Source organism: Anderseniella sp. Alg231-50 (genome assembly GCF_900149695.1).
Taxonomy (GTDB): Bacteria; Pseudomonadota; Alphaproteobacteria; order Rhizobiales; family Aestuariivirgaceae; genus Anderseniella.
The window spans coordinates 623,466-681,136 of record NZ_LT703003.1 but is presented as its reverse complement, the minus strand read 5'-3'; the positions used below and the strand labels follow the sequence as shown (position 1 = coordinate 681,136).

General features: G+C 58.7%; 50 protein-coding genes and 1 tRNA gene (2 of these 51 cut by a window edge). 34 read left to right on the top strand and 17 right to left on the bottom strand.

Features of this window, described 5'->3' with window-relative positions; genetic code table 11:
• Together DHN55_RS03300 and DHN55_RS03295 are read right to left on the bottom strand one after the other, a co-directional pair.
• A protein-coding gene (locus DHN55_RS03300) for a 4Fe-4S dicluster domain-containing protein (RefSeq protein ID WP_108879955.1) crosses the window boundary here: on the bottom strand, positions 1 to 349 show its 5' portion. 218 nt of this gene lie to the left of the window's left edge; the window shows 349 of its 567 coding nt (coding positions 1–349); it begins with the start codon at positions 347 to 349; its stop codon lies beyond the left edge, outside the window.
• A gap of 15 nt (positions 350 to 364) precedes the next feature.
• Positions 365 to 2,461, bottom strand: coding sequence for a molybdopterin-containing oxidoreductase family protein (locus DHN55_RS03295; RefSeq protein WP_337659871.1), 2,097 nt, complete (start codon positions 2,459 to 2,461; stop codon positions 365 to 367).
• A 297-nt stretch (positions 2,462 to 2,758) separates the two neighbouring features.
• On the opposite strand from DHN55_RS03295, the gene DHN55_RS03290 reads away from it, so the two are divergent.
• Positions 2,759 to 3,769 carry a dihydropteroate synthase gene (locus DHN55_RS03290; RefSeq protein WP_337659870.1) on the top strand — a complete coding sequence of 337 codons (1,011 nt, stop codon included), beginning with the start codon at positions 2,759 to 2,761 and terminating at the stop codon, positions 3,767 to 3,769.
• 56 nt (positions 3,770 to 3,825) lie between these two features.
• On the opposite strand, the gene DHN55_RS03285 is transcribed toward DHN55_RS03290, so the two are convergent.
• The 8 genes from DHN55_RS03285 to DHN55_RS03250 form a co-directional block, all read right to left on the bottom strand.
• On the bottom strand, positions 3,826 to 4,068 hold the full coding sequence (locus DHN55_RS03285) for a hypothetical protein (RefSeq protein WP_108879952.1): 243 nt from the start codon (positions 4,066 to 4,068) through the stop codon (positions 3,826 to 3,828).
• A 23-nt stretch (positions 4,069 to 4,091) separates the two neighbouring features.
• On the bottom strand, positions 4,092 to 4,763 hold the full coding sequence (locus tag DHN55_RS03280; RefSeq protein ID WP_108879951.1) for an FCD domain-containing protein: 672 nt from the start codon (positions 4,761 to 4,763) through the stop codon (positions 4,092 to 4,094).
• Positions 4,760 to 5,749 (bottom strand): GTP-binding protein, encoded by a 990-nt coding sequence (locus DHN55_RS03275; protein ID WP_108879950.1) that lies wholly within the window; start codon positions 5,747 to 5,749, stop codon positions 4,760 to 4,762. Before DHN55_RS03275 ends, DHN55_RS03280 begins: the two co-directional genes overlap by 4 nt.
• Positions 5,746 to 7,641, bottom strand: a complete 1,896-nt coding sequence (locus DHN55_RS03270) for an ASKHA domain-containing protein (protein WP_108879949.1) — start codon at positions 7,639 to 7,641, stop codon at positions 5,746 to 5,748. Before DHN55_RS03270 ends, DHN55_RS03275 begins: the two co-directional genes overlap by 4 nt.
• Positions 7,642 to 7,650: 9 nt before the next feature.
• Positions 7,651 to 8,358 carry a cobalamin-dependent protein gene (locus DHN55_RS03265; RefSeq protein ID WP_108879948.1) on the bottom strand — a complete coding sequence of 236 codons (708 nt, stop codon included), beginning with the start codon at positions 8,356 to 8,358 and terminating at the stop codon, positions 7,651 to 7,653.
• A 10-nt stretch (positions 8,359 to 8,368) separates the two neighbouring features.
• On the bottom strand, positions 8,369 to 9,538 hold the full coding sequence (locus DHN55_RS03260; protein WP_108879947.1) for a uroporphyrinogen decarboxylase family protein: 1,170 nt from the start codon (positions 9,536 to 9,538) through the stop codon (positions 8,369 to 8,371).
• An 83-nt stretch (positions 9,539 to 9,621) separates the two neighbouring features.
• Positions 9,622 to 10,074: a hypothetical protein gene (locus DHN55_RS03255; RefSeq protein ID WP_337659869.1), complete on the bottom strand. Its 453-nt coding sequence runs from the start codon at positions 10,072 to 10,074 to the stop codon at positions 9,622 to 9,624.
• A 240-nt stretch (positions 10,075 to 10,314) separates the two neighbouring features.
• Positions 10,315 to 10,599, bottom strand: a complete 285-nt coding sequence (locus DHN55_RS03250) for a virulence factor (protein ID WP_108879945.1) — start codon at positions 10,597 to 10,599, stop codon at positions 10,315 to 10,317.
• A gap of 77 nt (positions 10,600 to 10,676) precedes the next feature.
• Between DHN55_RS03250 and DHN55_RS03245 the strand changes: the two genes are divergently transcribed.
• From DHN55_RS03245 to DHN55_RS03200, 11 genes are all read left to right on the top strand, one after another.
• Complete coding sequence (locus DHN55_RS03245) at positions 10,677 to 11,360, top strand: 50S ribosomal protein L11 methyltransferase (protein WP_108879944.1); 684 nt, start codon at positions 10,677 to 10,679, stop codon at positions 11,358 to 11,360.
• Between the two features lie 67 nt (positions 11,361 to 11,427).
• Entirely contained in the window at positions 11,428 to 12,000 is a 573-nt protein-coding gene (locus DHN55_RS03240; protein ID WP_108879943.1) for a hypothetical protein, read from the top strand.
• A gap of 33 nt (positions 12,001 to 12,033) precedes the next feature.
• Positions 12,034 to 12,957 carry a methylenetetrahydrofolate reductase gene (locus DHN55_RS03235; protein WP_108879942.1) on the top strand — a complete coding sequence of 308 codons (924 nt, stop codon included), beginning with the start codon at positions 12,034 to 12,036 and terminating at the stop codon, positions 12,955 to 12,957.
• 36 nt (positions 12,958 to 12,993) lie between these two features.
• Complete coding sequence (locus DHN55_RS03230; protein ID WP_108879941.1) at positions 12,994 to 13,500, top strand: arsenate reductase (azurin) small subunit; 507 nt, start codon at positions 12,994 to 12,996, stop codon at positions 13,498 to 13,500.
• 4 nt (positions 13,501 to 13,504) lie between these two features.
• A complete protein-coding gene (locus DHN55_RS03225) occupies positions 13,505 to 15,991 on the top strand; it encodes an arsenate reductase (azurin) large subunit (protein WP_108879940.1) in 2,487 nt (828 codons plus the stop codon).
• Between the two features lie 4 nt (positions 15,992 to 15,995).
• On the top strand, positions 15,996 to 16,928 hold the full coding sequence (locus DHN55_RS03220; RefSeq protein WP_108879939.1) for a pentapeptide repeat-containing protein: 933 nt from the start codon (positions 15,996 to 15,998) through the stop codon (positions 16,926 to 16,928).
• Positions 16,929 to 17,795: an aquaporin gene (locus tag DHN55_RS03215; RefSeq protein ID WP_108879938.1), complete on the top strand. Its 867-nt coding sequence runs from the start codon at positions 16,929 to 16,931 to the stop codon at positions 17,793 to 17,795.
• A 26-nt stretch (positions 17,796 to 17,821) separates the two neighbouring features.
• Complete coding sequence (gene bmt, locus DHN55_RS03210) at positions 17,822 to 18,829, top strand: betaine--homocysteine S-methyltransferase (RefSeq protein WP_108879937.1); 1,008 nt, start codon at positions 17,822 to 17,824, stop codon at positions 18,827 to 18,829.
• 80 nt (positions 18,830 to 18,909) lie between these two features.
• Complete coding sequence (locus DHN55_RS22200; protein WP_337659868.1) at positions 18,910 to 19,086, top strand: hypothetical protein; 177 nt, start codon at positions 18,910 to 18,912, stop codon at positions 19,084 to 19,086.
• Positions 19,083 to 22,181 carry an ATP-binding protein gene (locus DHN55_RS03205; RefSeq protein ID WP_108879936.1) on the top strand — a complete coding sequence of 1,033 codons (3,099 nt, stop codon included), beginning with the start codon at positions 19,083 to 19,085 and terminating at the stop codon, positions 22,179 to 22,181. Before DHN55_RS22200 ends, DHN55_RS03205 begins: the two co-directional genes overlap by 4 nt.
• Positions 22,182 to 22,207: 26 nt before the next feature.
• Entirely contained in the window at positions 22,208 to 23,659 is a 1,452-nt protein-coding gene (locus DHN55_RS03200) for a sigma 54-interacting transcriptional regulator (protein ID WP_108879935.1), read from the top strand.
• A 62-nt stretch (positions 23,660 to 23,721) separates the two neighbouring features.
• On the opposite strand, the gene DHN55_RS03195 is transcribed toward DHN55_RS03200, so the two are convergent.
• Positions 23,722 to 24,474 carry an HAD-IIB family hydrolase gene (locus DHN55_RS03195; RefSeq protein WP_108879934.1) on the bottom strand — a complete coding sequence of 251 codons (753 nt, stop codon included), beginning with the start codon at positions 24,472 to 24,474 and terminating at the stop codon, positions 23,722 to 23,724.
• 9 nt (positions 24,475 to 24,483) lie between these two features.
• Entirely contained in the window at positions 24,484 to 25,953 is a 1,470-nt protein-coding gene (locus DHN55_RS03190; RefSeq protein ID WP_337659867.1) for a mannose-1-phosphate guanylyltransferase/mannose-6-phosphate isomerase, read from the bottom strand.
• Here DHN55_RS03190 and DHN55_RS22195 point away from each other — a divergent pair.
• The 9 genes from DHN55_RS22195 (at position 25,934) to DHN55_RS03150 (ending at position 39,044) form a co-directional block, all read left to right on the top strand.
• The gene (locus tag DHN55_RS22195) at positions 25,934 to 26,260 is read left to right on the top strand and encodes a hypothetical protein (RefSeq protein WP_337659866.1); all 327 of its coding nucleotides are present in this window, start codon (positions 25,934 to 25,936) and stop codon (positions 26,258 to 26,260) included. The genes DHN55_RS03190 and DHN55_RS22195 overlap by 20 nt on opposite strands.
• Positions 26,261 to 26,265: 5 nt before the next feature.
• Positions 26,266 to 27,873 (top strand): HlyD family efflux transporter periplasmic adaptor subunit, encoded by a 1,608-nt coding sequence (locus DHN55_RS03185; RefSeq protein WP_337659865.1) that lies wholly within the window; start codon positions 26,266 to 26,268, stop codon positions 27,871 to 27,873.
• Complete coding sequence (locus DHN55_RS03180; RefSeq protein ID WP_108879931.1) at positions 27,854 to 29,446, top strand: glycosyltransferase; 1,593 nt, start codon at positions 27,854 to 27,856, stop codon at positions 29,444 to 29,446. The genes DHN55_RS03185 and DHN55_RS03180 overlap by 20 nt, the downstream gene beginning before the upstream one ends.
• A 162-nt stretch (positions 29,447 to 29,608) precedes the next feature.
• Positions 29,609 to 30,901: a hypothetical protein gene (locus DHN55_RS22190; RefSeq protein ID WP_337659864.1), complete on the top strand. Its 1,293-nt coding sequence runs from the start codon at positions 29,609 to 29,611 to the stop codon at positions 30,899 to 30,901.
• On the top strand, positions 30,888 to 32,075 hold the full coding sequence (locus DHN55_RS03170) for a tetratricopeptide repeat protein (protein ID WP_108879930.1): 1,188 nt from the start codon (positions 30,888 to 30,890) through the stop codon (positions 32,073 to 32,075). The genes DHN55_RS22190 and DHN55_RS03170 overlap by 14 nt, the downstream gene beginning before the upstream one ends.
• A 29-nt stretch (positions 32,076 to 32,104) precedes the next feature.
• A complete protein-coding gene (locus DHN55_RS03165) occupies positions 32,105 to 33,622 on the top strand; it encodes an MBOAT family O-acyltransferase (protein WP_108879929.1) in 1,518 nt (505 codons plus the stop codon).
• 12 nt (positions 33,623 to 33,634) lie between these two features.
• Positions 33,635 to 35,584, top strand: coding sequence for a hypothetical protein (locus DHN55_RS03160; RefSeq protein WP_108879928.1), 1,950 nt, complete (start codon positions 33,635 to 33,637; stop codon positions 35,582 to 35,584).
• A gap of 210 nt (positions 35,585 to 35,794) precedes the next feature.
• A complete protein-coding gene (locus DHN55_RS03155; RefSeq protein ID WP_108879927.1) occupies positions 35,795 to 37,198 on the top strand; it encodes a nucleotide sugar dehydrogenase in 1,404 nt (467 codons plus the stop codon).
• 31 nt (positions 37,199 to 37,229) lie between these two features.
• Positions 37,230 to 39,044: a DUF4114 domain-containing protein gene (locus DHN55_RS03150; protein WP_108879926.1), complete on the top strand. Its 1,815-nt coding sequence runs from the start codon at positions 37,230 to 37,232 to the stop codon at positions 39,042 to 39,044.
• Positions 39,045 to 39,140: 96 nt separating this feature from the next.
• Here DHN55_RS03150 and DHN55_RS03145 read toward each other — a convergent pair.
• Together DHN55_RS03145 and DHN55_RS03140 are read right to left on the bottom strand one after the other, a co-directional pair.
• Positions 39,141 to 39,216: transfer RNA gene (locus tag DHN55_RS03145), tRNA-Ala, on the bottom strand.
• A 126-nt stretch (positions 39,217 to 39,342) separates the two neighbouring features.
• Positions 39,343 to 39,780: a TIGR02300 family protein gene (locus DHN55_RS03140; RefSeq protein WP_108879925.1), complete on the bottom strand. Its 438-nt coding sequence runs from the start codon at positions 39,778 to 39,780 to the stop codon at positions 39,343 to 39,345.
• 199 nt (positions 39,781 to 39,979) lie between these two features.
• Between DHN55_RS03140 and aroA the strand changes: the two genes are divergently transcribed.
• The 13 genes from aroA (at position 39,980) to DHN55_RS03075 (ending at position 51,826) form a co-directional block, all read left to right on the top strand.
• Entirely contained in the window at positions 39,980 to 41,320 is a 1,341-nt protein-coding gene (aroA, locus tag DHN55_RS03135; protein ID WP_108879924.1) for a 3-phosphoshikimate 1-carboxyvinyltransferase, read from the top strand.
• A gap of 17 nt (positions 41,321 to 41,337) precedes the next feature.
• Positions 41,338 to 41,979 (top strand): (d)CMP kinase, encoded by a 642-nt coding sequence (gene cmk / locus DHN55_RS03130; RefSeq protein WP_108881680.1) that lies wholly within the window; start codon positions 41,338 to 41,340, stop codon positions 41,977 to 41,979.
• A 29-nt stretch (positions 41,980 to 42,008) separates the two neighbouring features.
• Positions 42,009 to 42,218, top strand: a complete 210-nt coding sequence (locus tag DHN55_RS03125; RefSeq protein WP_108879923.1) for a hypothetical protein — start codon at positions 42,009 to 42,011, stop codon at positions 42,216 to 42,218.
• Entirely contained in the window at positions 42,218 to 43,939 is a 1,722-nt protein-coding gene (gene rpsA, locus DHN55_RS03120; protein ID WP_108879922.1) for a 30S ribosomal protein S1, read from the top strand. The genes DHN55_RS03125 and rpsA overlap by 1 nt, the downstream gene beginning before the upstream one ends.
• 328 nt (positions 43,940 to 44,267) lie before the next feature.
• A complete protein-coding gene (gene sppA, locus DHN55_RS03115) occupies positions 44,268 to 45,227 on the top strand; it encodes a signal peptide peptidase SppA (protein ID WP_108879921.1) in 960 nt (319 codons plus the stop codon).
• Between the two features lie 75 nt (positions 45,228 to 45,302).
• A complete protein-coding gene (locus tag DHN55_RS03110; RefSeq protein ID WP_108879920.1) occupies positions 45,303 to 45,593 on the top strand; it encodes an integration host factor subunit beta in 291 nt (96 codons plus the stop codon).
• Between the two features lie 68 nt (positions 45,594 to 45,661).
• On the top strand, positions 45,662 to 46,000 hold the full coding sequence (locus DHN55_RS03105; protein WP_108879919.1) for a LapA family protein: 339 nt from the start codon (positions 45,662 to 45,664) through the stop codon (positions 45,998 to 46,000).
• A gap of 41 nt (positions 46,001 to 46,041) precedes the next feature.
• Positions 46,042 to 46,740: an orotidine-5'-phosphate decarboxylase gene (gene pyrF / locus DHN55_RS03100; RefSeq protein ID WP_108879918.1), complete on the top strand. Its 699-nt coding sequence runs from the start codon at positions 46,042 to 46,044 to the stop codon at positions 46,738 to 46,740.
• A 4-nt stretch (positions 46,741 to 46,744) separates the two neighbouring features.
• Positions 46,745 to 47,398, top strand: a complete 654-nt coding sequence (locus DHN55_RS03095; protein WP_108879917.1) for a phosphoribosylanthranilate isomerase — start codon at positions 46,745 to 46,747, stop codon at positions 47,396 to 47,398.
• Positions 47,399 to 47,480: 82 nt separating this feature from the next.
• A complete protein-coding gene (trpB, locus tag DHN55_RS03090) occupies positions 47,481 to 48,698 on the top strand; it encodes a tryptophan synthase subunit beta (protein ID WP_108879916.1) in 1,218 nt (405 codons plus the stop codon).
• On the top strand, positions 48,695 to 49,531 hold the full coding sequence (gene trpA, locus DHN55_RS03085) for a tryptophan synthase subunit alpha (protein WP_108879915.1): 837 nt from the start codon (positions 48,695 to 48,697) through the stop codon (positions 49,529 to 49,531). The genes trpB and trpA overlap by 4 nt, the downstream gene beginning before the upstream one ends.
• Positions 49,532 to 49,537: 6 nt before the next feature.
• Positions 49,538 to 50,470 (top strand): acetyl-CoA carboxylase, carboxyltransferase subunit beta, encoded by a 933-nt coding sequence (accD, locus tag DHN55_RS03080; RefSeq protein WP_108879914.1) that lies wholly within the window; start codon positions 49,538 to 49,540, stop codon positions 50,468 to 50,470.
• Positions 50,471 to 50,476: 6 nt separating this feature from the next.
• On the top strand, positions 50,477 to 51,826 hold the full coding sequence (locus tag DHN55_RS03075) for a Mur ligase family protein (RefSeq protein ID WP_108879913.1): 1,350 nt from the start codon (positions 50,477 to 50,479) through the stop codon (positions 51,824 to 51,826).
• Positions 51,827 to 51,896: 70 nt separating this feature from the next.
• Here the strand turns inward: DHN55_RS03075 and trxA are convergent, their stop codons facing one another.
• From trxA to addB, 3 genes are all read right to left on the bottom strand, one after another.
• Positions 51,897 to 52,217, bottom strand: coding sequence for a thioredoxin (gene trxA / locus DHN55_RS03070; protein ID WP_108879912.1), 321 nt, complete (start codon positions 52,215 to 52,217; stop codon positions 51,897 to 51,899).
• Positions 52,218 to 52,340: 123 nt separating this feature from the next.
• Positions 52,341 to 55,856: a double-strand break repair helicase AddA gene (gene addA, locus DHN55_RS03065; protein WP_337659863.1), complete on the bottom strand. Its 3,516-nt coding sequence runs from the start codon at positions 55,854 to 55,856 to the stop codon at positions 52,341 to 52,343.
• On the bottom strand, positions 55,853 to 57,671 hold the 3' portion of the coding sequence (gene addB / locus DHN55_RS03060; protein ID WP_108879910.1) for a double-strand break repair protein AddB. Its footprint extends 1,334 nt past the window's final position; 1,819 of the gene's 3,153 nt are visible here — the last part of the coding sequence; the start codon falls outside the window, past its right edge; the stop codon is at positions 55,853 to 55,855. The genes addA and addB overlap by 4 nt, the downstream gene beginning before the upstream one ends.

Genomic DNA, 57,671 nt, shown 5'->3' with positions numbered 1-57,671 from the left:
ATTTTTCCATCTTGCCGGCCATCGCCGTCAGCTGTGGTGCATTGAACGGGCAGGCCCAGGCACAGAAACCGCAACCAATGCACACGCTGGGGTCGACCAGAACAATGCCGTCTTCACCGCGCTTGCTGATTGCGCCCACTGGACACGCAGTCTGGCAGGGTGCATCTCCGCAATGCATGCAGGCCATGGAAACGTTCATTGCCTGGACATCCGGAAACTCTCCGGTTTCGACCTTGACCACCTCCCGCCATCTCGGGCCAACCTCAACCTCGTTCCAGGTCTTGCAGGCGATCTCACAGGCGTGACATTTGACGCAAAGCTCGGCTGCGAAATAGAATCCATGTTGCATGTGTCAGCTCCTGATTCAGGCCGGGCGCACCCGGACCTTGCATTCGTTGTAGCAATTGGCGCCGGTTACCGGGTTGGTGTGAATTTCCATCAGATTGTTGGAATGGGCACCTTTGCCCTTTGCAACAGATCCCATTGCCCAATGGCCAAAGCCATGGCCATGCCGTATCGACACGGCGCCCGGAACCAGTCCCTGCACGACCTTGGCGCGGATGGTGATATTGTCCTTGGGGCTTTCGATGACGACCATCTGGTCATCTTCGATGGCGTATTTCGCGGCGTCGCTGGCGTTGATTTCAACCCAGTTTTCCGGACAGATTTCCATCAGCAACGGGTTGTTCTGCGTCACGATATTGCAGTGCATCGACAGTTTTGAATGCGTCACCTGCAACGGATAGTCGTCATCCGGCAGCACGCTGCGCTCGGTGTATTCGGGATAGGCATTGAAGCCGGCATCCGCATAGGCATGGGAAAAGATTTCGATCTTGCCCGTCTTGGTCGCCAGGCAGTCAGGCAGCTTGTTGAATTTGGGCGGCTGCGCCCAGAACCCGAGCTCTTTCAGTTTTTCCAGCCCGCCGGGCAAATCGGCCGTGGCGGTTTTGGCCCAGTCTTCCCAGTGTTCAAAGGCGAAATGTTCACCCCATCCCATCTTCTGGGCAATCCCCTTGGCAATCTCGTAAGGCGGTTTGGATTCACCGATCGGCTCGATGGCCGGCTGGCAGATGATCGCTTCGGCACCCAGCCAAAGCCCCTGGCGAACCTCCGCCATTTCGTAAAACGACGTCTCCGGCAGCACGATGTCACATTCAAGGGCGGTTTCGCTCATCAGCACTTCACACGCCACGGCCAGCTCGAGGTTCTTGAACATTTCAAGCATCTTGTCGCGATCAGGATCGCTCATCACCGGGTTGGTGGACTGCACGAACAACGCCTTGACCGGATAGGGATCGCCGTCGATCACCGCCTTTGGCAACTGGGCGTTGGGCAGGTCCGGCGCGATTGGGTATCCCATGGCCGCATGCAGCGGCTCTTTTTTGGGCTTGCGCTTGGCCTTTTCCGGAATATCAAGTGGCAGGCCGACCGGCGCCCAGTCTTTCAGGTGCAGGTTGCCTGGGCCGTCCACCTGGCCGCAAATCGCATCCAGAATATAGCACGCCCTGCCGGCATCATTGCCATTGGTATAATATCCGGAGCCTTTGAAAATGGCTGACATGGCGGGTTTCGTGGTGGCAAACTCACGCGCCAGGCGCTTTATGGTTTCAGCGTCGACGCCACAAATTTCCGCCGCCCACTCCGGGGTGTAGCCATTGTCTTTCAGGTGGTCGCGGAACCCGTCGAACCCTTCACAGTATTTTTTGACGAACTCCTTGTCATGCAACCCCTTGGCAATGATGTGCTGGCACATGGCCAGGGCCATGGCACCGTCGGTGCCCGGATTGATCGGGATCCATTCATTTGCCTTTTGCGCGGTTTCGGTGAACGAGGGATCGATCACAATAATCTTGGCGCCACGTTTTTTCGCCTCGAGCACGGCACGGCTTTCAAACAACCCCTGGTTGGCGCCGAGCATGTTCATGCCCCAAAGCACGATGTACTTGGAATTGGCGAAGTCGTGCATGGGGAATACGTGGCCGAACAGGGTCAGGCAGGCAGACCGGCGGTCCATTTCACATCCCGACGTGTGCGTATACATGTTCGGCGAGCCGTAGAGATCGCCGAGAAGGTGGCGGTAAAACTGGGTGTTGGGATCATGGTGGCAGGTTAGCGCGACCGCCTCGGGCCCGTGTTTTTCCGCGATTGATTTCAGCTTGTCGGCAATGAAGGTGAAGGCTTCATCCCACGAAATGCGCTTGAACTCGCCGTGCTGGCCTTTGGCATTGGTGCGCAGCATCGGGTACTTCAGCCTGTCGGGATCCTGCGTCATCCACCAGCTGGCCATGCCCTTCGAGCAACGGGTACCGATGTTGTTGGGCGCGTCTTCATTGCCTTTGACATAAACGACCTTGTTGTCGCGGACATAAACCTCGGTTGGGCAATTCCACGGGCACGAGTAGCAGAAACTCTTGACGAGTTTCGCGTCCTTAATTTTCGCTATGCGGTCTGATAACTTCACGCCCGGATTTGACACAGCAACCTCCCAATGGTGTTCAGTTTCGGTTCACCCCCCGTGTCCGAAATTCGTTGCATGACCGGCCCGGGGCCGAGGAACCGGAGACAGGCTCAGGGCCGGTGACAGGTTAACCGTATACGCTCACGCATATGGTGGTCACACACGCAGCGAATACCCCCCCTTCACAGTCGGTATGATCGGCCTTGAAACATGCTGCTAGGGTTTCGGCACAGCTCGTTGGGTGACCCGTGCGGGCAACAGGATATGCGACGTGCTTGCGCTGCGCTCAACGAGGTTAACATGCTGAATTTTGAAGACGAAAACCCGATTGTAATCGGTGAGAACATCAATACGACACGTCGCATTCGAGCCGATTCCAAGAACATCGTGAAGAAGGACGGCAAGGTTTTCTGGCGCTATCCGGCGCTGGATGGCGGTGACGGGTTTCTCGACGTCACGGAACAGTACCCTGAAGACGAAAAGCAGGTTCGCTCGGCCCGCATCGGCCATATCCGTCAGGGCGTCAAGGATCAGGAGATGGATTTTCTCACCTGGGCCATCAAGGCGCAGGTCAATGCCGGTTCCCACATTATCGACCTGTGTGTGGACGAGTTGTCGGTGTACCCGGAAGAGCGCCACGAATTCATGCGCTGGATCGTCAAGACCGCCCAGAAGATTTGCCCGGAGGTTTCCTTTGCCGTCGACAGTTCAGACCCCGACACATTGCGCGCCGGTCTGGAAGTCTACGACATGTCGCTGTCGCGCCCGGCCATCAATTCGGTCAGCCTGGAAGCTGGCCGCGATGTCGTCATCGACATCGGAAAGGAAGCCGGCGCCCTGATTTTCGCCAATGGATCAGGTGATTCCGGCATGCCGCAGGATGAACATGAGCGTATTGCGAACCTGACCAAGCTGATGGCAATGATGGATGAAAAGGGTGTTCCCGTGCGCGACCGGTTTCTTGATCCGCTGGTCTTCCCGGTCGGGGCAGGGCCGCACTTCGGCGTGCATTTCCTGAATGCGGTCAAAGGCCTGCGTGAGAAGTATCCCGACGTCCGCATTTTTGGAGGCCTGTCCAACGTCTCCTTCGGACTGCCCCGGCGCAAGCTGCTGAACGACGCCTTCATTCGCCTGTGCATGGATGCAGGATGCGATGCGCTTATGATCGACCCGTTGATGAATCCGCTGGAGGAAATCCTGAAGCCGCCAGTTGATCAGGCCGAGTATGAAAGAGCCGCAGCCGTCATGACGGCAGAAGACGAGTACGGCTTGAAATACCTGAAATATGTCAGGGGCCAGGCTGCGGCCTGAGTGTAATCACTGTATTGCAGAGACTTGCGGCGGCCCGTGTGGTCGCCGCAATTTTTTCAGCCGGCCTCCAGCAACCTCGCTCGCGCCACCGTCTCCGCGTGATCACAGGCGTCGCAGGTAACAAGTGCGCCGACAATGCCGCTCGGGCTGATATCGCCACCGATTTCAGCCGCATTGGTTCCGTGCTTTTCCCAGATCTTGACGATGACATCCTGATTGCCGCACGAAACACACTTTGTGCCCGTGCCATACATGTCCGCAAACTTCTGTTGCTCTTCCTTGGTCAGATCCCGGCTCATTATTTCCTCCTTCAAGCAAACTTCTAGATCAGGTTACGCATGTCTTTCTGGCGCTGCGCAATATACGATCGCACAGCGAGGTTTGCCCTGTCAGAATCCTTGCAGCGAATGGCGTCCGCCGCCTCGATCGCCATGTCCGAATGGGCTTTGGCGAGCGCACTCCAGTCACCGCGCGTCTGTGAAATATAGAACCACAGCCGCAGGTGCAGATTGAAAATCCGCGGGATCGTCTCCTGGATATACTGGTTCTTCGATGCAGCGCCCAGGGCATCGTAAAACGAACGGTCGACGCTCACATACTTGTCGACATCCTGTCCGCCGGCCAGCTTCTCCAGTTCCCTGGCGATTTCCGTCAGCTTGGCCGATTCTTCATCGGACCGCCGCAGGCTTGCCAGACGGGCCGCTTCGCCGTCAATCAGGGCCCTGAACTCATAAATGCTGCGCGTGCTGCTCGCGCTGATCTCCGATACAACGACGCCACGATGCGGGTAATGAACGGTCAGTCCTTCGGTGGCCAGGCGCTGCATTGCTTCGCGGATCGGCGTCCTGCCAATACCGGTCTCCGCCATGATGTCGCGATCCAGCAGGACAGCGCCGGGCGGCAGTTCCAGTCGAATGATCCTCTCAGCCAGCAGCCAGTAGGCACGTTCTGCCTGCGACCGGGCGGGGCTGTCTTTCGTAGCCGTGGAGATCATGGTGTCGGCGCCTCTAAAACGTGCGAGTTCTCCAGCAGAGCGGTGAAGAAATCCGGTTCAATTCCGTCCCCGATGAAAACCAGATAGTGCCGGTCGCGCGGGTCGGTCGGGGTTATTTCTACGCTGCCCATGGCGACCTGAACAAGATGGTCCTCGCCCTTTATCCTCACGAACCCCTTTGAACGCCACAGGCTGTCCGGTGCTTTCGCGTAGAGTTCGATCAGCGCGTCGCGGTCGATATCATCGGGAACATCCAGGACAAAGGAGTCTGCCGGCGCATGCAACGCATGATGATGGTCATGTGCGTGATCATGATCATCATGGTCATGGTCATGGTCATGGTCGTGGCTGTGTTCGTGTTCGTCCGCTTCCCAGTTTTGCAATGCCATGCTCGGTGGACCATCGAGAACCTCGTTCAGGTCAACATCACACCGCTCGGCGAACCGGATTACGGCGTCCGGGTTCAGGTCCTCAACCTCGGATTGCACTTGCTTGAACAGATCGACGTCGCCCATGTCGAGCTTGTTGAGGATCACATAGTCCGACTTTTCCACCTGTGCCTCGTAGAACGGCCCGAGCATGGTGCGGATTTTCAGGAATTTCGGCGCATCGACAACAGTCACCATCGGACCGACTTCAAATCGGTCGGCAAATTCCTCCTCTGCAAACGACGACATGACCTGTTCCGGTTCAGCAACACCGGTGGCTTCGATGATGATATGATCAATGTCGGACTTCGCGTCCAGTTCCAGGACAGCTGCTTCCAGTGAACCCTTCAGCGTGCAGCACAGACACCCCGTGGACAGCTGCACTAGGTCAATGCTGTTGCCCTTGAGGATTTCGCCGTCAACGCCGACATCGCCGAATTCATTCACAATCAGCGCCAGGCGCCGTTTCGCGCCGTATTCGTTCAAAATCCGCGCTGCCAGGGTCGTCTTGCCCGATCCAAGAAAACCAAACAGCATATCCACTCGTGTTTTCTTCATACTGCAATTGCCTCATCTTGCTGTGAAACAACCTGTAGGCCCGGTTCGCCGAAATTCATGCCGTCAATGAACAGCTCCTGAAAATCGGTGCGCGCGGCCAGTGCCACGTGTTCGATTGTTCCCACCAGGGTTTCGGCGCGATCAATCTCTGCCTCTGAAAGTGTCGCCATCTGTGCACCCATCAGCGCAGCATTGCCGGCATAGGTGATCCGGTCAGGGTCCATTTCCGGCAACAGGCGGATCCTGACCGCGCTTTCGATATCGACATAGTTTCCAAAACCGCCGCAAAGCAACAGTTCATCCACGTCGTCCGCGCTTACATCCATGGCCTTCATCAGCATCATCACGCCGGAGAAAATCGCCGCCTTGGCCAGTTGCAACTGGCGCACGTCGCCCTGGGTCAGGGAAATATCCTCATCCTTGCCGCCCTGTGTTTCCCAGACCAGCACGAACTCCTGGCCGTGGTCGCTTTTCCGGATTCTGGCAGCGACCGCTTCCGGCAGGTCGTCGGTGGATTTGATCGACCCCATCTTGTTCAGAACGCGCGCGTCCGACATCCGCGCGCAAGCTTCGATCAGGCCGGACCCGCAAATGCCCACTGCTGCATCGCCGCCGATGGTCTGGCAGGCCACGTCATCTGAAATGGTCACCCGCTCGATGGCGCCAACCGCACCGCGCATGCCGTGGCGGATTTGCGCTCCCTCGAACGCCGGCCCGGCGGGTGCGGAACAGGCAATCAGCTTGTCTTTCGAGCCGAGAACCATTTCGCCATTGGTGCCGATATCGACCAGCCCGCGCACCGTGTCACTGTCGTAAATCCGGGTCGACAACACACATGCCAGTGCGTCTGCGCCGACAAATCCCGCCAGGATCGGCAAGGTGCAGATGTGGGCACGTGGCGCGGTTTTCAGCGGCAGGTCGGCCGCGGCTATGGTCTGGGCGTCGCGCACCGCCGGTGCATATGGCGCAAGCCCGAGGTAGCTGACATCAATGCCCAGCAGGATGTGATGCATGCAGGTGTTGCCGACAATCACGATCTTGTAGACATGTGCGGCAGACACATCCGCCTTTTCTGCCGCCTGCCTGACCAGGTCGTTCAGACCGCTCAGCACCTTGCCGCGCAGTTGTGCCAGGTTTTTCGGCTTGAACTGGGCATAAGCGATCCGCGACATCAGGTCGGCCCCGAACGGTGCCTGCGGGTTCAGCATGCCGACGGCGGCAAGTTCTTCGCCGGTCTCAAGATCCAGCAGGGACCCCACGATCGACGTTGTCCCGATATCTATGGCCATGCCATAGGATTTGCCGGTGGTGTCTCCGACCTCGATATCGACAATTGCGCCGCGAAACAGGGTGACGGTCAGCGCACCTTTTTGTTCACGCAGTTTTGCCGGCAGCTCCTGCAGCAATGAGCCATCCACCCGGCGCGATTTCAACGGTGCTCCAACCGCCATGAACACCTCTTCTATGTCACTGGTCTGGTGGTGTTCCGACACCGGTGCATTTGCCGTTATGGCTATCTTCTCGACACCGGAGATCAGGTCTAGCGATGTTGTTTCGACATGACCGCCCAGCAACTGGTGCCCGGATTCCGATTTCGGCGGCATTGGCTTGATCACCGTATCGGCGACAATGCGGGTCTGGCAGGCCAGCCGGAAGCGTTCGCGGATTTCTTCATGTCCAAGCTGGACAGTGTCGGCCACTGTGGGCGGCGGCATTGATCCGTCAATTATCTTGCAACGGCAGCTTCGGCAGCGCCCGCGCATGCCGCAGGTTGCGGTGATTTCAACCCCGGACCGGTGCGCGGCTTCCAGCAGGGTTTCGCCACGGTCGGCGGTGATGGACTGTTCCTGTCCATCATCGTCCCTGATCCGGAGTTGAACTGTATCAGACATGGAATGGACCTATGCCCATGCTCCTCTCTCGTCGGTGATCAACCGGCGGGCCAGCTTGACCGCTTCCATCGCATCACGGCCCCAGCCGTCCGCACCGCATTCGTCGGCCCATTCCTGGGTCGTCGGTGCACCGCCGATCAGGATGTGCACCTTGTCACGATGCCCGGCCTTTTCAAATTCGTCGATGGTGACCTTCTGATAGTAAACGGTCGTCGACAACAGTGCCGAGAATCCGATCATGTCGGCATTTTCCTCGGCGGCGGTCTCAATGAATTTATCCGGATGCACATCGGTGCCCAGGTTGATCACGTTGAAACCGGCGTTTTCCAGCATGATGGTCACGATTGACTGGCCGATATCGTGCATGTCACCCAGAACCGTACCCATCACAAATGTGCCGAGCGGCTTTTCGTCATTGGCCGCCAGCAGCGGCCTGATCAGCGCCAGTCCGGCCTTCATGGCGCGGGCGGTTATCAGCATTTCCGGAATGAAAATGATCTGCGCGGAGAAGCGGTCGCCCTGCAGGTTAAACCCGGGAAACAGGCCGTCGTCCAAAATCACACGCGGGTCGATGCCGGCGTCGATGGCCTGCTGAACACGATCATGGGAGTAGCCATGATCGCCTTCCTCTACGGCTTCCCACAAGGTTGCCCATTCCCAGCCGTCGACGGCCCGTTCTTCCCAGCCTGTGGGTATTTCGAGCACAGGTTCGCTCATAATAGTCTCCTCAATTCAACGGATATTTGCCGTAGGTCCCAAATTCCCGCTGGGCCTCGATCAATGTGTAGATGTTCTGGATCGGAACATCGGCGAGAATGTAATGGGACGGCGAGAAGATATATCCGCCTCCGGTGGCCAGGTTCTTCATGGTCTCAAGAACACCGTTGCGCACGGCTTCAACCTGGCCGCGCGGTAACAGGTTCTGCACATCGAACCCGCCGATCAGCGACAGGTCATTGCCGTACTTGCGCTTGATGCCGACCTGGTCCTTGTTGCCGCCGGTGGGTTGCATCAGGCCAGACAGGTCGACGCCCAGCTCGACCATGTCCGGGATGATCGGTGAGTAGTCACCACAAGAGTGCAGCTTGATGAACAGGTCGTTGTTGGCCTTGCGGAACTCCTTGAACATATAGTCGAACCTGGGCTTGGCCAGTTCGCGCCACTGGTCCGGCGAAATCATCATTGCCTGCTGGGCACCGACATCATCGCCGACGCGGATCATGTCGACCCCGAGCGCAATCGCGTTCTTGCCAAGTTCGGTGTAATATTCAGTCAACCCGTCCAGAACCTTCTTGATCAGTTCCGGCTGGTCAAAGGTCATCAGGAAGAAGTTCTGCGTCCCGACGATGTGGGCGTAGGCCGCCTCGATCAGTGTCGATGAGAGGTCGACGATGATGTAGTAGTCGTCCTGGTATTTCTCGCACAGCTCCTTGATGGGAGCGAGCATGGCCGGGTCGGCCGGATCCGGCCAGGTATAGTTCTTGAGCTCTTCTTCGGACTTGATCGGGTGAAAGTTCGGAAAATTTTCCGGCACGATCTTTGCCGGACCCCAGAACTCCTGGGTCTTGGCAAATTCCACCTCTTCTTCAGGGGTGCGGCCTTCCAGGCCGGATTTGCCGTAGCCGACGCCGAAGTGGTTGTGCCAGGTCTCGCCTATGTCGATGTGTCGGTGCGAGAAGTCTGCATTGATGCCGATCTGGTAGATGATCGCATCATTGCCAAGCCGCAGTTCCAGTTCCGGATTGTGCTTGCGCCCGGTGGCGGCGTCATCGATCCCGTAGATGCGCGCCAGCTTGGCCTTGGCTTCCGCCTTCATTCTGTACAGGACAGGAACCCGGTCGACCGGCTCTCGCCGAACCGCGCGCGCAAAGCGTTCCCTTGGTGAAAGTTCCTTCATGGTGCTGGTCCTCTCGGCTTTGGATAATATATCAACTATATATTCTTAGCACAGCCCGGGAGCAATTCAACACCTAATTCATATCAGTCCGCTTTAGGCGTCAGACCGAATACACCGGAGCGCGACATCTTCGGCGACATGGCGCACATCTGCGACAGGGAGACCGGAAGCTCCGCGTCGCCAAACATTTCAAACAACTGTTTCTGCTGCCACAGGTCCCAGCTCACGCGACTGTTCCCGTCAGGGCTGGGGTATTCGTATCCGGGTCCCATCCGTAACGACACATCCCACCCCTGGCCGGCAAGTTCCTGTTTGAGATGCCGGGAGAACTGCCTGGTGGCGCTTTCGATCGTGAGCCAGCCCACAGTCTCCAGAAAAAGCGCATCCAGGGGTTCGAAAACCTCATCCACAAGGCTGATCACTTTGTTGTCCAGGTCGGGACCTATGGTCATCACGAAAGCCACCAGGTAGTCGCAATCGGACAGGTGTCTTTCAAACGCAGCGCATTGGAATTCAATTCCGCCGGAAACAGACATTCGGTCGTTTTTTAGCGATTCTATGGGCAAAATGACGTATCTTGCGTCCGGGGAGGCCAACAAGAGGGCGCTCTTGCAGGCATCTTCCGCAGCCTTGACTATGATTGGCCGTATCTTTGCCGGATCGCGGTACTTGTGCACCCTCAGAACGCGGGATGCCTCAATCGGCGGTGGTGGACACACCCAGGAACTTACAATGTCATTTTGAATCATTTAACCAAATCACCTGCTGGAACAACCTCAACTTTTGGCGATGGCAGCCGCCTTGATGTCATCGTATTTGCCTTCGATTTCAGCCGCCAGATTTGCCGCAGCCTGTTCGGGGGCATCGTCGGAATCAGGTTGCTTTTCCTTGCTCCAGTGCAGAAGGTAATCATCCGATCCATCCAGTTTTCGCCGCATCGCAACCAGGTCAATCAGTTCCTGAAACCGCAGGCTCAGTTCTATCTTGTGCTTCTTCGGCCCGTCGCGTGCCTCAACTACTGAGGGTATTTCTTGCCAACACAAGAGGGTAAGCTTGGTCATTTTTTCATCCTGGTACTGGATCAGATAAACATATTATATATAGATTATATATTTTGTGAACCCATTACGGTGTAATCATGACACCAGATCAGCTCAGATCCATCACCGCACACACGTCGCCACCCCTGGTACCTGAGATCATGCTGGCAGGCCTTCCGCACCACCACACCTTTGAAACCTTCAGGACGCAACATCAGGCTGTAATCGGGGTTGCGACCCCGTACTGGCTGGTTGCGTGGCCCGGTGGCCAGGGGCTGGCGCGCTATCTACTGGACACCCCGAAGCTGGCATCACGCAGGCGGGTTGTTGACCTGGGCTGCGGTAACGGCCTGGTCGCAATAGCCGCCGCGATGGCTGGTGCGCCATCAGTGCTTGCAGTCGACGTCGACGCGAACGCCCTGGTCTGTGCCGAAGAGAATGCCGGTCTCAATCGGGTGGACATCGAAATCGAGCAAGCGGATCTGAGAGACTTTACGCCAAGCCGTGGCGATCTGATTTGCGCCGGAGACCTCTGGTATGACCAGGCGACCGGACGGCAGGCAACCGGATGCCTGGCCCGGCTGCGGGATGGTGAATGTGCAGCCCTTTATTGCGACGCTGGCCGGTCGTATCGGCCCCGGTCCGGGGTAACATGCCTGAAGACCTATGACTTGTCCGCCTCTCCGGAATTTGAAAGTGCCGCAAGACTGTCCATACGGATTTGCACCCTGGATGCGGCGAACATTCATTCGATGCATGCCGGGCATGTGCCACAAGTCTAGGCCATTCAATGAAACTGTGACGAGATTTCCCGACGATTAGGAAAATACCCATTTTTGCGGGGACCTCATGGCCTGGAAACGATTTCCGATTCCGGAGTTTGATCACCGACCCTTGCGGGGGCTGGCATACTCTCCGCCGGTGCCGATTTCAAAAGCGGACGAAGACGGCCTTGTGGCTGCGGTATTGTCCGGCGACGAGTCGGGCGTGGGGGCCTATGCGGTCGAGCCGGATGCGGAGTTGCTGAAAAAACTATCGTTCAACGGTGACCACCGCCAGATGATCATGTGCATACTGCCTGCCGGCGACTGCCGGCTGCTTGGCCGGTCGATGGCCTGGTACAATCAGCGCGCCTATGTGCTGGACGGCAATACTGCGGATGCGGAAATCATTCACGAATGGCGCACGCCACGAACCCACAACACGCGGCTTGGCCCCGATGACGGGGTGTCGCTGGACCGGCAGGTCATCTACCTGCTCAGCGGACGCATCCTGGAAGACGAGGATCGCGGCAACCGGGTGATGATCGACGCTGACTGGTCACCCGGAAACGGCCGGTCCGGGTACCGGATCCTGGCGGGTTGTGACAAGGGCGATGACAACTTTCACGACAGCTGCCTGATGGTCAGCTGGCCGCAATAGCCTAGTTCCACGACAATTCCAGGACCCAACAAGATGCACCAGGTGCTCTCAAGCCAGTCTGACGTCTCACTCGAAGCCCGCAGCATTATCGATCTGATGTCCGGGTTCACCGTCGAAACCACCCCCGCGTCCGCGGCCAAGGTTGCCGACTTCCGTACCATGCTGCGGCCCGGGACCACCGTTTACATCACTTTCCTGCCCGGGTCCGATTACAATGACACAGTAGCCACCGCGAAGCGCCTGCGCGATGAAGGTTTTGAACCGGCACCGCATTTTGCCGCGCGCTCAATCGAGAGCGTTGCCATGTTTGAGGATTATCTGGCCCGTGTGGCAGGCGAGGCCGGGGTCGATCATGTGCTGGCAATAGCCGGCGCGCTGGACAAGCCGCTTGGACCCTATTCAGACTCGACCCAGCTTCTGGATACCGGATTGTTCGACAAGCACGGCATCAGGCAGATCGGGGTGGCCGGCCATCCGGAAGGAAGTCCGGACATGTCGGACAAGGCCATCGCCGATGCGCTGGCATGGAAGAATGCCTATGCCGGGAAAACCGACGCCGCAATGCACATCGTCACCCAGTTCGCATTTGAAGCCGCACCGGTCATAGCCTGGGACAAGACCCTGCGTGCAGCGGGCAACAACCTGCCGATCCGTGTAGGTATTCCCGGCCTTGCAAAACTGCAGACCCTGATCAAGTACGCCGTTGCCTGCGGGGTCGGCAACTCCATCAACTTTCTTAAAAAACAGGCAGGCAATGTCACCCGGCTCGTCAGCCAGCAGGAGCCCGACCAGCTTGTCCGCGATCTCGCGCATTACAGCGCAACGGACCCGGACTGCGGTATCGAGGGCGTTCACATGTATCCGCTTGGCGGCCTGCAGAAATCAGCGCAATGGAGCTTTGCCGTTGCGGACGGTGCTTTCGAACTGAACCGAAAAGGCTTCAAGGCAAATCCATAGTCACAAACCGAAAAACGGCACAGGTGAAATAGGTCCATGACAGACAGCAAAAATCGCTCCCGCGTAAACCGCCGTCAGGTTCTCTCAATCGGTGCCGCTTCAGGACTTGCCGCCGGACTGGGGTCAAAGATGCAGGGCCCGGCACAAGCTCAGGCCAAGCCCATGCCGACTACGGAGATAGCCAGCCTGGCTGATCTGAAGCCGGGCACGGAGATCGATTTTCACTATCCCGACGATGATTCACCCGCCGTGCTGCTGGCAATGGACGGTCCCGCCGAGGACGGTATTGGCCCGGACCGGAACATTGTTGCGTTCTCGGCATTGTGTACGCACAAGGGCTGCAACGTGGTCTGGCACGGAGACCAGAAAGTGCTGGTCTGCCCGTGTCACTGGTCCAGTTTCGACCCCTCAAAGAAAGGCAGGATGGTTATCGGACAGGCAAGTTCCGGCCTGCCTCAGATCACCCTGGCCATCGACAACGGCAAGGTCAAAGCGACCGGCGTATCCGGCCTGATCTATGGTCGCCAGACAAATGTGATATAGCCGGATGACAGACACCCCGCTGCCCCCCAGGAACGCTGAAGAGTTCAACACGGTCTGCCAGTTCTGCATCGTCGGGTGCGGGTACAGGGTTTTCAAGTGGCCGGAAGGAACCGATGGCGGGGCAGCTCCTGACGAAAACGCGCTGAATATAGACTTTCGCGAACAACAACCGGCGCTGGGTACCTGGGTTGCGCCCCTGGCGCACTCGGTGATTACCCAGAAAGACGGGCGCTACAACATCGCGATACTGCCGGATGATGCCTGTCAGGTGAATTCGGGGTTGGCATCCGTGCGCGGTGCCGGACTGGCCGCCAGTCTTTACCGGCCCGATGGCCCGACCAAAACCCGCTTGACGTCACCCGCAATCAGGTCAGGCACATCATCGCAGGCGGTTGACTGGGATGCAGCCGCAGACCTCGGCGCGCGTATCATCAAGGCCGTTATGGATCGATGGGGACCGAACTCGGTCGGCATGAAATTCTTCGACCATGGCGGCGGCGGTGGAGGTTTTGAAAACAACTGGGCCGTCGGGCGCTTCTTTTTTGACGGGATCAAGACCAGCTCGATCTCAATTCACAACCGGCCTGCCTACAATTCAGAGGTGCATGCGGCAGGCGATGCCGGTATTGCCCCGCTGACCAACGCCTATCTCGATGCCCAGCTTGCCGATACCATCGTGATTGTCGGCGCCAATCCGTACGAGACACAGACCAACTACTTCCTGAACCACATGGTCCTGAACCTGGCCGGGACCTCCATGGATTTGAAGAAAAGCGCCTTTCCCGGCGAGGCGGTTGCAAATGGGCGAATGATCATCGTCGATCCGCGCCGGACCATGACTGTCGCCACTGCCGAGAACGCTGCGGGAACAGAAAACGTCCTGCATCTGCAGAATGAACCGGGATCCGATATATGGCTGCTGAATGCCATAGCACGCGTCATCCGGGAGCGCGGCTGGCACGACACCGGTTTCATTCGAAAGCACACCGAAGTCCAGACCTATGAGAGCTATCAGCGCTCGACATTGATGCAGGACCGCGACTTGGACGAATTTCTCGCCGAAGCGTCGCAAAAGTCCGGCGTCGCAATCCCGGATATAGTCAAAGCCGCTGAATGGATTGCAAAACCCAAGGCCGGAAAAGCCCGGCGCCGGACACTGTTCCACTACGAAAAGGGCCTGATCTGGGGCTACAAGAACTATGAAAATGTCGCCAGTATCATCGATCTCGCCCTGCTGACCGGTAATCTGGGGCGCCCCGGCACCGGCTGCAGCCGGTTGGGCGGTCACCAGGAAGCCTATGTGCGCCCACCTGCGGCTGCCGCCAGACCCGCCCGCAATATCGACGAGGCCGTCAGGCGCGGTGAGACCAAGGTGTTCTGGGTCGGTGGCTGCAATCCGGTGCAAACGACGCTGCGCGCCGAAGCCCTTGCGGGCAGTCTGAAAGATCGCGGTCAGCTGGTGTCTGACGCACTGGCCGAAACCCGTGATCGTCCGGCAAGCGAACGCGTCATCGCGGTGGTCGAAGCCGTGAAGCAGGGCGGAATTTTCCTTATCGGGCAGGACATCTATCCAACCGCAACCACCGAACTTGCGCATCTGGTGCTGCCGGCAGCGACCTGGGGCGAGTTTGACATGACGTCGATCAACGGCGAGCGCAGGTTGCGCCTCTACCAGAAGTTCATGGATCCGCCCGGCGACGCACTGCCGGACTGGGCCATCATGGCCCGGATGGCCCGCCGGTTGCACGAGCTTTACACCGCCGACGGGAACCCGGAAATGGCAAACCGGTTCCTGGATTTTGACTGGGCCGACGACGAGGCCGTTTTCATAGACGCCAGGCACAAGTTTTCCGGCAAGTCGAGCGACCCCATGGAAGGTTATGCCGGTGTCAATCATGACATACTGCGCGCGCTGGGCAACAATGGCATCCAGACCCCGACACGACTGGTCAACGGTGCGCTGGTCGGCACCGAGCGTCTGTATGAAGACAGGAAGTTCGGCACACCGTCAGGCAAGGCGAAGTTCATTCCGGCACCGCCGCCGTGGAAAGGCTATGCCGCGGTGGTCGAAACCCAGCGCAAGAACCACAGGTTCTGGATCAATAACGGCCGGTCCAACCACATCTGGCAAACGGCGTTTCATCACAAGTACCTGGAGTTTTACCGGGAACGGGCGCCGGTTCCCTACCTTGAAATTCACCCCGCAGACGCGGCGGCGATGGCGATTGAGCCGGGTGACCTGGTGCAGGTGTACAATGAGACGGGATCGGTTCAGGCGATGGCCTATCCCGCCGATGCCGTCAAGCAGGGGCATTGCTTCATGCTGTTCGGGCAGCCCCGCGGAGCCGTGGGTGACCTGATTTCCGATCATGTCGATCCCGACACGACAATCCCCTGGTACAAGGGTGTGTGGGCCGATATCCGCCGCATAGGTCCGGTCCCGGAACTGTCCGCAACCGTGTCGTTCAAACCCACCAATTTTGCAGGATAGGCCGATGATCAGGATAGCCTTTCTTGCATTCTTTCTGGCGATTTCGCCCCTGGCGGCCCAGGACATCGTGGACGGTGGTGAGTACCAGGGACGCCAGTATGCCAATCAGAAACTCGATAATACGTCCGCGGTCGGGGCCAATTTTTCCGGCGCCGATCTGTCCGGTGCAAGTTTTCGCGGTGCTGACCTGCGAGAAGCATATTTTCGCGGTGCCGATCTGTCGGGGGCAGATTTCACCGGCGCCAACCTCGGCAATGCGGATTTGACATTTGCCAACCTTACCGGAGCAAACCTGTCCGGCAGTTTTCTGGCCCTAGCCAAAATGACAGGCGCAAAGCTTGGCGGTGCTGATCTCACGGCCGCGTTCCTGCCCGGCGCCAACCTGACCCGGGCCAAGGTGATGAAGGCTGATCTGAGCGGCGCAATGCTGCGTGACGCGAATTTGTTCCAGGCCGATCTCAGCGGTGCAAACCTGACAGGCGCGCTGCTGGGCGCGCTTACGCCCGGCAGTGATGCGCCGGCCGCAGCCCGGTTGAAAGCCGCAAACCTCACCGGTGGCATCCTGGTCGGTGCCGATCTGAAAGGCGTGGACCTCAGTGAGGCCAATTTGTCGGCGGCCGATTTTTCCGGTGCTAATCTCGCGCTGTCCATCCTGAGTTGGGCCGATGCGGCGGGCGGCAATTTCACCAAGGCAAACCTGTCCGGTGCGATTGTCAAAGGGGCCCGGTTTCACAATGCAAGTCTTGCCGGTGCCGACATGGCTCTGGTGCGTGCCGCCGGCACCGACTTTTCCAATGCCGATTTTACGGGCGCATCGCTGACCGGCGCCGATTTGACACTGGCAAACCTGACAAGCGCAAATTTCCTGAATGCCGATCTGGAAAACATTCGGACCGATGGTGCTGTTGGCAGCACGTCTCTTCAAGTGGGGAATTAAATGACAATCGAAACATCTCCAACCGACACGCCCGTTGAGAAGGCATCCAGTACACCGACCATGATGACGGCTGCTGCCGGGGAACTCTTCGGTACATTTATTCTCGTGTTCTTTGGGGTCGGAGCCGTTCAGGCTGCGGTCGCTGCCGGTGCTCAGACCGGATTGTGGCAGGTGGCGGTCGTCTGGGCCATCGGCGTGAGCCTGGCGATCTATGCAACGGCGGCCTATTCCGGTGCTCATATCAACCCGGCCATTACATTGGTCGCGATTGTCTATGATCGCATGTCGATACCACTGGGCATTGTCTACATGATCGCCCAACTGATCGGCGCCATGCTGGCAGCCCTTGTACTTTACGCGATGTTTGCCGAGGCAATCCTGGAGTTTGAACGACAGCGAGGCCTGCTTCGCGGCGGGCCGGGCAGTGAGCTGTCAGCCATGATGTTCGGTGAATACTTCCCGAACCCGGCAGTGTTCGGCACTGACGAAACCGCGTGGCGTGTGGTTTCCGAAAAACGCGCATTTATCGCCGAGATGGTCGGCACGGCCGTGCTGGCCTTTATGGTCGGCGCCCTGACCAGCGAGAAGAACATGGCCCGGCCACCGGCCGCCATTACTGCCATCATTATCGGAATTACGGTGGCGGGTATCATTTCTATCGTTGCCCCGCTCACCCAGGCTGCACTGAACCCGGCCCGTGATCTTGGCCCGAGGATCGTGTCGTTCTATCTGGGCTGGGGCGAGATTGCCATTCCGGGCCCGCGCGGCGGATGGTTGACCGTCTATGTGCTAGCCCCCTTCCTGGGTGCGCTGATCGGCGGCGGTATCCAGCGGCTCCTGGCGCGGCTTGCTCCTGCTGCCGATTGATACCGGATCAACCGGAAAGGGATACGATGGCCGATATACTCAGCGAGATGCTGGCCGAAAACGACTGGTTGCTTGCAGACGGGGCCACCGGCACCAACTATTTCGCAGCCGGGCTCAAGTCCGGCGAACCGCCGGAAAACTGGAATACCGATCAGCCTGACAAGGTACGCGACCTGCACACGGCCTTTATTGACGCCGGATCAGACATCATACTGAGCAACAGTTTCGGCGGCAGCTGTCGCAGGCTGATGATGCATGGCGCGCAGGACCGTGTGCAGGAGATCAATTCCCGCGCCGCCCAGCTGGCGCGCAGTGCTGCTGACGCCGCCGACCGTCCGGTCATCGTTGCAGGGTCACTGGGGCCAACCGGTGACCTGCTCGAACCATTGGGCATGCTGACCCGCGACGAAGCCAGGGAGGCGTTCCGCGACCAGGCCCTTGCCCTGGCAGATGGCGGGGCGGACGTATTGTGGTGCGAAACGATGTCCGCCGAAGACGAAGTCGGAGCCGCTGTCGAAGCATGTTCGGAAACCGGCTTGCCGATCGTGGTGACGATGAGCTTCGACAGCGGCGGCCGCACCATGATGGGCATCAAGCCGGCGGACTGGCCGGACATTGCAGCGCGAATGCCTGCGCCATTGACGGCTTATGGCGCCAATTGCGGTGTCGGTCCGGCTGAACTGCTCGCCACCGTGATCGGCATGGCCGATGCTGCCCCGGCCGACACGGTGCTCATTGCCAAGGGCAACTGCGGCATGCCGGAACTGACCGATGCCGGTATTGAATACACCGGCACAACCGAACTGATGTCGGATTATGCCCGCCTGGCCCGCGATGTCGGCGTGAAGATCATAGGCGGCTGCTGCGGCACGACACCGGCTCACATCGCTGCCATGCGAGAGTCTCTCGAGACCCATGTCCCGGCAACAAGGCCGTCGATTCCGACAATCATCGAAACCCTCGGTGAGGTGTCGAAGCTGGCCATGGGAACCGATGCCGCCGCGGAGGCAAAGGCGCGTCGCAGGCGTGATTAGGTCCTGATCGGACTGCGCAAAAGCAGACTGAGTTACATATCAGGTTTTCATGTGCCGCAGTTCGCCGGGATCGCAGCACAATGGAATTGCTGCGCAACCAACTTTGGGTTGATGACCAAAAGCATTTTTCCGGTACAATGATCATTCTTGAGTCGAGAAAGAGCCCTGCCGGTGCAGGTGTTGTTCATACTCTAGTTGTACAATCGGCTTCTTTACTGAGTGCTGCAGAAATTCCGAGAGATCGTGATCCACAATGAAAAGTATTGGTTTCAACAAGGTTTTTTGGACCCTTGTAACTTTCCTCTTCATATCTGGTGGGATAGTTTTTTATCTGGTTCAGCTGCATACTGATGAAGTTCGCCAGAAAATTCTACTGGAATCGGCAAGAACAAATGCCGAGCTTATTTCGACCGTTCAGAATTTCTACTCGAAAGAGGTCGTTGGGCGTGTCAAGAATCTCGCGGGCCTCTCGGTTACGCATGATTTCCGGGCAGTCGACAATGCCATTCCCTTGCCAGCGACACTGACAATCGAACTGTCAAAAGAATTTAAGTCCAGTGGTGCCCAGTCCAGTTTTCGCCTGATCAGTGAACATCCGTTTCCGCTGCGCAAGGACAGGGAACTGTCCGACTTTGACAAACGCGCGCTGGTTTCTCTGGTAAAGGAAGATCAGAAAGAGTTTTTCGGCGACAGTATCGAGGCGGAAAAGCGCGTCTTCAACTATGCCACTCCGGTGATCATGAGCGAAACCTGTATTGCCTGTCACAATACGCGTGCTGACTCGCCGAAACAGGACTGGAAGGTGGGTGACGTGCGCGGTGCGCTGGTCATCTCCCAGGCAGGCGGTGCCACCGGCACGTCCGTGCCCGAAAGTCTGAAGAAGATTTCCCTGTTTCTGGCGCTGGTGTTCGTGTTGACGACGGCCCTGCTGGCGCTGCTCATTCGGCGCTATCGCCGGGTGCATGAGGAGGTCAAGTCCCTTGCTTCATCGGCGGTCGAGCAGAACGAGGCGCTGGAACATGCCAATCTCGCCGCAGAGGCCAGCAACAAGCGGCTCGTAGATGCGATCGAGGCGCTGCCGGATGGCTTCGTGCTCTATGACAAGGATGATCGTCTTGTTGTATCGAACCAGAAGTACAAGCAGATTTATGCCGCAAGCGCCGATCACATAAAGCCGGGCAACACCTTCGAAGACATCATCCGAAAAGGTGCGGAGGCGGGACAGTACAACCTGCAGGGCAAAACGCTTGATGCGTGGGTTGAAGAACGGATTTCCGCGCACCGTGATAAGACCGGGATGGTCGAACAGCATCTCGGCAACGGCCAGTGGCTGCGCATCATCGAGCGCGGAACCGGTGACGGCGGCACGGTCGGTTTCCGGGTTGATATTACCGAACTGAAAGAGCGCGAAGCCAAGTTGAAGCGCAGCGAGGAGCAGTTGAGGACCACCGTGCGGTCGGCGCTTGATGCGATTATCGTGATCAACGACCACGGCGAGGTCATGGAATTCAATCCGGCGGCTGAACAGATATTCGGATTCAAGCGTAACAAGGTGGTTGGCAGGATGATGTCTGAATTCATCATTCCGAACCGTTACCGCGATGCCCATGGAACAGCGATCACGCATTTTCTCAACACCGGGGAAGGCCCCCTGATCGGCCAACGGATCGAGATTGAAGCGCTGCATGCCAAAGGCCATGAATTCATGATCGAACTGGCTATCCAGCAGGCTGAAGGACCCGACGGCACTATCTTTCTGGGCTATGCAAGGGATGTCACCGAGAAGAAGGCTGCCGAGGCGCAAATACTCCAGGAGAGAGATCGGGCAGAGGTCGCAAACCGGGCGAAAGCAAGTTTCCTGGCGATGATGTCACACGAAATCCGCACGCCCCTGAATGGCGTCCTGGGTATTCTTGGGTTGCTGGGAGACGAGACCGACAGAACGGAACAGCAGCGCCTGATCCGGACGGCCCGCGTTTCCGGCAAGGCGCTGCTGACCATCATCAACGACATCCTGGACTTTTCAAAACTGGAGGCCGGCCGGCTTGACCTGGATGAGGAGGTCTTCCTGGTCGATTCACTGATCAACGGGGTTGAAAGCCTGGTTTCTCACCGGGCTCGGGAAAACACCGTCGACCTCAGGATCAAGATCGGCAAGAACGTGCCGGAAGCAGTAACGGGAGACCCAGGCCGGATCCGCCAGATCCTGCTCAACCTGACCTGGAACGCCATCAAGTTCTCCGAAGGCGGCAAGGTTGAGATTGCCGTCAGCCAGCGGACCCGGAAGGCCGGTGTGTCGACGGTCCGGTTTTCCGTCAAGGACACGGGGATCGGGATTCCGACACGGCATCATGACGAGCTTTTTGCCGAATTCTCCATGCTGGATGCGTCCTATTCCCGGAAATTCGGCGGTACTGGCCTCGGACTGGCGATATCCAAATCGCTGGTTCTCAACATGGGTGGTGAAATCGATTTCAAGAGCACACCCGGCAAGGGAAGCACCTTCTGGTTTGACCTGCCCATGACGATTGCCGACGCCTCCGACGCGGTTCCGTTTGATGAACTTGAAAGCGATGAAGATATTCCTGCCGTGGACCAGCTCAGGGTGTTGCTGGCGGAGGATAACACCACGAACCAGTTGGTCATCGGGAACATGCTGGAGCGGCTCGGGTGCCTTGTCGACATCGTCAGCAACGGTATTGAGGTTATAGATTCTGTGCAGAGCCGGCCCTATGATGTGGTGCTCATGGACATCTCCATGCCGGAAATGGATGGCCTTGAGGCCACCAAGCATATTCGCGCGCTGGACGATGAGGTTTCGAAAATCCCGATCATCGCCCTGACGGCGTATGCCCTTGATGAGGACCGGCAAACCGCGTTAACCGCCGGCATGGACGAATTCGTCGCCAAACCGGTGTCTCGCCTCGAGCTCGCTCGAGCCATTTCCCGGCAGTCGGAATCCCGCAAAAACGGTTCAGCTGCCCCCGACCGTGACCCTGACGACGATGCCAGTTTCGACATGAGTGTTTTCAACACGCTGGTCGGCGGCATGTCACCGGAGACGCGTAAGAGTGCATTGTCGGCGTTTGCTGCTGAACTGGAAAACTGGACCAGCCAGGTTGCGGAGGCTGCAGACCACAAGGATATCCGGAGTCTGGAGAAATCCAGCCACTCGATAAAAGGCGTAGCAGGTACATTCGGTGCAAGTGCGCTGCAGGCAATGGCCGCCAGGGTCAATACATATGCCCGTGGTGACAAACCGGAACGTGCCCTGGAACTGGCAAAAGAACTGGGAAAGCTGTGTGAACTGACCTTGAATGCCCTCAATGAGATGATTGCACGGGCCAATTGAAACTCTAGTTGAATTGCGAGGCACGAATGCCGACGACAAAACAAAAGGTCTTGCTGGTTGAGGACGCGTTCTCTCTCGCCGTCGTCTACAAGGACTGGCTGGAAAAGTCAGGCTTTGAATGTCAGCACGTGGACACGGGCAAAGCCGCTCTTGCCGCCCTTGACGATGGCAAGTTCCAGGCGATGGTCCTGGATTTGAATTTGCCCGATGCAAACGGTATCGAGATTCTAGATCACGTCGCAGAACAAAAGATACCTGTTACCGTGGTTGTGGTGACGGGCAGCGGCTCCATCAAGACGGCTGTCGATGCGATGCGGGCTGGTGCCTATGATTTCATTGTCAAACCGGCTGCTGAAGAACGTATCATTACGACCGTGCGCAATGCCTGTGAGCGGGAACAGCTGCACGAAGCAATTGCCGAAATCCGCAATGATTTTTCCGACGGCAACTTCCATGGCTTCATTGGCAAATCGCCGGTCATGCTCGGCGTCTTCAAGATGATCCAGAACGTGGCCCGCTCGAAGGCCACAACTTTTATCACGGGCGAAAGCGGGACCGGTAAAGAAGTCTGTGCGGAGGCAATTCACAAATGCAGTCCGAGGGCCGGCAAGCCGTTTGTGGCGCTGAACTGTGCCGCTATTCCAAGAGACCTGATCGAGTCCGAAATATTCGGGCATGTCAAAGGCGCGTTTACCGGTGCGACCGGGGACCGGGAGGGCGCCGCAGCCGCGGCGGATGGCGGCACGCTGTTTCTCGATGAAATCTGCGAGATGGACATTGACCTGCAGACCAAACTGCTGCGCTTCCTGCAAACCGGCACAGTGCAGCGGGTGGGCAGTGACGTGGTGATGCCGGTAGACGTGCGTGTCGTATGTGCCACCAACAAGGACCCGCACGAGGAAGTCGAGCAGGGCCGGTTCCGCGAAGATCTGTATTATCGTCTCCATGTCCTGCCCATCCATCTGCCGCCATTGCGGGAACGCGATGCGGATGTACTGGAAATCGCTCAAGTCTTTGTGGAGTCTTTTGCCCAGGAGGAGGGCAAGACATTCGGGGGTTTTTCCGTGGAAGCCGAGGACAAGCTGCTGGCCCATGGCTGGCCCGGCAATGTGCGTGAGCTGCAGAACGTGATCCGCAATGCGATCGTACTCAACGATGGTGACGTTGTGGATGAGGAGATGATCCGGCTGGGTAGTCCGGCCCGGTCCTCCCCGGTACATAGTTCCCCGCCGCAATCTGCTGGCCCTGCCTCTGATCCGGCAGGTTCGGTTGCCGCTGTTTCAACTGCCGTGGATGGTGACCGCAACAAGATGGTGCGCGTCATGCTCGGCCGCACGTTCGCGGAACTTGAGCGGGACGTGGTGATGGCGACGTTCGACTATTGCGGTGGCAGCGTGCCGAAGGCCTCAAAGGTCCTGAAGATGAGCCCGTCCACCCTGTATCGCAAGCGCGAGGAATGGACGCGTGACGATCCCTGAACCAAAAAACGGCGGACCCGAAGGTCCGCCGAAGTGTTTCAGGCTTTCCTGGTGCTGAACTTTCAGGAAGCCTGTCGGAGAGTTACTTCGCGGGGTGAACTGATTTCCTTGAGCAGTTCCCAGGTCTGGTTGAAGTTTTCAACAGACACGACCCGATGATGGGGTGAGTCTTCATGCAACGCTTTGGCAAGCGGATAATCGTTTCCGCCGGGATCCATCCGGTCTCCGAAGAACGTGATGATCGAGTTCGGCGCATCCTGCTTGAGGACCTTCAGGGCGCGTGATTTGTTCCAGCCTTTCGGCACGATATCGATGCTGATTTCACCGCCTGCCGATGCCTCGTATTCGGAAAATGTCTCGACAAAACGCCGAATGAACTCTGATCGTTCTTTTTCCTGCCTGTCCCATGCGAAATAGGACTGGCGGTCACTCTTTTGTGCGTTCCGTCCGATGACGCTCACATTCAGCATACCCGTCCGGTACTCGATGTGATTGCCGAAGCGGCGCGGATAACAGCTCAATTCGACGAAGCTTTCCAGCGCCTCGATCAGGTCCTTCGGGAATTCATGATCCATCTGGTAGATCGTCTTGCCGTCCACCCAGAGTTCTGCCGCAGAACAGGAGAAAACACCGTTCGCACTGGCGATGATTGTCCTGGGCAGTTGTTCCTGCAGTTTCGGCAGATCGCTGCCGGATACAAGATAGACAGGGTGGGTCCGGCAAAAGCGTTCGAAAAAGCGTCCGAAGTCCGGATCGACAGGGTGGCGGGGTTCGGTCAGGGTGCCATCTACGTCGAAAAGATAAATCTGGTCCATAACGCCCTCCTAGGCTGCAATGCCGGTGTTGTGTGCTGTGCCAGGTGTCTGTTCCCGACCGTAGACGTCTTCAAGGCGCACGATATCGTCCTCACCGAAATAGTCGCCGTACTGGACTTCGATGAGTTCTACAGGTTCGTCACCGGGATTCTCAAGCCGGTGTACCTCTCCCTGAGGAATAAAGGCCTGTTCGCAGGGACCCAGGGTCATAACCTGCTTGCCAATCGTCACCCGGGCCATGCCGGCAATGACAATCCAGTGCTCTGCACGGTGATGATGATACTGCAGGGACAACTGTCCGCCGGGATCAACCCGGATCCGTTTGACCTGATGGTTCTGCCCACGGTCAAGGGAATCGAACCTGCCCCAGGGACGGTCCTCGCCGGCATGGCGTTTCTGCTCGCTGCGTTCGTCGGCTTTCATGGTCTCCACCAGCGACTTGACGGACTGCGCATCATCGCGGTGTGCAACCAGAACGGCGTCTTTGTTGGCAACAACGACGATGTCGCTGACGCCGGCGACGGCGACCATTGGTCCGCTGCTCTGGATCAGGGAACCGGAGCTGTTCACCGCCAGCACATCGCCTTCCAGCACATTATTGGCCACATCCTGCTCGCCGTGTTCCCACATGGCGCCCCAGGAACCGAGATCACTCCAGCCGGGGTCTACCGGAACAACGACGGCATTTTGAGTGTGCTCCATGACTGCGTAGTCGATCGACAGCTTGGGAGCCATGATGAAGCTTTCCAGTGCGGGAAACAGCTTTGAGCCGGATCGCTGCGCGCCCATAAGGCTGGTCTCCACTGCGCGCAGGATCTCCGGCGCATAACGTTCCGTCTCCGCCAGCATTTTCTGCCCATTGAACAGAAAGATGCCCGCATTCCAGCATGTTGACGCCTCGGCCAGCAGCTCGGTTGCCCGGGCCTCATCTGGCTTTTCGACGAAACGCCTGACCGGATAGGCGCCTGGGCTCAGTTCGCGAGGTTCGGCTTGTATATAGCCAAAGCCGGTTTCAGGACCGTCGGGCCTGATTCCGAAGGTTACCAGATGGGCACTGTCGTGGCCGATCAGATCGGCCCCGGCGGTAACAGCCGCCAGCAGTGCGGCTTCATCTTCGACCGCATGGTCGGACGGAAGCACCAGGTAGTTCTGCGCGTTTGCAGGCGAGAGTGTGGCCAGCAGCGCTGCGGCGATGGCCGGTGCGGTATCACGGCCAACCGGTTCACAAATGATTGCCGCCGGCGTTACGCCGCTTTCGGCAAGCTGTTGCTCGGCGATGCCCGCATACTGGGCGCCGGTGACAATGATCGGGGCGCTGAAAATATTGTCGTCTGACACTCTGGCCAGGGTTGCCTGGAACAGGCTTCCGCCAGCAAGCAGCCGGCAAAACTGTTTAGGGGTTTCCTCGCGTGAGACCGGCCACAAGCGTGTGCCTGCGCCGCCTGCAAGGATAATCGGGGTGATTTTTTTCGAGGGCATTTTCATCTCCTTAGATTTTGACGGCATGTGCCTGCCGCGCTTGCCATGGTTGTCGCAAGAGACTTGCCAGATGGGCGTGACGGGGCGCCTGGCGATGAATGATAAGTTGAAAAACCCGGATTTCAGGGGTTTTTGGGGAGATCGAGGCTTCAGGTCATTGCGTGCCAGTTTCCCGGCCGATTTCGAAAATCGAAACATTGTTCTTTCGAATTTCGAATTTCGAAGACGCATCTCTCTCAAACCTGGTGAGAATCCGGAGGTTTTTGCTGGCATGCCGTTTGCTCCTGTCCAGGCGACATGGAGATAAGAGAAATGAAAGTAATTCGCGAACGCCCGTGCCAGCGCCGTCACCACCGTGTGACCGCACCGTTAATGGTGAAACTGGATGAAAGCGCCCCGCAGTACCGGGCCACCGACTGGAGCCTTGGCGGCCTCAGGCTCGATGGCGTGGCAGGAACACTTCCCAAGATCGGCTCGGAGCGGAACCTCAACCTGTTGCTTCCATTCCAGGGCTTTGACATCGGGTTTGAGCTGAAGGGCAAGGTTGTCCGCACGGCAAAGGCCGAAAAGACGGTTGCTATCGAGTTCACCGAGGTACCTGAGCGCTCACGTGATCTGATGTCCCATTTCATCGAAGACCTGATCCGGGGCCAGATGGGAACCGTGGAAGACGCGATCTGCCGGATCGACATCCCGGTGACACCGATTTCGACGCACCCGGACCCCAACCCCAGGGAAGGTGCACCGGTATCGCGATGGCCGGTCAAAACCATCGTAATGTCCTGCCTCTACCTGATGCTTGGGATTGCGATCTTCGGTTATGGCGGCCTGCTGACCTATTCATCCGTCATGCGGCTGGAAGTTCAGTCGGCGGTGGTTTCCGTGCCGGTGCAAACCCTGCGCATGCCTGTTGACGGTGTTCTTCAGTCGGTCCGTTACTCGCTTGGCGATACTGTGAAGCGGGGCGCGATTCTGGCCAGTATCGAAGACCCCCGCCTTGCGGCGCAGATCACGGTGGCCGACCAGGCAGCGACAGATGCCGCGGCCGGTTACGCCCGCGCCAAGGAACGTTATCGTATAGAATCCGAGAGACTGAAACTCTACCAGACCATCAACAAGACCGATCTGGACGTGGCCCGCGCCCGGCTCGCTGCCCGCCGCGTGGCCCTGGAATCTGCCGATGGCCATTATGGGCGCGTTGCCACCCTGCACAAGAAGGGGTTTGCAAGCCGACAGAAGCTGGACGACGCCAAGTCGCGCCAGTTGCGTGCCGATGCCGAGGTGCGGGAGATGGAATTGGCGGTCGAGCAGGCAACGGTGATGAACGCAGCGTCCGGGAAACGTCACTACAACCACAAGGAGTTTGTCGTCGATCTGGACATGCTGGCCCTTGATCTTGATGAGGCGCATGGGCGCCTGGTGTCGGCCAGGGAGAAACTCCAGCACTTGAGACAGCTGCAAGCTGCCAGGGTGATCCGTGCGCCATATGACGGCCAGATCGTTTCCCTGCCGATTTCTGCAGGACTGGCGGTCGCGAAAGACCAGGCTGTCCTGGCCCTGGAACAGGATGTGCCACCCACGGTCACGGCCTATCTCGATCAGGATGAAATCCTGCAAGTCGGGATCAATGACAGGGCGAAGGTGTTTGTCCCTGCTCTTAACCGGCATGTCGAAGCGACAGTGGTGGCGATCAACCGCAAGTCGGGACATCTGGACCTGAAATCGTCCCAGTATACCTGGAAGGCAAATGGTGAGCGCACCGCGTCTGTGTCGTTGACGCTCGCCGAGCCGCGCGGGTCGGGCAAGGTAAGGGCAGGTCTGCCGGCGGTCGTGATTTTTGACCGCCGGGTTACAGACGACCTGATTGCCCGTTTGGCAAGCTTCTGGCCTGGAAAAGACCATGACGAAACTGACGCTTGATAAAGCCGCCAATCTGGACGACCCCACCGACTGGCCAACAGGTTGGCGGAAATGGACACCGGCTGCGCTGTTCAAGATCGCGCTCTACTTTGGCTGCTGCCTGGTAGCCATCCTGACCCTGCCCAACAGCATCTGGGACCAGGAGGTTGCCCGGATCACTTTCGTCATCGGTGGTCTTGGAATCTGGCGCTATGGCTGGTGGTTCACCCATGCGGTTCGCGCATTGATCTACGGCAAGATCGTCTATCCCAAGATGCGCGACAAGGGCCGTGAGATCTGGGACGCAGGCTGGCGGCCGCGGCACATGCATTTCATGATGACCACCTACAAGGAGCATCGCTCCATTACTGAAAAAGTGGTGCGCTCGATCCTGCGTGAAATCCGTGCATCCGGCGTGCCGGGAACCATCTGGCTCGGATCGTCGGACCGGTTTGACGAGGACATTATCGAGGATTTCCTGCGCCGCGAGGCAAAGGATACGGATATTACCCTGCGCATCATCCGGCAGAATGTGTCGGGCAAGCGGGCCGCCATCGGCCTGGTGCTGCGCGCCATGTGCAGATTGCCGATCGACGAGGATGACCTGGTCGTCTTCATGGACGGGGATTTCATTCTGGCAGAAGGCGCCATCAGTCGCTGCATGCCGCTGTTCAAGCTCTATCCGGACCTGCAGGCCTGCACCACGGATGAAGAGGTGATCTGCATCGGCCCGCGCTGGATCGAGACCTGGCTCAAGATGCGTTTTGCCCAGCGCCGACTGGCAATGCAGTCCCACGCGCTGTCCGGCCGTGTCCTGACCCTGACCGGCCGGATGTCGGTCTTTCGCGCCAGGAACCTGCTGCAGCTTGAATTCATCCGCCTGCTGGAGGCGGACCATCTGGAACACTGGCTGTGGGGTAATTTCCGCTTCCTGTCAGGCGATGACAAGAGCACTTGGTATTACATGCTCAAGCACGGCGCGCACATGCGCTACGTGCCCGATGCACTCGGCTACACGGTCGAGGTCATCGAGGGGTCGGGCATGGATCGCATGGTGCAGAATTTCCGGCGCTGGTCCGGCAACATGCTGCGCAACGGGGCGCGGGCCATCAAGCTGGGTCCGCACCGGATGCCGTTTTTCATCTGGTGGTGCCTGGTGGACCAGCGGTTGTCCATGTGGACCATGCTGGTCAGTCCGGTCTTGGCTGTCGCGGCAACACTGCTGCAGGGGCCTGCATACCTGGCGTCCTATCTCATTTTCATCGCGCTCAGCCGGATGTTGCTGTCGCTGTTCCTGTTCGGCTATTCCCGGCGTATCCAGATGGCCTATCCATGGATCTTGTACCTCAACCAGCTCATCAATGCCTCGGTGAAGGTTTACTGCATTTTCAGGCTGTCAAAGCAGCGCTGGTCGAACCGTGGCAACCAGACGGCGTCCAATAGTGCGGATGCGCTGGTGCAGCGTGCACAAAATGCCATGGCCAACTGGTGCACGGCGCTTGCGACGGTCATGCTCGTGCTGTCAACCGTCCACTATACGAAGCTGGTCGAGATTCCGTCGATTATGCTCCTGAACTCCATTGTCGGATTCTGAAAGAGTGTTTTCGATTATGAAAATCTGCTGGTTTCACAATCGAAAACACAATTCCCATAAATCCACTTATCTATCTGAAATAATTGTATAATTACGATTTTCTGATATTGGCACGGCGCTTGCGAAATCGGGGTAGATCAATCACTCCAAAGCAGGCATCACATGTCGAGACGTTCTTTCATTCCCAAACTGTATCTTGCTGCCCTGGCCATAACCGTGGCCATGGGCGCACTTCCCGTGGCTCTCAACCTGGCCGTCGATCCATACAACCGGCTGGGCGGCCTGCCGCTGGGCCTTGCCAAGAAAAAGATCAGTGAGAAGGCGCATTATCCGCTCTGGAAGATTATCGCCCATTCAAACAAGCGCCCGCCGGAAACGATTGTTCTCGGTGACAGCCGGGCCCGGGCGTTGCGCGACAAATACTGGAGCGAAACCGGCCTCAAGCGCGCCTTCAACTTTGCCTATGGCGGCGCCACGATTTATGAGATTCATGAAACCTTTCGCTATCTCAAGACCCAACCCAAGCCGAAAAATCTCGTCGTCGGTATCCAGCTCCGAAGCTTTGACCCTGCCCACAAGTCCGGGATGAACCGGGTGCCGGAGGCGCTGCGGCTTGCCGGCAATCCGGTGAAATATTTCTCCAGTTGGTTCGTGACGCGAATTTCATGGCGCCATGTTCAGGAAAAATATCCCGGGCAACTGGCCGCAATCGGCAACCTGTCTCCCGGTTTCATCTCCACGGCACAAGCTGCCGACCTGGGCTCGCCCGGGCACACCAGCCTGAGCACCCTGTTGCAACCGGATGTATGTTTCGGTTGCCGGTTGCCGGAACAACAACAACGCACTGCCTACCCGGCTTATGGACACAGGCGGGGTCATGGTTACGGCTTTGGCCGCGAAGCAGGCCTGTGGCGCGACATTTCAATTGAGCGGCAATTGCCCGCGCGCTTTGAAAGACAGGTTCGCAAGAACGGCAGGTCCGACTGGAAGAGTTTCAGGTTCTCCGAAGACCTGTGGGCAAAGGTCGTCGAAATTGCGGACTGGAGCAAAGCCAACGGCGTGAAGCTGGTGTTCGTGATCCCGCCGACCATTGTGGAAATGCAGGCCAGACTTGCCGAATTCGGTCGCGCTGACCTTGATCGCAACTTGCGCCTGCGGCTGGCGGACCTGGCGCCGGTGATTGACCTGGACTTCGACAATCCGTTCACCCGTGACCTGACCAACTTCAAAGACGCCTATCACTTCAACGCACCGGTTGCCCGCAACATCGTCGCGGAGATCGGGCAGTTGCTGACGACCTCTCCGGAAGTTCGCGAAACCGCGTTGAAAGTTCGCTCCGGCCTTGCCTGTCCGACGGGCGAGCAGGGCGTAACGCGGGAACTGAATGACGGCATCATCAAAATGACCGAAGGCACAAATTGCAGAATCTGGAGGCGCGCCAATGACCCGTCCTGACAATTCCAAGCCAATTTTCGTGAACGTATCCACCTTCGCCGCGATATGCGGTTTGTGTGCAGCGGTTTTCTTCTGGCGGGACGTGCCTGACCTGGGCAAGGAACCACCGGTCGACCCGCTTGTGAACGAGCAGTTGAGCCAGGCGCGCGGTTTGCAGAAACTTGGCAAATGGGCCGACGCTGCCGAGATTATCGAACGCTATGCCCATCAGGGGTATCCGCGCGCACTGTTCCACCACGCCAAAATTCTGTCGCGTGGCTGGGGCGTACAACCGGACATGGATAAAGCGCGGCTGGCCCTGCTGCGAGCCGTGCAGTTCGACTTTTCCCTGCGCGGTGAGGCGGCCTATGAACTGGGCCGGCTCTATCAGAAGTCCGCTGGACCTGACTGCAATCGTATTGCAATGGAGTGGTTCCAGAAGGCGCTGGGTTGGGGGTACCGGAAGGCTCACGTGCAGCTTGCCATGCATTTCATGCGTGGCGTCGGCGTCCCGCGTGATCAGGAGACGGCTCTCTACCACTACGAAGGTGCCGTAAGTGCCGGTTTTGAGGCAGTTTCACTGCGATACGCGCGCATCCTGCTGAAAGGCCAGTACGGGGTCGAGAAAGACCCGGCACGGGCATTGGAACTGGCAGGGCGCGCCATCGTTGCGCTGGAAGCGAAGGCAAAGGCCGGTTCGGGAAGTGCCGGCAAAACACTTGGCCGGCTTCATCGCGACGGCGAGTTCGTCAAATTGTCCCGGACCCGGGCGTTCTACTGGTTCCGCCACGCCAGCCATCTCGGAAATTCCGGTGCCATGCATGACCTGGCGAACCTTCTGCTGGCAAAAGACGCGGAAAAAGACCGCGCTGAGGAAGGCATTGGCTGGCTCACACGGGCTGCAGGTGCCGGCCATGGCGGAGCAATGACCATGCTCGGCCGGCTGCATCTGGCAGAACAGCACGGCCTGAAAAGCGAAGGTGCCGTCAGCTGGTTCCGCAAGGGTGTGAAAGCGGCCCACGCCGGCGCCATGGAAGAGCTTGCCCGCATCTGCGCGGAAGGCAAGCTGGCACCAAAAGACATGGCCGGAGCCCTGAAGCTTGCCCGGCGCGGTACGTCCCTTGGCCATACCGGCTCAAAAACCCTTCTCCAGGCACTGCTGAAGCAGGCCGGTGAAGACAACACCCACAGTTAACCCGGCACCGGCTCGGAGGCGCGACGATCATGGTTTTTAGTTCCCTTGAATTCATCTATCTGTTTCTGCCACCAGTGCTGATCGGCTTTCTGGCCCTGCGCGCCTGGGGCCGGGAAAATCTGATCGTTTGGTGGCTGATCGCGGCATCGCTGGCGTTCTACGCGTGGTGGAGCCCCATCCATCTTGTCCTGCTGATCGGTTCGGTGGCGGTAAACTTTGCCCTCCACCGGGCGATCCTGCGAACCCGTTCAAAGCTGGTGCTGGCGTCCGGCATCATTGGCAACCTGGCAACGCTGGCCTACTTCAAGTATGCCGATTTCCTCATCGCGAACATCAACCTGTTGCCCGGCACGGATCTGCCGGCGCTGAACATCATACTGCCGCTGGCGATTTCCTTCTTCACCTTCCAGCAGACATCGTTCCTTTGCGATACCTGGCGTGGTGAGATCAGCGATTGCGATTTCTCCAGATACTGCCTGTTTGTCGTGTTCTTTCCACAGCTCATTGCCGGACCGATTGTGCTGCAGAAAGACACCATCCCGCAGTTCACTCTCAAGGTGTTCCGCAGCAAACTGTTTCTCAACCTGGCTGTTGGCGGGACCCTGTTCGCCATCGGCCTGTTCAAAAAGATTGTTCTCGCCGACGGTGTTGCGCCACTGGCAACGTCGGTCTTCGCACTCGCGGATGCCGGTCATGCCGTGCCTGCGGAAGCAGCCTGGATCGGAGCGCTGTCTTACACGTTCCAGATCTACTTCGACTTTTCCGGCTACTGCGACATGGCGCTCGGACTGGCGCGGATGTTCGGCATCCGCCTGCCGGTCAATTTCTATTCGCCCTACAAGGCAATCAGCATCGTGGATTTCTGGCGCCGCTGGCACATCACGCTGTCCCGCTTCCTGCGCGACTACCTGTATATCCCGCTTGGCGGCAATCGGCATGGCCCGGTTCGGCGCTACCTCAACCTGTTTGCAACCATGGTGCTGGGTGGATTGTGGCACGGGGCCAGCTGGAATTTCGTGATCTGGGGTGCGATGCACGGAGCCTATCTGGCAGTCAATCATGCCTGGTCAGCCGTGTTCCCGCGTCGCCACGCAGGCTCCGGTCTGTCGCGGGCCCTGTCGGCCAGTCTGGCCCAGGTTATCACGATGATCGCCGTCATATTCGCCTGGGTGCCGTTTCGCGCGGAAACGCTGGACGGCGCACTTGCTGTAATGTCCGGCATGGTGGGGATGACCGAATTGTACGATGCCGGCACCTGGTCCGGTGTGCTGGCCGACACCAGCCTGCCCTGGTTCCAGTTTCTGGTTCTGGCGCTGGTCGTTTTCTATGCACCGAACTCCATCGAACTGGTCAAAGAATATCGACCGGCGATCGACCTGGCGCAATTCGTCGGCAGGTCCGCATCTCGTGTGCGCGGTGGCTTGTTCAACATGAGCTGGAGGCCGAGCCGTCGCTGGGCTGCGGCCATGAGCGCAGTGTTTGCGATTGGCATCCTGCAACTCTACCGGCTCGAAGACATGACGGAATTCATCTACTTCAACTTCTAAGGCGCATAAAAAATGTACAGCAATTTCAAACGATTGTGGATCGGCGTTTGCGCTGCCACCGCTCTTTCCGTGCAATCTCCTGCCCTTGCTGCCGACGGGTATCTCGTTGAGCAGACGGGTCGGAACTTTTCCTTCAACACGACCACCGGCGTCGCCAGTCACAATGGCGTATCGATGCAGGGGCTGAACAGTGCGGCTCGAAAAGGCGAATTCGAGCTGCGCTCATTCTGGGAAAGAGGCGGGTTCCGAGCGACCGTCAAATTCGGCAACACCACGGTCGTTGACGGGATGGATCTGAGCGATATCTCCCGCATGGGCGGCTTCCGCTTCGATCGTACCGGGTCGTATGTCTACATCCGCACCGTCAAGGGCCCGAAAGCGCGCGTGGAACTGGTACACGACGGCCATGTGGCCCTGGAGTGGCCCCGTTTGGCGGTGGTCAGCGTGCTGGCCTACCGGCGTGATGCACTGGTGGTTTCCGTGTTCGACAAATCAGAGCAGCGTACCCGGTTCTACAGGTTTACCCGCGCCGACGGCGCTATTGTGCCTGACGGACGGCTTTTGGGATCGTTCGAGGGTTGTGCGCTGCTGGGTGCGAAAGCTGCTCGTCGCGAAATTGTGCTGGAAAAATACTGCGATCCTGAAAAGGGCAGTGATCTTGTCAGCCTTGATATGGAAAGTGGTCGGGTCACGCCGTTGCTGTCCACTGACGCCGATGAAATATTCATGCCCCAGCTTGACCGCCGCAAGGGGGCACTGTCTGCCCTGGCCATATCCGGATCTCCGGCGGCAAAGATGGCGTTTCATGCGATCAGTGGCGTGTTGTTGCGCGGATTGGGCGAACCCCTTTCACGAGCGTCGGATGAAGCCGGCAAGCAGAGCTGGGCGCAATCTTACCGCACCCTGACCCTGGCTACCCTTTACCGGAAAAGCGGCCACCCGCTGTTCGCGGAACTTGCCACGCGGGCGATGCGCAACACGCTGTCGGTCCGAAATGCCGATATCGGCATAAGCGATGCATTCAATCCCGGCAGTGCCTGGGCATCCCGCATCTATTCCACCGACCGGCGCAGTCCGGTTTCCTTCCAGATAAACCAGGCCATGATTTCCGGGTCGTTGCTCAGGGCTTGCGAAATGCTGGGCAAACAATGTCCAAACCCGCTGCGCCGCAGGATTGAGACCAATGCATCGCGTCTGGTGAACAGCTATGAACAGCAGTTCGAGAAAACCTCCGGACTCTATCGGATCCAGTACGGAGCCCCTTTCCGGTTCGATGGAATCTGGGCGCCGTGGAACTGGCAGTTGACCTGGGCCGTCCTGCTCGACCGTGTCGGAGACTTTGACAACAAGCCGCATCTGTCGGCGCGTGCAGAGAAAATTGCCGGCGAGTTCACAAATACATGGGCGCAAGATTCCGGCGGTGCGTTATGGCGCTACTGGGCACCAAGCTATTATCAGGGCTGGCGTCAGGTTGACCGGATTTCGCAACACCGTCCGGCCAGGAAGGCAGAACTGGAGCCGAAACGCTTCGAGGATATCAATCATGCCGGTCTCAGTCTTATGGGCCTGGCGGCGATTGGTCATCGGCTGAAGCCGGATCATGAGCGTGCGCTTCGGGTAACGCTTGATCGCTTGCTGGACAACGGGGCGATCCTTCCAAGGGACATTGACGGAAACGGGCCGCGGACGCCGCGCTGGCTGCCCGGGGCCGGATGGGACGCATTTGCAACGGCGAAACTCCGGACGCGATACACCAAACTGGTGCCCGGTGCCGCATCCGGCCACCAGCTGCTGGCGTATGCAGACCTGTTCGATCCAGCACAACCGTTCCAGCTCACCTTGACTCACGAGAGGTGCTTCGCCGGCAAATGCGAGACAGCCGAGACCTGGTCGTTCGACAGCCTTGCCGACTTCCTTGCCGACAATCCGCTGTTTCGGATTTCGCCAATCACCACCCAGTGAGCAAGGCTTGCACCTTTTCAATTTCGAACTTCTGCTCCCGACAGGATTTCGAAATTGAAAATGCCGGTTTCAGGATCGAAAAATATTCTGGGTAAAGTAAAAATTAATTTACATAACTATCTGTTTTTATTGATTTTTAATTTGAAACAGAGCTTGGCACGACAGTTGAGTTGAACAGCCTATCTGAACCCAAACAGAAGGCCTATTCAAATGAACGCACTTGCTCAAATCAACCAGTCCACAGCAACTCCTGCTCACCTGAAACTTGTCAGCGAACTACCCGCCATCAGCGTAGTCGGATTGGGCTATGTCGGCGCCGTCTCGGTTGCCTGCCTTTCCAGCCTCGGCCATCGTGTGGTCGGCTGTGACATCGACGCGGTCAAGCGTGCCGCAGTCGGCAGCGGGCAGTCGCCAATTCACGAAGCCGGCCTGTCAGACTTGCTCGGCGAAGGTGTCGAAAACCAGTTGATCAGCACCACTGGTGATCTGAAATCTGCAGTGCTTGATACCGATGTCACATTCGTCTCCGTCGGCACGCCAACCAAGGAAGGCGGCGGTTGCGACTATTCGGCCATTGTCAGTTGTGCACTCGCGATCGGTGAGGCGCTCGCACTCAAGGACGAACACCACATCATCGTCATGCGCTGTTCGATCCCGCCCGGCAGCACTCTCAAGGTGATGGTCCCGGCGATCGAGGCGGCATCGGGCAAGAAGATGGGACGGGATTTCGGCGTCTGCTTCAATCCGGAGTTCCTGCGCGAAGGTACGGCGATCGAAGATTTCCGTTCACCGCCGAAAACCGTCATTGGCGCCAGCGATGACTACACCGCGCGGGTGGTGGCCAAGATTTACGGGCCGGTGGATGAAAAGCCACTGCTGACAGCGATCGAAGCCGCTGAAATGGTCAAGTATGCAGACAATGTCTGGCATGCAACCAAGGTGTGTTTTGCCAACGAGATTGGCCGCATCTGCAAGCCACTCGACATCGACAGTCACGACGTGATGGATATCTTTGTCCAGGACCAGAAACTCAACCTGTCGCCCTATTACCTCAAGCCCGGCTTTGCCTATGGCGGTTCATGCCTGCCCAAGGAAGTGCGTGCCGTTGCCCATCTGGCAGGTGAACTCGATGTGGATGTTCCGCTGATCGACAGCCTTGCGAAATCCAACGAGACCCAGATTGCAGAAGCCATCGAAATGGTCCGCGCCAGCGGCGCCAGGCGGGTCGGTTTTCTTGGACTGGCGTTCAAGCGCGGCACCGACGACTTGCGCGAAAGTCCGATACTGGAAGTTCTCAGCCAGCTGCTTGAAGACGGCTACGATATCTGCGCGCACGATGAAGCGATCACGGCTGAAACCCGGATTGCAGATCAGTTCACCTACGTGGCCAGCGTCTGTCCGCACCTCAAGCCCACGGTCGACGCACTGCCGGGGATGTTGAGCGCCGACGTGGAGGACGTAATTGAAAACTCCGACGTGGTGGTGGTGACGCATGCCTCACAGCACTACCGCGAACTGCTTAGAGACGGCTCAGGCGATGTCAAAGTCGTCGATCTTGTGCGGCTCTTCAAGAACCTGCCGGAGCAGCCTGGTTATCAGGGCATCGGCTGGTAAATCCCCCCAAATTCCAAGAAGGAACTAAACCATGAGTGTAGATACGCAATGGAATATCTCGCCTGTCCTTGGGACAGGCGACAATGACGGTCTCCGAGGCACCGGTCGGTCAGAAGTGCTGGCCGGCTATGGTGGAGACGACCGGATTGAAGCACTGAGCGGCGACGACGAAGTCTTCGGCGGCAGCGGCAACGACCTGATCTATGGTCAGGGCGGCGATGATGTCATCTATGGCAACGGCAAACCTGCCTATATCGACATGTCTCAGCTGGTCATCCAGCAGGCTACAGAAGCCAAGGTGACATTTGTTGATGAAGGCGCAGGTTACCGGAACGCCCTTGGCGTTTACGAGATCGCGGCGGACGGCAGTATCGGCAATGTGCAAATCCTGTTTCCGAACGCATCCAAGGTCGGCAGCGGCGGTGATCTCGTGCCGAACCAGTCACAGACGACATTTGATGTTGCCGACGGTACTCAACTCGGATTCTTCGTGGTTTCCAACGGCTACAACAAGGGCACGCTCAATCGCGACGCGTTGTCTGCCGAGACCGGGCGCTTCGAGTTCCGCACACAGGACGGTCAGCCAGGGTCGGTAAATGACCAGGCGGTCGAGCTGTGGTGGGTCGGAGACACCCCGGGTGAGGAAGTCCACATCAGAAGCCAGTTCGGTTACAGTGTGTTTCATTCAACCGCATCGGCCGAGGACGGGTTTGCACCCAACCCCGACGACTACTCCCACGTGGTTTCGCGCGCCAGCACGGTCACCGGTGAACTGCTGATCGGCTTTGAAGACATCTATGGCGGTGGCGACAATGATTATGACGACACCATCATCCGGGTCGAGATCGGCCAGCAGAACACTGTCGCTCTGCTTCCGGCCAGCACCGGTACCGGCAACCTGCCGGATGATGATGTGCTTTATGGCGGCGATGGCGATGATGAGATTTACGGCGTCAGCGGCGATGACATCATCCAGGGCGGTTACGGCAACGACAAGCTGTCGGGCAATTCCGGTGACGACAACGTTTCCGGTAACGACGGCAATGATGAAATCTCCGGCAATTCCGGCAATGACATCGCCTCCGGCGGTGCCGGCGACGATACCATTTCCGGCGGGTCGGGAGACGACCGGTTGAACGGTGATGGTGGTGCAGACATCATCTCTGGCGGTTCCGGCGCAGACATTGTGACCGGCGGCTCGGGCAATGACGATCTGTCGGGCAATTCCGGCGATGATGTCATTTCCGGCGGCAGCGGTGATGACACACTGTCGGGCAACAGCGGTAACGACCGTCTCAATGGCGATTCGGGGTCCGATACACTGAACGGTCATTCCGGCGACGACACGCTTGACGGCGGCAGTGGTCAGGACCGTGTCGTCGGCGGCTCCGGCAACGATGTGGTCAATGGCGGTGAGCACAACGACCGTGTCTATGGTGGTTCTGGCGACGATGAGGTCTATGGCGGGCTCGGCAATGACTACCTGTCAGCCGGGTCGGGCAACGACATCGTGTCCGGCGGGTCCGGCAATGACCGCATGTTCGGCGGCCTGGGAGCAGACAGCTTCATCTGGGCCAGCGACGATATCCTCAATGAACAGGGTGTAAGCTCGTTCGACAGGATTGCGGATTTTTCCGATCAGGACGTGCTGGATTTCAGCATGTTGGCACTGGACACCACGATGAACCTGGATCAGCTCGTGTCGTTTTCCGAAACCGACCGCGGCACATCCGTGTCGGTCAATCTCAGTGGACAGGACGGAGACTTCACCGACGTGGTGCTGCTGCAGGACGTGTTCGGCGTCAGTGCCCAGGCTTACCTGGAGTCCGACACCTTGTTCATCTGACGACAAATGTGGACGGAGACATGGTGCTCCGTCCACACGCAGGCCTGAATACAAAAGGACGCTGAAGCGACACCGCTTCAACGTCCTTTGCTTGTCTGGTGGAGCCAGGCGGAATCGAACCGCCGACCTCTACAATGCCATTGTAGCGCTCTCCCAACTGAGCTATGACCCCGAAATCTCTTTCACATTTCACCGGCCCTGGCCGGAAAAACTACCGTTCAGCTTGGGGGCTGGCGGCGATGTCTGCGTGATACCCGCAACTGGCAGATAATGTCAATCTGCCAATGCAGTGGTTTTGTCAGCCCTCGTCGCCACCCGGCTTCGGTCCGCCGCCGATCAGGTCTTCGACACCGGTGCCGGATTCGTCTTCCTCGTCGTCCAGGAACACATCGGAATCATCGCTTTCGTCGTCATCGTCGGTATCACCGAGGTCGACGTCCTTGATGGCTGCTGCCTCATCATCTTCAGCATCATCACTGTCGTCGTCTTCAAGGTCTTCCAGGCTCACCACGGCCGGATTTTCCTCCAGCTCGCCTTCATCCTTCTTGACTTCTTCCTCTTCAGGCTTCTCGGCCGGTTTGGCGCGTGTCGGCAGGTCCGCCTTAGACGGCAGCAATTGTTCCGCCACGAATGCCTGGTCGCATTTCGGACAGGTGATGGGATCCTTGTTCAGATCATAAAAGCGGGCTGCACAGCTTGGGCATGTGCGTTTGGTTCCAAGTTCGTCGCTGACCACGGTTACAACGTCCTTATCTTTGCAATTGGATTTCAATAATGAAGAATGGTGGCGCATCCCATGCCACGGGCACGCGCGCGTGTCAAAAGCCAATTTACCCGGTTGTGATGATGGCATGTCGCGGCAGGGTATGATAATGCCGCCATACACATCGCAAACAAGGCAGTCAGTGCCTGTCAATTCCTAAGGTCAAATCCAGTTGAGTTCTGAAACGCCGCATCCGCTTCGCTCCGCAAATTCGCCCCGGCTGAAGGGCCGGGTCAAGGTGCCGGGCGACAAGTCAATCTCTCATCGCGCCTTGATGTTTGGTGCCATGGCGCTTGGTGAAACGGTCATCACCGGCCTTCTGGAAGGCGAGGACGTCATCAACACCGCAAAAGCCATGGCGGCGCTTGGCGTCAGGCTTGAACGCTGGAACGATGATGCAAGCTGGCATGTCAACGGCGTCGGCCTTGGTGGATTTCAACCGCCGGCGCAAACCATCGATTTTGGCAATTCCGGCACCGGGGCGCGGCTTGCCATGGGCTTGCTGGCAACCAGTCCCTTGTCGGCGCGCATGTCGGGTGATGCGTCCCTGCGCTCGCGTCCGATGGGCCGCATCGTGACGCCGCTTGAGGGCTTTGGCACCCGGTTCGATACATCAGACGGCGGCCGCATGCCGCTGACCCTGCACGGGGCGCAGCATCCCGTGCCCATTGAATACCGCTTGCCGGTGGCCTCCGCCCAGGTCAAGTCGGCGGTCCTGCTGGCAGGTTTGAATGCACCCGGCGCGACCACCGTGATCGAGCCGGAACCGACCCGGGACCATACCGAACGCATGCTGCAGGGCTTTGGTGCTGATATTGATATCGGTCAGGCTGATGATGGCGCTCGTACCATTACCGTCACCGGGCATACGGAACTGCAGGCCCAGGTGGTCGAGGTGCCCGGCGATCCGTCATCCGCCGCCTTCGCACTTGTGGCGGCAATCATCAGCGATGACAGTGAAGTCACCGTGGAAAACATGCTGCTGAACGAAACCCGCACCGGCCTGATCGTCACGTTGGAGGAAATGGGGGGTGACATAACCGTCGCCAACGAAAGAGTGTCGGGTGGCGAACCGGTGGCGGATGTGACTGCGCGTTCCAGCGGGCTTTCCGGCATTGTGGTCCCGGCGGCCCGCGCCCCATCGATGATCGATGAATACCCGGTATTGGCAGTCGCAGCCGCGTTTGCCGACGGCACGACAAGACTGCAGGGCCTGCACGAGTTGCGGGTCAAGGAAAGCGACCGGCTGGCGGCTGTTGCGGCTGGTTTGAAAGCCAATGGTGTGGCTCATGACACCGGCGACGACTGGCTTGAGGTCACCGGCGGCAGGGTCGCGGGTGGCGGCACCGTCATTACCCACCTTGACCATCGCATTGCAATGGCGTTTCTGGTGATGGGGCTGGCGTCCGATGAGCCGGTTACAGTTGATGATGGAAATGTCATGGCCACAAGTTTTCCCGGCTTCAGGGAATTTATGGAAGGTCTCGGTGCGCGTTTCGAGGACGCGGGCTGATGAGCGCCCGTCCGCACCTGGTTATTGCCGTTGACGGCCCGGCGGCATCGGGCAAGGGCACACTGGCCCGCCGGCTGGCAGCCTATTACGGACTATCCTATCTGGATACCGGATCATTGTACCGGGCAACCGGGTTGGCTGTCGAAGCTGCCGGTGCCAGGCCGGACGACCAGCCGGCGGCGCTGAATGCGGCGCAAACGCTTGATCCGTCCTTCTATTCAGAAGACCAGCTGCGCTCGCCCGGTGCCGGTGAGGCAGCGTCGCAGGTTGCCGCCATTCCGGCGGTGCGCTCGGCATTGCTGGAGTTTCAGCGCAACTTTGCGGCGACGCCGCCGGGTGCCGTGCTGGACGGGCGTGATATCGGCACGGTTGTGTGTCCTGATGCCGATGCCAAGCTGTTTGTTACCGCGCAACCCGAGACCCGTGCCCAGCGCCGTCATCTCGAACATGCGGGCCGTGGCGACGAGCTCAGCTATGAAAATGTGCTGGCCGATATCCGCCGTCGCGACGAGCGCGACAGTGGCCGCGCCGTCGCGCCCCTGAAGCCGGCTGAAGACGCCATCTTGCTCGATACGACAGAATTGGGTATAGAAGCCGCGTTCCAGGCCGCTTTGGACCTCGTCGAAAGCGTTTTGAATGAGCGGGGGCAATCTGCTTGAAGGCGGATCGCCCCTAAATTTGTTCCTGGATGCCGATCAAAATCATCTGCTCTCGCCACCTTCTGGAACAGGCGATGGTGGTGCTCGGCATTCAACATGAGCAAGAACCAGTGTTTGGTGCCCGTGCTGCCCAACCCATATCCGACCATTACCGGCCGGATAATCAGCGCAAATCGGGACGTCCTGCGGTTATTTCCGTGGGCCAGGCATATTTATTGATTGAAAGAAGGCTTTATTGATGGCTGAAACCAGCTCTCTTAACCCCACCCGCGATGATTTCGCGGCTATGCTCGATGCGAGCTTCAACGAAGAAACCAATGCAGAAGGCACCGTTGTCAAAGGCAAGATCATCGCCATTGAAAACGACCTGGCCATTATCGACGTCGGTCTGAAGACCGAGGGTCGTGTACCGCTGCGCGAGTTCCGCACACCCGGACAGGATCAGGACCTGACGGTCGGCGATGAAGTTGAAGTGTTCCTCGACCGGATTGAAAACGCCATGGGCGAAGCCGTGCTGTCACGCGACAAGGCACGGCGCGAAGAAGCCTGGGTGCGTCTGGAAAAATCATTCGAAGACAATGAGCGCGTTGACGGCGTTATCTTCGGACGCGTCAAAGGCGGCTTTACAGTGGACCTTGGCGGAGCCGTGGCCTTCCTGCCCGGATCCCAGGTCGACATTCGCCCGGTTCGCGACGTGACCCCGCTGATGAACATGACCCAGCCCTTCCAGGTGCTGAAAATGGACAAGCGCCGTGGCAACATCGTTGTGTCGCGCCGCGCCATCATGGAAGAAACCCGCGCCGAACAGCGCTCCGAGCTGGTTCAGAACCTTGCCGAAGGCCAGCAGGTCGAAGGCGTGGTCAAGAACATCACCGACTACGGTGCGTTCGTTGACCTCGGCGGCATTGACGGTCTCCTGCACGTCACCGACATTTCCTGGAAGCGCGTCAACCATCCGACCGATGTTCTCGCCGTTGGCCAGACCGTCAAGGTGCAGATCGTCAAGATCAACCCTGAAACCCAGCGCATCAGCCTCGGCATGAAGCAGCTTGAAAGCGATCCATGGGAAGGCGTCGAAGCCAAGTATCCGGTCGGCATGCGCGTCAAGGGCCGTGTCACCAACATCACCGATTACGGTGCATTCGTTGAACTGGAAGAAGGCATTGAAGGTCTTGTCCACGTTTCCGAAATGAGCTGGACCAAGAAGAACGTGCATCCTGGCAAGATCGTTTCCACATCGGAAGAAATCGAAGTGGAAGTGCTCGAAGTCGATCCGGCAAAGCGCCGTGTCTCGCTCGGCCTGAAGCAGACCACCGACAATCCGTGGGCATCGTTTGCAGAACGCTATCCGCAGAACACCCACGTTGAAGGTGAGATCAAGAACATCACCGAGTTCGGCCTGTTCATTGGCCTTGAAGGCGATGTCGACGGCATGGTTCACCTGTCCGACCTGGACTGGAACCGGTCCGGTGAAGAAGCCATCCAGGACTACACCAAGGGCGACATGGTCAAGGCCATCGTGCTTGACGTGGACCAGGAAAAGGAGCGCATCTCGCTGGGCATCAAGCAGCTTGGCGGCGATCCGATGGAAGGTGCTGCCTCCGGTGGCATGCGCAAGGGTGCGACCGTGACCTGCGAAATCACCGAAGTGCAGGAAAACGGCATCGAGGTGAAGATCGCAGAAACCGACATGACTGCGTTCATCCGCCGCTCTGACCTGGCTCGTGACCGCTCGGAACAGCGTCCTGAGCGCTTTGCCGTCGGTGAGAAGGTCGATGCCCGCATCACCCAGTTCGACAAGGCGGCCCGCAAGGTCGGTCTGTCGATCAAGGCTCTGGAAATCGCAGAAGAAAAGGCTGCCGTCGAACAGTACGGGTCTTCGGACTCCGGCGCGTCGCTCGGCGACATTCTGGGTGCGGCTTTGAACAAGGCAGGCGCGGACGAAAAGTCGGAAGACTGATGCCCGCGTTTCTGCACCAGTGACACTAACAACCGGTCAGCAGGTATCTGCTGGCCGGTTTTTTTTGTTTTCCGGTCTGCGACGTGCAGGTTGAAGGACGATCTCATGCCGGCCGGTCCTCTTTCTCCAATCTGTGAAGTGCAGATTGAAGGACGATCTCATGCCGGCCGATCCTCTTTCTCCAATCTGTGAAGTGCAGATTGAAGGACGATCTCATGCCGGCCGATCCTCTTTCTCCAATCTGTGAAGTGCAGATTGAAGGACGATCTTGATTTCACTACATTGTTCCTTACAACCAGTCAGCTCCAACCAACCGGAAACCCGCCCCATGTCCCTTGACGTTGATAATCTGATCGTTCGCCGCAAGATGCGCCGCCGTGTTTCGTTCTGGCGCGCCATATGTATTGTGCTGGGTGTCGTCACGCTGGTGGCGCTCGCCTATGGCAGCAACGGGTCGGGCTTCAGCCTGGGCAAACGTTCAGACCATGTCGCGCGCATCCGGGTCGAAGGCGTGATCACCGGTGATACAAAGACACTCGACATGTTGCGCGACATCGAGAAAGCCAAGCAGGTCAAGGCGCTGCTGGTTCACATTGACAGCCCCGGAGGCACGACAGCCGGTTCTGAAGCCATCTACGAGCGCCTGCGCATCATTGCCAAGGACCGGCCGGTCGTGGCGGTGATGAACACGGTTGCCGCGTCTGGCGGATACATTACGGCGATCGCAGCCGATCATATCGTGGCACGTGGCAATTCCATCACCGGGTCTGTCGGCGTGATCTTTCAATGGGCGCAGGTGGAGAAGCTGATGAACAGTATCGGTATCGCCATGCAGAACCGCAAGTCAGGTGCGCTGAAGGCGGAACCGAACATGTTCTCCGATCCCACGGCTGAAACGCTTGCTGTCACTGATGCAATGATCCGTGACAGCTTCGTGTGGTTCACCGATCTGGTGAAAGAACGCCGCAAACTGTCTGGGCCGCAGATGACGCTGATTTCTGATGGCCGAGTGTTTACCGGGCGCCAGGCGCTGACAGCCAAACTCGTAGACAAGCTTGGCGGCGAGGACGAAGCAATTGAATGGTTGTCAGCCGAGCACAAGATTTCCAAGGACATGAAAGTCATCGACTGGGAGCCGGCACCGGCAACCGGAGCCGGAAGTCTGGGCCTGTTTGGACTGCGCAAGGTCGCCAGCTGGCTCGGGTTTTCCGCGGCGGTCGATGCTCTTGAGGCCCGCACGGTAAAGCTTGACGGGCTGTTGGTGCTTTGGCACCCTAATTTGCGATAATTGCTGGTTTGAGGCGCGATGTTGTGCCAAAAACAATCACACAGTTAGTTTTAACCCTGAGGGGGTAAATTTGCCATGATCAAGTCCGAGCTTATTCAGGAGATAGCAATACGCCATCCGCACCTGTTTCATCGCGACGTTGAGCGTATCGTGAATACGGTTTTTGATGAAATCACCGGAGCCATGGCGGAGGAAAATCGGGTTGAGTTGCGTGGCTTCGGCGCGTTCTCGGTGAAACAGCGTGATGCCCGTCAGGGCCGTAATCCGCGTACCGGTGAACCGGTCAAGGTGGAAGCCAAGCGCGTCCCGTTCTTCAAGACCGGCAAGGAGTTGCGTGAGCGCCTTAATGGCGGCAAGGACGTTTAACAGACCAAGACGGCTCGTCACATGCGAACGAGCCGGGTGTACAGCACTCTGGAACAGGCACAATTGTCGTGACGGCAAAACGCATAATTTCATGGATCATTGGCGCGCCGGTGGCAGTTCTGCTGGTCAGTTTCGCCGTTGCCAACCGCCACTGGACCGATGTCTCGTTTGACCCGATCAACAAGGCAGACCCCTGGTTGGTAATTTCGATGCCCACCTACCTGTTGCTGTTTGCCGGCATGTTTATCGGCATGATTGTTGGCGGCGTTGTGGTATGGCTGCGGCAGGGAAAGTGGCGCAAGGCGGCGCGGTTGGCCCAGACCGCCAAACCGGACGTTCCCACCGAACGTAAACCCAGTGACGCAACAGGACTTGTGCCGGTTGTGAACCAAAAAAGCCAGGCATGACGAACCCATCCGTGGTGTCAGGCTGAAATCCAAGAGTTGTCATGTTCCAGAATCCTATCTGTGTTGCGCTAGACACGCCCGACCCTTCGCAGGCTGCTGCGATGGCCGGAAAGTTGAAGAACCATGTCGGCATGGCAAAGGTCGGCATGGAGCTGTTCTATCGCGCGGGCCGGGTTGGCTATGAAAAGCTTGCTGCGCAGGGTGTGCCGTTGTTCCTGGACCTGAAATTGCACGACATACCCAATACGGTGGCGCAAGGATTGACCTCTTTGATGTCGCTGGCCCCGGCACCGGCGATAGTAAACGTCCACGCATCGGGCGGCCCGGCCATGCTTGAGGCTGCCGCGAAAGCAGTCGACGGCAAAGCCAGGCTGATCGGTGTGACCATACTGACCAGCCTGTCCGATGCAGACATTCACGCGGCAGGTTTTGATCCCGCGTCAGATACGGCGCAAACCGTTGTAAAGCTAGCTCGGTTGTCGAAACAGTCCGGCCTGGACGGCGTTGTGTGCTCGCCGCACGACATCGCGGCCATCAAGGCGGCCTGTGGTGCTGAATTCATGACAGTTGTACCCGGTGTGCGCCCGGCAGGAGCGGAGGTGCAGGATCAGAAACGCATAGCCACACCGCGCGCAGCCCGCGCCGACGGGGCCGATATCCTGGTCATCGGCCGTCCGATTACCCAGGCCGGGGATCCGGCTGCTGCCGCTGCAGCTATTGCAGCCAGCCTGGAAGGATGAGCCGGTGAGCAAGACAAAAATCAAGATCTGCGGCCTATCGGACCCGGCCCACGTGCGCGCTGCAGTTGAGGCAGGTACAGATTACGTGGGTTTTATGTTTTATGGTCCCAGTCCGCGGAACGTTTCAACCCAGGTGGCGCAGGGTCTTGCTACCCTGGCGCGCGGTCGGTCAAAAATCGTGGCAGTGGTCGTTGATGCTGAAGATGCGCTGATTGACCGGATCAACGCCGAGGTGAAGCCCGATTTCTTTCAGGTGCACGGCTCGGAGACGGTTGACCGCATTGCTGAGATACACGCCCGTACAGGCGTTCCCGTAATCAAGGTCATCAAGGTTGCGGATGCCGCGGATATCGAGGCAGCGAGCACATATGAAGAGGTTGCCGCGATGGTGCTGTTCGACGCCAAGGCGCCGGAGACGCTGGCCAATGCATTGCCCGGCGGCAACGGCATCTTGTTCGACTGGGACCTGCTGCCGCAAGGCGGTCTGCGCGAGGGTTTCATGCTGTCGGGCGGGCTTGAAGCAGACAATGTCGGCGAGGCCATCCGCGTTACCGGCGCGCCGGCTGTTGATGTCTCGTCCGGCGTGGAGACCTCGCCCGGCGTCAAGGATGCCGCAGCCATCGTGAAATTCATTGAGGCCGTGCGCCAGCACGGGTAGAACATCAGATCGGGCTGTCTGGAAGTTTGAGCAGCACGTGTCTTTATCCGGCACTGCCGTGTTGTAAATGAGAGTTGAACAAATGAGTACGTCTGCACCCAATTCATATCGCACCGGCCCGGATGAAACCGGCTTGTTCGGCATTTACGGCGGCCGCTTTGTCGCCGAAACACTGATGCCGAACATTCTTGAACTGGAAGCAGCCTATGCTGCAGCACAGAAGGATCCAGCCTATCAGGAGGAACTGGATGACTTTCTGGAACATTATGTCGGCCGGCCATCGCCATTGTACTTTGCCGAGCGCCTGACCGAACATCTTGGCGGTGCGAAAATCTACTTCAAGCGTGATGAGCTGAACCATACCGGCGCCCACAAGATCAACAATGTCATGGGCCAGATCCTGCTGGCCAGGCGCATGGGCAAGAGCCGCATCATTGCCGAAACCGGCGCCGGGCAGCATGGTGTGGCCACGGCCACCGCCTGTGCCCGCTTTGGACTTGAGTGCATTGTCTATATGGGCGCGACGGACGTTGAGCGGCAGGCGCCGAACGTGTTCCGCATGAAACTCCTGGGTGCCGAAGTTGTGCCGGTCACATCCGGGCGCTCGACCCTGAAGGACGCCATGAACGAGGCACTGCGGGACTGGGTGTCAAATGTGGACGACACCTTCTACTGCATCGGCACGGTCGCCGGCCCGCATCCGTATCCGGCCATGGTGCGCGATTTCCAGGCCGTCATCGGCCGTGAAACCAAGGATCAGATGCACAGGCGCGAAGGCCGCCTGCCGGACTCGCTGATTGCGGCCATTGGCGGCGGTTCAAATGCCATGGGCCTGTTCCACCCGTTCCTCGATGATGGGTCCGTTGAAATCATCGGAGTGGAAGCCGCCGGCCGCGGTGTCGACACCGACGAGCACGCAGCCTCGATCACCGGTGGCCGGCCTGGCGTCCTGCACGGCAACCGCACCTATCTGCTGATGGACGACGATGGCCAGATCAACGAGGCGCACTCGATTTCCGCCGGGCTGGATTATCCCGGCATCGGGCCGGAGCATTCCTGGCTCAATGACACCGGTCGCGTTACCTACATTTCCGCTACCGATGAGGAAGCCCTTGAGGCATTCAAGCTGTGCTGCAAGCTGGAGGGAATTATTCCCGCACTCGAACCATGTCATGCCCTTGCCAAGGTGATGCAGATAGCGCCGGAAAAACCCGCCGACCATCTGATGGTCATGAACATGTGCGGACGCGGTGACAAGGACATATTTACCGTTGCCGAACATCTGGGGGTGAAGCTGTGAGTGCCGGAACCCGTATTGAAGCCCGTTTTGCCGACTTGAAGGCGCAAGGCCGGGCAGCATTGGTCACCTTCGTCACCGCCGGTGACCCGGGCTATGACACCTCGCTGGAGCTGCTGCGTGCATTGCCGGGCGCCGGTGCCGACATTATCGAGCTCGGCATGCCGTTTACCGATCCGATGGCGGATGGCCCGGCCATCCAGGCTTCATCCCTGCGCGCCCTGGGGGCTGGTCAGAACATGATCAAGACCCTGGAGCTGGTCAGTGAATTCCGCAAAGGTGACAACGACACGCCGATCGTGCTGATGGGGTATTACAATCCGATCTACATCTATGGAGTGGACAAGTTCATTGCGGACGCCAAGGCTGCCGGTGTCGACGGTCTCATCGTCGTTGATCTGCCGCCGGAAGAAGACCATGAACTGTGCATCCCGGCGCTGAACGAGGGTTTGAACTTCATCCGGCTGGCGACACCGACAACCGACGACAAGCGTCTGCCGAAGGTGCTCACCAATACCTCCGGCTTTGTCTATTATGTGTCGGTAACCGGTATCACCGGCTCCAAGGCACCGGACATTTCACGGGTCAATGAAGCGGTTTCCCGCATCAAGCGTCATACGGATTTGCCGGTTGCGGTCGGTTTCGGCGTGCGTTCGGCTGAACAGGCGGCCGGCATTGCGTCCGGTGCGGACGGGGTGGTGGTAGGATCGGCCCTGGTCAACACCATCAAGGAAAGCCTTGACGCCGAGGGAGCTGCAACGGACACAACCGTATCCAATGTGCTAAAACTGGTCAGCGAACTGGCACAAGGTGTGCGTCAGGGACGGAACGGATAGGCGCTTATGAACTGGATCAAGAACTTCGTCAGGCCAAAGATCAGCGGCATTCTCGGCACCAAACGGGATGTGCCGGAGAACATGTGGGTGAAATGCCCGGAAACCGGCGAGATGGTGTTCTATCGTGATCTGGAGGCCAACCAGTTCGTAATTCCGCGCTCCGGTTACCACATGCGCATGGCGCCGGAAGCCCGGCTCAAGCATACATTCGACGATGAGAAGTGGACGGACATTGCTCTGCCGGATGTGGTTGTTGATCCGCTGAAATTCCGTGATGAGCGCAAATATGCCGACCGGCTGAAGGAAGCCCGCGCCAAGGCCGACCGCAAGGACGCCATTGTTGCCGGCCGCGGCCATATTGACGGGCTTGAGGCCGTGGCTGTCGTGCAGGATTTCGCCTTCATGGGCGGGTCGCTGGGCATGGCCGCAGGCGAGGGCATCGTGACCGCCATGTTCGAGGCGGCAGACAACAAGCTGCCATTGATCCTGTATGCGGCATCCGGTGGCGCGCGCATGCAGGAGGGTATCCTGTCACTGATGCAGCTTCCACGTACAACCGTCGGCGTGCAGCGTTTGCGCGAGGCTGGTGTGCCGTACATCGTGGTGCTGACACACCCGACCACCGGCGGCGTTACTGCCTCCTACGCCATGCTGGGTGACATTCACATCGCAGAACCGGGTGCACTGATCGGTTTTGCCGGTCCGCGCGTCATCGAGCAGACCATCCGCGAAAAACTCCCCGACGGATTCCAGCGCTCCGAGTATCTGCGCGAGCACGGCATGGTGGACATGGTTGTGCACCGGCATGAATTGCGCGCCACGCTGTCGAACGTACTGCACATGCTGATGCGGCAGCCGACGCCTGCACAAGCTGTGCAGTTGCCGGCGCCAGATGAGGCATCACAGCCTGAAGCGGTACCAGCCGACACCGAGGCCTGATCCGACATGGCCGTCAGCGATGCCATCCTGATGCGGCTGCTTGAGCTGCATCCCAAGATAATCGACCTGTCGCTGGACCGGATGTGGCGTATTCTCGACGCGTTGGGAAACCCGCATCTGTCGCTGCCGCCGGTAGTGCACATAGCCGGCACCAACGGCAAGGGGTCCACGCTGGCCAGCATGCGCGCCATGATCGAGGCTGCGGGCTTGAGTGCTCATGCCTATACCTCGCCCCATCTCGTCAGGTTTCACGAGCGCATCTCGCTGGGCGCCCCCGGTGGCGGCGACCTGATTGCGGAACCGGCGCTGGTTGACCTGCTGGAGGAATGCGAACAGGCCAATGCGGGTGAGCCAATCACTTTCTTCGAGATAACAACAGCTGCCGCCATGCTGGCTTTCGCTCGCACGCCGGCAGATTACGTGCTGCTGGAAGTGGGGCTTGGTGGCAGGCTGGATGCTACGAATATCGTCGCGGAACCGGCGGTCAGCGTCATCACGCCGGTCGACATGGACCACGAACAGTATCTCGGTGATACGCTGGCGAAAATCGCGATGGAAAAGGCCGGGATACTGAAGCAGGGGCGACCCGCCTGTGTCGGTATCCAGCACGATGAAGCACGTGCGGCAATCGAGACGGTTGCGGCAAAGGTCGGCGCACCCCTGAAAATCGCCAGTCAGGATTTCCAGTGCTTCGAACAGTACGGGCGCATGGTGTTTCAGGACGAAAACGGCCTGCTTGACCTTGACCTGCCGTCTTTGTCGGGCCGGTTCCAGATCGACAATGCGGGTCTGGCAATCGCGGCAATAAGGACGCTGCGGGATGGGCGTATTAGCGCTGACCATGTTGCCACGGGTCTGGCACGCGTGAAGTGGTCTGCCCGCATGGAGCGGCTTGAACCGGGTTACCTGCACACGCTGGTGCCCGCAGGTACGGAAATATGGCTCGATGGCGGGCATAACCCGTCAGCGGGACGCGCAGTGGCGGATACGCTGGCAGACCTGGATGAGCGGTCACCGCGCCCGCTCGTGCTGGTAACGGGCATGCTCAATACAAAACGCGCCGATGGCTATCTCGGTCCGTTCGCCGGGCTGGTGCAGAAGGTCATGGCCATCGCGATCCCGGGTGAAGAAAATACCATCCCGGCTGTCGGGCTGGCCCGTGATGCGATCGCGACCGGGCTCGATGCGAGGCCCTATGACAGCCTGGAACATGCCCTGCGGGCTGCAGGCGAGATCACAGGAGCCGACACACCTGCCAGAATAGTCATTGGCGGGTCATTGTACCTTGCCGGCAATGTGCTGGCGCTGCATCGCAACGAAACACCGAGCCAGGTATCCGGTACGGCACGCAGATAGGGCGCGGTTTCGGGTTCAACGAAATCGCGCCCTGCCGGACTCATCCAGAATTCAAATAATCAGTCGACGCTCAGATGGACGACTTGATCCATTCGGCAATCTTGCCTTTGGGATTGGCGCCGACCTGTGTCGATGCCACTTCGCCGCCCTTGAACACCATCAGTGTCGGGATGCCGCGCACGCCGAACTTCGAGGGTACGGACGGATTTTCGTCGATGTTGATCTTGACGATTTTGACGTCAGACCCGAGTTCATCCGACAGTTCTTCCAAAGACGGGCCGATCATCTTGCAGGGACCGCACCATTCCGCCCAGAAATCCACCACGACCGGGGTATCGGACTTGATCACATCGTCTTCAAATGAGGCGTCCGTGACAGCATTCGTTGCCATGTTGCAAAACCTTTCTAAAAGAGGATTGCCCTGAACTCGAGGGAATCGGCGTCAGTGCAAGAGTTGTACGTGTTGAACAAGTAGGTATTGACCCGACGCGGGTCAAGTCTCATGAGGCATTGTTTACGCCGTTGTGATCGCGGATCCTTGCCAGGCTTCATCCAGCATGGCGGCCGGCACGGGCATCAGCGCGGGTGCATCGGTCCACAACAGGGCGCATTCAATGATCCTGCCCGGGTAAACCCGCTGCAGCGCCTTTGAATATGCCGCGAGCTGGCGCAGGTAAAGGTCAGGTACGTCATTTACGCTGTCCGGCGGCGGACGATTGGTTTTGAAATCCACCACCAGCACCCGGTCAGGTTCAACCAGCAGCCGGTCGATCTGGCCTGTCAGGCCGAACCTCTCCTGGTCCGGCAGGTCAATCATGGCAGCAATCGATACTTCAGGCCGCGCGGCGGCGGAAAACACCGCGGCAAACCGCGCATCTGCAAACAGCATCATGATTTCAGACACGGTTGTATCTAGTTCAGGCTCGGTAACGCCGTTGGCCGCCAGGAATCTGTGGGCGGAGGCTTCGCGCTGCTCTTCCGGCAGTTCCGGCAGGGATTGCAGCAGCCGGTGCACCAACTGGCCCCTGCGGAACCGTATGTCGGTGCGCGGCGCCAGTGGCGACAATGCCGTTTCGCCACTCCATCCCTCGTCGGTTTCACCAGCGGCATCCATGCGTGACGGGGCCAGCCAGCGACTGGGCGCAGCAACGCTGCGTGCCGGGGCATGTGCCCATTCAGGCGGCACGCTGGCCTCAGCCGCACTGTCGGCTGAGCTTTCCTTGTCGTCGCTGACCTGCGGTTGGCCGGCCCGCCAGGTGCGGACATCGTTGCTATCGACGTGCTGCTGCAACAGGGGAGTTTCACTGCCGGTAAGTGCTGCGTGCATCATGGCATACCAGCTGGCGTCCGGCGCATCAGCCGGTGCAGTCTTGCTCCTTGGCTTGACGAAGCCGCACACATAAAGCCGGTAGCGGGCCCTGGTCATCGCAACATAGAGCAATCGGTTGTACTCTTCCATCAGACCCGCAAAGGCCTTGTCCCTGAGCGCGTCCGTTACACCGGTCGCGTAGTCCGATTTCAGCCGCCACACCGGAATGTGGGTTTCGGTGAACAGGACACTGTCGATTTTTCTGGCCTCCGGGGCCGAACAGGTATCCGGCAGGAACACGATGGGCGCTTCCAGACCCTTCGCTCCGTGAACCGTCATGACCCGCACTTCGCCGCCGGCCTGGTCCATGTCGCGTCGGATGTCGGCCTGGGTCGCTTCAAGCCAGGCCAGGAAACCGGCCAGTGACGGCGCGTGTTGCTGTTCATATTCCAGAGCGAGTTGCAGAAAGGCATCTACCGGGTCGGCGGCTTCCGGCCCGAGTCCGCCAAGCAGGGCCCGCCTGCCGCCGTCGCGGGACAAAACCGCTGAATAGAAGTTGAACACACCGGATCGTGCAGCCTGTTTCCGCCAGCGGGTCAATTGCTCAAAAGCGCCGCTGTACGGCTTGCCCGCCCGGGCGGCTTTTTCCAGCCTGTTCCATATGCTGCCTGGTTCGCGCTGGTGGGCCAGTGCGAAAAGGTCGCTGTCGTCGTCAAATCGCGTGACACCGTCATCATGGGTAAACAACGGGCTTTTCAACACGCCGGCAAGGTTGAGATCGTCTTGCGGCAGAATACAGGCCTGGGCCAGCGCCATCAGATCCTGGATCGCGATGTGATCGAGCAGCTTCAGTCTGTCGGCACCGGCAACCGGCACACCGGCCTCCTTCAGGGCCCGCACGATTGCCGCCATCAGGTATGACCGCTGGCGCACCAGTATCAGAATGTCGGACGGCCGGACCGGGCGGTTTTCCTTCAACATTTCAGGCGGCTGGTTTTGCGTCCAGGCCGCAATTGTTGCCGCGATGCGGCGTGCCATCACCAGATGCGGCGGATCGACGATCTCACCTGATTTTGGTGCCCAGTGCTGAACGTCGTCATCCGACTGGCCACGCTCAAGATCCCAGATCTCGACCAGCCCCCGTTCACCTTTGCGGATTGGCAGGTGCCGCACCTCCGGCTGGATTTCCGACGTTACGCCCTTGCTGGCATCATCGCGCCTGAAAACCAGGTCCACGGCATGCAGCACCAGTTCGCTGGAGCGGAAGGAGTGTTCGAGCGGTACTTCGCGATAGGTTTCTCCGGCATTGCTGATCAGCGTTTCGTAAAGCCCCGCCTGCTTGTCGAACTCCCGTGGATCGGCACCCTGGAACGAATAGATCGACTGCTTGCGGTCGCCGACGGCAAACATGGTCCTTGCCAGCCCGCCGCGCGCGCCTTCACCGGCAAAAAACTCTTCCGTCAGCGCGTTGATGATCTGCCACTGATCGGGGCTGGTATCTTGGGCCTCGTCTATCAGAATGTGATCCAGTCCACCGTCGAGCTTGTACAGTACCCAGGCGGCGTCGGCATTATGGTGCAGCAGGTCAACCGTCTGGTGGATCAGGTCCTCAAAATCGTAAGCCGCAAGGTTCTGCTTCAGCTTGTTGAATGTGGCGATGATTTCCAGCCCGAGATAGACCAGTGCGCTGGTGGAACGTACGATCAACAGCGCGTTGACGCTTTCCAGCGCCGCCAGCAACAGCTCTCGCAGCTTCAGCAACGCCTCGCGGCATTCCGGATGGCGTTCGTCCAGTTTCCTGGTCACCAGGGCTGTATCACCTTTCGGTTTACCCTTGCCGGTCAGCGCAATCTGCCTGGCAATCGACAGGACATCCTGGGGGCTCTGAGCTTCCAGCAACCGGGTGATCAGCGCCGCCTGATTGGTATTGGTCACCGCGGCGTCGCTTGCCATCAGCGTGGCTGCATGGAGCAGGGAGGACTTGTCGAGCTGCGCTGCAAATTCCTGCGCAATGTCCTGTGACGTTTCTTCTCCGGTCAGGCCGAACAGAAGGTTGAGCTGGGCCGTCAGCTGCGGAAACGTCTCCCGGGTGCCGAAGGCAGCCAGCAGCTTGCTGGCGTGCTTTTGCAGTTCGTGAAGCAGGCCGGAAAATGCCTGTTCATTGGCGAACGGTGTGATCGTCGATACAGCATCCCGAACCCTGTCGTCATCGCGGGTCAGGACCTGTGCGCGCGCCAATGCCATCAGGTCGCGGCTGTCGGTGGTGCTCAACACGTGAAAACCGGGTACCACGCCTGCTTCGATCGGAAACCGCTGCAGCAGGCGCTCGCAGAAGGCATGGATTGTCTGGACCTTCAGGCCGCCGGGCGTCTCGAGGGCGCGGGTAAACAGCCTGCGCGCCTCGTCGAGGTTGCGTACCTCCATATCGGATTGCGCAATATCCTTGCGGATCAATGCGCTCAGCTCACGATCATCCCTTGCAATCCAGCCTGACAGTTTTTCAAACAGGCGTTCAGACATTTCAGCGGCCGCCGCCCGGGTATAGGTGAGGCACAGAATGCGTTCCGGCTGCACTCCGTTGAGCAGCAGTCTGATGACACGTCCGACCAGCACGTGGGTCTTGCCGGCACCGGCATTTGCCGGCACGAACGCCGAAACCTCAGGTCCTGATGCAAGGTCCTGCTGCCGTCTGGCAGTTTCGAATTCAGCGGTTGCGCTCATTCGCCGTCTCCGGCTTCCGAGCCGTGGTCGCTGCCCTGGCCCCATTCGCGCCACCGCGACAGGTGGTCATAGTCACCCTTTCGGTTCCAGGCTTCCTCGCCGGCCCGGGCCGGATAGGCCTGCGTGGCGTTCAGATAGCTGGCAATAAGCGAACGAACGCCGTCGGCAGCTTTTTCAATCTCGTCTGCAATGTCCACATTGCCTGACGGTCCGATCAGCGCACCGGGCGGATCTCCTCCTGACAGGCGAATATACAGAAGCTCTTCAACCTGCGTGGCCGGCAATTTCGCAAACCCGCCCTGCCGCGCAATCCAGCCTTCCAGGTAGAGTTGTGGCTTGTAGCTCTTGCGTTGCTTGCCGTTTCTGTCATGGAGCGCCATCAGGCTGGCGCCTCCGGTCTTGTAGTCGACGATGCGAAGCGAGCCTGATTGCAGCCGGTCGATGCGGTCAGCACGGGCTGTCAGATTAACATCTTCGCCATCGACCTGAAACGCGTGGCTTCCATCCAGTTCGGTGAGCTGCGAGGTGACGCCCACGCGCAAGCTTGCTTCCTGGTCGCAGAACCAGTCGGTCATCCGCCACACCTGCGGCAGCCACAGTGCCCGCAGGGCGGGATCCGGTGCAAAGCCACCAATCAGTTTCACCGCGATATCACGCATGATTGCTTGTGCATTGTCAGGCAGTTCAGCTGGATACTGGTCGGTGAATCTCTCCACCACCGCATGGACAAGCTGGCCGCGTTCGGCCGCACCCGGTTCGCTATCTAGTGGCGGCAGCGGTTTCAGCTTCAGTATGGCATTTGCATAAAGCCAGTAGGGATCCTGCATCAGTCGTTCGACCCTGGAAACCGAGTATCGGCGCGGACGGGCTGCAACCGGTGGCACCGGCTTCGGCGGCAGTGCGGCGGCAGGTTTTTCGCCGGTTGCCATCTTTGCATGCCAATCCAGGCCCAGCGCCCAACCGGCCCAGTCAGTTGCCGGATCAGGCTGCAACGCGTCCTTGAGACCCGCCGCTGCCAGTACAGCCTTCAACCTCAACAGCCAGCGTGACGCCACCGCGGGGGTTCCGTTGACCTTGCGAGCCCAGGTCAGCACCACGGTTTCGGCGCCAAGGCCCTGCACGAAGTCATGTGCCGCCAGGCCCAGCCGGCGTTCGGGCAGTTGCAGGCCGACAGCCACATGTTGCGGGCGCGACAGCCACGGGCCCGGATCAACGTTTCCCGGCCAGGTGCCCTCGTTCAGTCCGCCGAGAATAACCAGTTCCGTCTGTACCAGACGAGCCTCCAGCAGGCCCAGTATCTGCAGCTTCGGATGCAGCGGATAACGCCGGCGCACCGGTACGGTGCGCAAGGTATCGGTAATGAAACTGCAATAGTCGGCATGGGGCATGGCCGGTGCCGACGCTGCATGATCCAGCAGTTCGCGCAATGTCTCTGAAAGCGCGTTACCTGCCTCACCCGCCCACAACCTGTCAGGTACACCGGTGGCCCCGGCGCTGAGAGCCTCGGCAACTGAAACATGCGCGTGCAGCATGCCGGCCAGCGGACCGCCGTCGCTGGTGGCCGACAGATCCAGCAAAGGCGTCATGACCTGTTCAAGCCGCGCCGCCAGTGCCGTCAGCATATCCCATTGTTCTGATGGGGTATTCTTCGCCAGCGGATGAGCAAAGGGGTCTTGCGCCAGTGATTTTGCCTGTGAAATGCGCCCTGCCAGGCCGCGCAGATGATGACCGCCCGGGAGCTGCCGGAACAGCACAATTTCCAGTATTTTCGCCAGTGAGCGCATGTCGGTTCCGGCAACCAGCTCATCTGCCATC

What these genes read in the sequence shown, in the direction of transcription:
- DHN55_RS03290 (WP_337659870.1), top strand. Translation starts at nt 2,759, where the DNA reads ATGCTGAATTTTGAAGACGAAAACCCGATTGTAATCGGTGAGAACATC.
- DHN55_RS03285 (WP_108879952.1), bottom strand. Translation starts at nt 4,068, where the DNA reads ATGAGCCGGGATCTGACCAAGGAAGAGCAACAGAAGTTTGCGGACATG.
- DHN55_RS03280 (WP_108879951.1), bottom strand. Translation starts at nt 4,763, where the DNA reads ATGATCTCCACGGCTACGAAAGACAGCCCCGCCCGGTCGCAGGCAGAA.
- DHN55_RS03275 (WP_108879950.1), bottom strand. Translation starts at nt 5,749, where the DNA reads ATGAAGAAAACACGAGTGGATATGCTGTTTGGTTTTCTTGGATCGGGC.
- DHN55_RS03270 (WP_108879949.1), bottom strand. Translation starts at nt 7,641, where the DNA reads ATGTCTGATACAGTTCAACTCCGGATCAGGGACGATGATGGACAGGAA.
- DHN55_RS03265 (WP_108879948.1), bottom strand. Translation starts at nt 8,358, where the DNA reads ATGAGCGAACCTGTGCTCGAAATACCCACAGGCTGGGAAGAACGGGCC.
- DHN55_RS03260 (WP_108879947.1), bottom strand. Translation starts at nt 9,538, where the DNA reads ATGAAGGAACTTTCACCAAGGGAACGCTTTGCGCGCGCGGTTCGGCGA.
- DHN55_RS03255 (WP_337659869.1), bottom strand. Translation starts at nt 10,074, where the DNA reads ATGTCTGTTTCCGGCGGAATTGAATTCCAATGCGCTGCGTTTGAAAGA.
- DHN55_RS03250 (WP_108879945.1), bottom strand. Translation starts at nt 10,599, where the DNA reads ATGACCAAGCTTACCCTCTTGTGTTGGCAAGAAATACCCTCAGTAGTT.
- DHN55_RS03245 (WP_108879944.1), top strand. Translation starts at nt 10,677, where the DNA reads ATGACACCAGATCAGCTCAGATCCATCACCGCACACACGTCGCCACCC.
- DHN55_RS03240 (WP_108879943.1), top strand. Translation starts at nt 11,428, where the DNA reads ATGGCCTGGAAACGATTTCCGATTCCGGAGTTTGATCACCGACCCTTG.
- DHN55_RS03235 (WP_108879942.1), top strand. Translation starts at nt 12,034, where the DNA reads ATGCACCAGGTGCTCTCAAGCCAGTCTGACGTCTCACTCGAAGCCCGC.
- DHN55_RS03230 (WP_108879941.1), top strand. Translation starts at nt 12,994, where the DNA reads ATGACAGACAGCAAAAATCGCTCCCGCGTAAACCGCCGTCAGGTTCTC.
- DHN55_RS03225 (WP_108879940.1), top strand. Translation starts at nt 13,505, where the DNA reads ATGACAGACACCCCGCTGCCCCCCAGGAACGCTGAAGAGTTCAACACG.
- DHN55_RS03220 (WP_108879939.1), top strand. Translation starts at nt 15,996, where the DNA reads ATGATCAGGATAGCCTTTCTTGCATTCTTTCTGGCGATTTCGCCCCTG.
- DHN55_RS03215 (WP_108879938.1), top strand. Translation starts at nt 16,929, where the DNA reads ATGACAATCGAAACATCTCCAACCGACACGCCCGTTGAGAAGGCATCC.
- bmt (WP_108879937.1), top strand. Translation starts at nt 17,822, where the DNA reads ATGGCCGATATACTCAGCGAGATGCTGGCCGAAAACGACTGGTTGCTT.
- DHN55_RS22200 (WP_337659868.1), top strand. Translation starts at nt 18,910, where the DNA reads ATGGAATTGCTGCGCAACCAACTTTGGGTTGATGACCAAAAGCATTTT.
- DHN55_RS03205 (WP_108879936.1), top strand. Translation starts at nt 19,083, where the DNA reads ATGAAAAGTATTGGTTTCAACAAGGTTTTTTGGACCCTTGTAACTTTC.
- DHN55_RS03200 (WP_108879935.1), top strand. Translation starts at nt 22,208, where the DNA reads ATGCCGACGACAAAACAAAAGGTCTTGCTGGTTGAGGACGCGTTCTCT.
- DHN55_RS03195 (WP_108879934.1), bottom strand. Translation starts at nt 24,474, where the DNA reads ATGGACCAGATTTATCTTTTCGACGTAGATGGCACCCTGACCGAACCC.
- DHN55_RS03190 (WP_337659867.1), bottom strand. Translation starts at nt 25,953, where the DNA reads ATGCCCTCGAAAAAAATCACCCCGATTATCCTTGCAGGCGGCGCAGGC.
- DHN55_RS03185 (WP_337659865.1), top strand. Translation starts at nt 26,266, where the DNA reads ATGAAAGTAATTCGCGAACGCCCGTGCCAGCGCCGTCACCACCGTGTG.
- DHN55_RS03180 (WP_108879931.1), top strand. Translation starts at nt 27,854, where the DNA reads ATGACGAAACTGACGCTTGATAAAGCCGCCAATCTGGACGACCCCACC.
- DHN55_RS22190 (WP_337659864.1), top strand. Translation starts at nt 29,609, where the DNA reads ATGTCGAGACGTTCTTTCATTCCCAAACTGTATCTTGCTGCCCTGGCC.
- DHN55_RS03170 (WP_108879930.1), top strand. Translation starts at nt 30,888, where the DNA reads ATGACCCGTCCTGACAATTCCAAGCCAATTTTCGTGAACGTATCCACC.
- DHN55_RS03165 (WP_108879929.1), top strand. Translation starts at nt 32,105, where the DNA reads ATGGTTTTTAGTTCCCTTGAATTCATCTATCTGTTTCTGCCACCAGTG.
- DHN55_RS03160 (WP_108879928.1), top strand. Translation starts at nt 33,635, where the DNA reads ATGTACAGCAATTTCAAACGATTGTGGATCGGCGTTTGCGCTGCCACC.
- DHN55_RS03155 (WP_108879927.1), top strand. Translation starts at nt 35,795, where the DNA reads ATGAACGCACTTGCTCAAATCAACCAGTCCACAGCAACTCCTGCTCAC.
- DHN55_RS03150 (WP_108879926.1), top strand. Translation starts at nt 37,230, where the DNA reads ATGAGTGTAGATACGCAATGGAATATCTCGCCTGTCCTTGGGACAGGC.
- DHN55_RS03125 (WP_108879923.1), top strand. Translation starts at nt 42,009, where the DNA reads ATGCCGATCAAAATCATCTGCTCTCGCCACCTTCTGGAACAGGCGATG.
- rpsA (WP_108879922.1), top strand. Translation starts at nt 42,218, where the DNA reads ATGGCTGAAACCAGCTCTCTTAACCCCACCCGCGATGATTTCGCGGCT.
- sppA (WP_108879921.1), top strand. Translation starts at nt 44,268, where the DNA reads ATGTCCCTTGACGTTGATAATCTGATCGTTCGCCGCAAGATGCGCCGC.
- DHN55_RS03110 (WP_108879920.1), top strand. Translation starts at nt 45,303, where the DNA reads ATGATCAAGTCCGAGCTTATTCAGGAGATAGCAATACGCCATCCGCAC.
- pyrF (WP_108879918.1), top strand. Translation starts at nt 46,042, where the DNA reads ATGTTCCAGAATCCTATCTGTGTTGCGCTAGACACGCCCGACCCTTCG.
- trpB (WP_108879916.1), top strand. Translation starts at nt 47,481, where the DNA reads ATGAGTACGTCTGCACCCAATTCATATCGCACCGGCCCGGATGAAACC.
- accD (WP_108879914.1), top strand. Translation starts at nt 49,538, where the DNA reads ATGAACTGGATCAAGAACTTCGTCAGGCCAAAGATCAGCGGCATTCTC.
- DHN55_RS03075 (WP_108879913.1), top strand. Translation starts at nt 50,477, where the DNA reads ATGGCCGTCAGCGATGCCATCCTGATGCGGCTGCTTGAGCTGCATCCC.
- trxA (WP_108879912.1), bottom strand. Translation starts at nt 52,217, where the DNA reads ATGGCAACGAATGCTGTCACGGACGCCTCATTTGAAGACGATGTGATC.
- addA (WP_337659863.1), bottom strand. Translation starts at nt 55,856, where the DNA reads ATGAGCGCAACCGCTGAATTCGAAACTGCCAGACGGCAGCAGGACCTT.